Genomic DNA, 45,781 nt, shown 5'->3' on the forward strand with positions numbered 1-45,781 from the left:
GCCAGCGCCGCGCCCAGATTGCCGGTCAGGTTTTCCGTGTACCAGCCGTTGCGCAGGATCGAATAAGCCACGCCCGAGGCCTTCAGCGCGGCTTCCGTCGCGATGTGATCAGCGGCCAGCAGAGTCATCGGCGAGGCGTCACCCTTGAGCAGCGACGTATAGACGATCCGCCCCACGCCCGCGGCCTTCGCGGCGGCAATGGCGCGGGCGTGCTGCCCGGCGCGGTCGTTGAAATCATTGCTGGAAATCAGGATCAGCACCGAAACCCCGGCCAGCGCCGCCGCATCGGGGGCGGTGTAGTCGAAGGCCCGGGCCTCGTATCCCACGATGCGCGAGGGCGTGCGGGCAAGGGCTACGGGATCGGCCCCCCGGGCTTTCAGCGCGGCAAGGACAAGCGTCCCCAGTTGGCCGGTGGCGGCAGAGACGGCGATGGTCATGGCAAACTCCATTCGTTGACTTGCCCGATCTGGCCACAGGTGCTATCAAAACGTAAGTACCCACATTTCTGTAAGTATCCGGAAAAGATGCACAGCCCCCCCGCCGTCCTTGCAGAGCTGCCGCGTGGCGATGTTCTGGCCCCCGACTGCCCGTCGCGGCAGATCCTGCAGCATGTCACCTCGCGCTGGGGCGGGCTTGTGATGATCGCGCTTGGCCGCGAGACGCTGCGATTCGCGCAGCTGCGCCGCAAGATCGGCGGGATTTCCGAACGGATGCTGGCGCAGACGCTGCAGGTGCTGGAGGCCGACGGTCTGGTGGCGCGGCACGATCACGGCGAAGTGCCGCCGCGCGTCGATTACCGCCTGACCCCCGCGGGTTGGGAAATCGCGACGCGGGTCTTTGCGCTGACCGACTGGATCGAGACGCATCTGCCGGAGCTGCTGGCAGAGCGGGCGGCACCGGCTCAGGCCTTGGGCTGACCGAAGCGTTCAAGGATATGATCGCGGATCTGGTCGCGGGTCTGGCGGTAGTAATGCAGCCGCGCCTCGCGCCCCTCGCCCAGCCCGGTCGGGTCCATGATCGCCCAGTGCACGACCTCGATATGGTAGAAGCGCGTCAGATCGAGCGCCTGATGGTAAGACGCGGGGGAGAGCGCGATGACCAGATCAAAGGCCCCCAGATCGTCGCCCATCTCCTTGAGTTCATGGAAACTTCTGGCCTGATGCCGTTCCAGGTCGACGCCGATTTCCGCACAGACAGCAATCGCGAAGCCATCGGTGTCCAGATCGGCCTTGACCCCCACCGACTGCACATAGACCTCGCGGCCGTAGAACTGCTTCATCATCCCTTCGGCCATCGGCGAGCGCGTCGCGTTATGGTCGCAGCAGAACAGGACGGCGTTGGGAAGCTTGCCCATCAGCTCACCGGGGTCAGCACGCAAACAAGGGTGAAGAGCCGCCGGGCGGTGTCGATGTCGATCTCGGCCTTGCCGGTCAGACGTTCCTGCAGCACCCGCGCGCCCTCGTTGTGGATGCCGCGCCGGGCCATGTCCACCGCCTCGATCTGGCTGGGCGGCAGTTTCTTCACCGCCTCGAAATAGCTTTCGCAGATCTGGAAATAATCCTTCACCACCTGCCGGAACGGGCCGAAGGACAGATGGAACTCGGCCACCTTGGCGCCGGTTTCCAGACAGGTGTCGAACACGAGCCGCCCGTCGCGCACCGACAACGTCAGCGCAAAGGGCCCCTCGGGCGCGGCGCCGCCCTCGCGGCCGGGGATCACCCAGCTGTTGTCCTCGAGCAGGTCGAAAACCGCGACGCGGCGTTCCTGCTCGATCTCGGGCGTCGGCGCGGGCAGGCCCGAATCGTCGATCTCAAGGCGGGTGATGCGGCTCATTCTGTCGCCTTTTCGTTCAATGCATCAAGACGCGCGCGGACGGACAACCCATGCGCCTGCAGGCTTTCCGAAATGGCGAGCGTTTCCGCCGCCGGGCCGATCGCACGCAAGGCCTCGGGCGTCATTTTCGCCAGCGTCGTGCGCTTGAGGAAATCCATCACCGAAAGCCCCGAGGAAAACCGCGCCGAGCGCGCCGTGGGCAGAACATGGTTCGGCCCGCCAACGTAATCGCCGATCGCCTCGGGCGTCCATTGGCCGAGGAAAATCGCGCCCGCATGGGTGATCTGACCTGCGAGCGCCTCGGGGTCGGCGACGCACAGCTCAAGGTGTTCGGGGGCAACCCGGTTCGAGAGCATCGCCGCCTCGGCCAGATCGCGGGTGACGATCACCGCGCCGAAATCGCGCCAGCTGGCCCCGGCAATGTCGCGCCGCTCCAGCGTCTCAAGCCGCTTTTCCACCGCCGCCGTCACGGCTTTGGCAAAACCGGCATCGGGGGTCAGGATCAGCGCCTGCGCCGATTGGTCGTGTTCGGCCTGGCTCAGCAGATCCAGCGCCACCCAGTCGGGGTTCGCCGTCTCGTCCGCGATCACCAGAATTTCCGAAGGCCCGGCGATCATGTCGATGCCGACGCGGCCAAAGACCCGCCGCTTCGCCGCCGCCACGAAGGCATTGCCCGGCCCGGTGATCTTGTCGACCGGCGCGATCGTCGCCGTGCCATAGGCCAAAGCCGCCACCGCCTGCGCGCCGCCGATGCGGTAGACCGTGTCCACCCCGGCGATCTCGGCGGCCAGAAGCACCAGCGGATTGACCACGCCCCCGGGCGTCGGGCAGACGACAACAAGCCGCTCCACCCCCGCCACCTTGGCCGGGATCGCATTCATCAAGACGGACGAGGGATAGGAGGCGAGCCCCCCCGGCACATAAAGCCCGGCGGCCGAGACGGGCGACCAGCGCCAGCCCAGCTCCGCCCCGGTGGCCTCGGTCCAGCGTTCTTCCATCACCGGCATCTGCCGGGCGTGATAGGCCCGGATACGCTCGGCCGCGAGTTCGAGCGCCGCGCGCTCGGCCGCGGGCACCTTGGCGATTTCCGCCGCAATCTCGGCCTTCGAAAAGGCGAGCGTCTCGGGTGTCAGATCGAGCCGGTCGAATTTCGACGTGTAGTCGATCACCGCCGCATCGCCGCGCGCACGCACCTCGGCGATGATCGCCGCCACCGTCGCATCGACATCGGGGCTGTCCTCGCGCTTCATCCCCAGAAGGGCGGTGAAACGGGTCTCGAAATCATCGGCATCGGTGGTCAGGAAATGCGGCATCGGAGGCTCCTTCTTGACCAAGGGGATAGAGCGAAGCGGGACGCGGGGCAAGCTTCGCGCGCGGCCGCGCCCTGCGGCATCCGTCGCGAAAGGGCGTATTTCGGCCAAGAAGAAACCCATACCGTTTCTTCTTGGCGCAAATACGCCTCTGCCTTGCGGGCCGGGCGCGGCGTTTCAGATCAGGCGCTTGTGCAGGGGATGGCCAAGCAGCCAGCCGCCACCGCCGCCGCGGTCATCCATCTGCCAGCCCTGACGGCGATAAAAGCCAAGCGCGGTGTTGGTCGCGGTCAGCCGCGCCTCGACGCGGCCATGGGCGCGCAATTCCTCTTCCAGCGCCGCCAGCAGGGCGCGGCCGCAGCCCTTGCCCTGCGCCTCCGGCGCGGCAAAGAGCAGCCGGATCCGGCCCTCCCCGTCGGGCTGATGGCGCCAGTCGATCGCGCCCACGGCGACGATGCCCTCGGGTTCCGCGACGAACAGCCGCTGCTCGGGGTCGTGCAGGATCGAGGCGAGCGCCTTCGGGCTGTTCGAGGCGACCCAGGGCCGGATGCGCTCGGGGTCGTCCCGGTGATCGGCGCGGCACAAAGCGGTGATCGACGCGCCGATCACCGCCGACAGGACGGGCAGTTCCTCGGATCGGGCAGGACGGATCATGATCTTCGACCTTCTATTCCGGGTGGGTCGGCGCCTGGCCCGAAACGGCCCGATAGGGCCGCGTCACATCCCGCAGATCGACGGACAGGCATTCGACCCCGGCGGCAATCGCCCCATCCCCCGCAAGGGTGATCACCACGCGCCCTGCCCCCTCGGCCCCCGGCTCGAAGGTGATGTCGAGCGCCGAGAGCACCAGATCCGGGTCCTTGCGGTCAAACCCCTGCGAGGCGACCTGGGTCACGTCGGAGAGCACCAGAAGCGATTGCACCCGCTCGTAGGGGCGACGCTCGGCCTCGGCCGCCGCCTTGTCCTCCCAGCGGAAGCGGTTGAGCAGCATCGAGAGCCGCCGGGCCTTCGGCTCGTAGCGGATTTCAGTCACCGGCAGGACGGCATCCTGCACCAGCGCCGCCAGCACGCCCAGATCCACCGCGCTTTCGGCGCGCAGGGTCAGCGGCCCTTCGGCCCCGTCGTCAAACCGTGCATCCCGGCTCATTCGCCCTTCACCCGTTCGATATGCGCCCCGACGGCGCGCAGCTTTTCTTCTACCCGTTCGTAGCCGCGATCAAGGTGGTAAACTCGGCTGACCACCGTCTCGCCTTCGGCGGCCAGACCGGCCAGAATCAAGGAAACCGAGGCCCGCAAATCAGTTGCCATGACCCGCGCGCCTTTCAGACGGTCGACGCCATGCACTTTTGCAACACCGCCATGCACCTCGATCCGCGCTCCCATCCGCGCCAGTTCGGGCGCATGCATGAAGCGATTCTCGAAAATCCGCTCTTCCAGCACGGAGGTTCCCTCGGCCGTGCAAAGCAAAGCCATCATCTGCGCCTGCAGGTCGGTCGGAAAGCCGGGGAAAGGCTCGGTCACCACATCGACGGCGCGGATGCGGCCGTTCTTGCGTTTGACCTTGAGGCCGCGCGCGGTTTCCTCGACCGAGATCCCCGCCGCATCCAGTTTCTCGCAGAAGCTTGCGACCAGCTCGATCCGGCCGCCCAGGCATTCCACCTCGCCGCCGCAGATCGCGGGCGCCAGCATGTAGGTGCCCAGCTCGATCCGGTCGGTGACGACGGGATGCGTCGCCCCGTGCAGCCGATCGACGCCCTGAATGGTGATCGTCGCCGTCCCCTCGCCCTCGATTTGCGCCCCCATCGCCCGCAGGCAGCGCGCCAGATCAACGATTTCGGGCTCCCGCGCGGCGTTTTTCAGCACCGAGGTGCCCTTGGCCAGCACCGCCGCCATCAGGAAATTCTCGGTCGCGCCGACCGAGGCAAAGCGCATCTCATGCACTGCGCCCTTCAGCCCGCCGCGCGCATTGGCGTGCAGATAGCCTTCCTTCAGCTCGATCTCGGCCCCCAAGGCGGTCAGCGCATCGATGTGAATGTCCATCGGCCGCGCCCCGATCGCACAGCCGCCCGGCAGCGACACGACCGCATGGCCAAGCCGCGCCAGAAGCGGGCCCAGCACCAGATTCGAGGCCCGCATCTTCCGCACGATGTCATAATCGGCGACCGGGTTGATCTCGCCGTGGCACGAGGTGGCCAGCACCTTGCCGTCTTGCAGCGCGGTGACCTCGGCGCCGAGGCTGGCCAGCAGCTGCGTCATCGTGCGGATGTCGGAAAGCCGCGGCGCATTGGTCAGCGTCAGCGGTTCTTCGGACAGCAGGGTGGCGGGCATCAGCGCCAGACAGGCATTCTTGGCGCCCGCAATCGGGATCTGCCCGGAAAGCGGCCCGTTGCCGCGCACAAGGATACTGTCCACTCGCTCACTCCTCCGGGCCGGTTTCGGCCGTCTCGTTGTTGTTTTCCTCGGCGGACCGCGCCCGCGCCTGCGCCTTGCGCCGCGTCAGATTGGCGCGCAGGGCGGCGGCCAGACGCGCGTCGCGCGTGGCGTCAGAGGCGGTTTTCCGGCTGGGGGTGTCCTTTGTCATGCGCCCTTTTAGCGAGGCCGATGAAATGTGTCGAGAGAGGGTGAATATTTGGCTTGCGCACCCCGCCCGAGTCGTCTAAATCCCCGCCACGGTCAACGAAGACCAGCGCGAAAGCGTCGGATGCTGCAGTAGCTCAGTGGTAGAGCACTCCCTTGGTAAGGGAGAGGTCGAGAGTTCAATCCTCTCTTGCAGCACCATAAATCTTCAGAAAAACAGGTAGTTCGGCAGGTCGGGCGGCAGTCGACCCCGTTACCCCAAGTTACCCCAAGCCCAGTTTTGCCGCATTTTGTGTTGCGCGAATTGGCGCGGATTCAGGCCGCGATTAGCGCAATCGCTAGAAGAACCCCCATCACAGAAGACTCCGCTCACGACAGGTGCTGTGCCTGTCTGAGAGGAGTAGACCATGGAAGACAAGATCAACTGCTTCGACGCAAAGTCGGCGAAGCGCATCAAGAAGAACGTGGTGGGTAGCCCGCATTCGGCCTTTGCCGATGCCTTGGGAAACATCTGCCTGCTGGGGCGCGGTCGCCTGTCGGGCGGCGGCGTGGCCTTCAACAAGGGGGCGCTGGCTTGGCTGGGGGAACAGGACGGTGGGCGGTTCATCCGCGCAATCAACTTGACCACCGGCTTCGACCGTCTTGCCGCGCTTGACGACCTGCCAAACGACCAGAACCACGACCAGCGCGACTACATCGTGCTCGACCCCGAGGATTTTGAGGAGGAGCGGTTCCCGCCTCTCTCCACCTTGGACAACGATGCGCCGTTCTGAGGAAAGGGAAAAAACACATGCCCACATACTTCAAGCACGGCGACGGCAAGACGACCATCGAGACGGTCGCCCGCTGGCTGATTCAGGAAGCTGCGTTTCGGGGTTGGTCGCTGCACGACTATGTCGAAGAAAGGTGCAGTCTGACCGATCTTGGCGTCACCGCCGAAAACGTGATCGCCACCCTCAAGCCGCTGATCCCCGACGCCCACCTGCACTACAACCGCGACGCCCCGAGGGGCAAGCGGTTCGACACATGGGAGGCTTGGTTCCAGCATCGTCTGCGCAACCGCATCTACTATTTCTTCCACCGCCACGCCGAAGGCGGCGGATTGCGCCGTTGCTGGGCTGAATGGCCGGTTCAAATACCGCTCCCATCCAAGAATTGAAGAAACATAGTGCCGCGCCAATCTACAAAGGCGAGGCACAACTCTTATGCTGCGATACGTTTCTCTGAATGCAAGTCAAGTATTGAATAGACCTCTTGCGCGATTGACTTCGCAAGAAGAGGCGGAACGGCATTTCCAATCATCTGAGAAACGGGATTGACCAGAGGGGGAAAAACAAAGGAGTCATCAAAGCTCTGGAGACGCGCCGCTTCGCGCATTGTCAAACCCCTATCTGCAACAGGGTGCGCGAAACGTCCCGAGCCCACATGGTAAACCCATGTTGTGATAGTCAGAGAGGGCTCGTCCCAGTCCAACCGACCGTAAGCACTTCCATAGAATTTGTTTGTCTGTAGCCTAGAATCAATTTCCCTCATTCTACCAGTGCCAACCGCATTAATTCGCTCAACTTGCTTACCGCTAAGAACGCGCGCAACATGATTTGTAACTGACCCGCTCGCGGACCGCATTGAAAAGGCGTAGTCACTTAAATCGGACATGGTTATGTATTGGAGGGGACTCAACCCACGAACCGTTGAAGGTTCAGGTAGGTCTCCAATCGCATCGCGAACTGTTCTATATCGGCGTGAATTTCCGAACAGGTCACCCGCAGCGGGAAAAAACTCTGCCTTAGGGAAACTTGGCCCACGCCCAACTACATCACAAACATCTTTCCGCACGGCCAGAAAGAAAACGCGATGCCGCATTTGAGGCACGCCAAAATCAGCCGCGCACAATTTCTGAAATGCTACATCATAACCCCATTCCTCAAAAGTGGAGATTAGGTCTTGAGAAAACTTTCCGCTATCATAGTTCAAAAACTCCCGAACATTCTCGACCAATACAACTTTCGGCTTGATAAACTCGCAAACATCCAAGAAGTCTTTATACAGATGATTTCTAGGATCGTCATAGAAACGGACGCCCTTCTCCGAGTCAACATACTTTCTGACACCATTTCTGCTAAATCCGTTGCATGGCGGACCACCAGCGATAACGTCTATATCGTCCAAATTGGTTAAACCTGCGGCACGAAGCTCTTGGGACAGGGTGGTCCTGTTATCCGTTAGCTTCCTAATGTCGCCCGTGAACACTCGCGGTGGTTGGCCCTCTGAATTTCGCAGATTAGCCACGAAGGCCCTTGAGGGGTGCGCTAAAAGCTCCACACCAAATTCAGTCGTGAAACGCCCAGTTGCCTCAAAGGCTCGGCTCAAAGACTCGGCTCAAGCCGCCGCACCCGCAGAAGAGGCCAATGATCTTGTATTTTTTAGCCAATTTCAAACCTCGCACAGCGATCCGCTACGGCTCACCATCGCAACCTAACCTGAACATCAACGCTGAGCAAGTCCAAAATGGCATTCATAGTCCGTGGACCCATCGGCACCTTTGAGGCACGCTGTTTGATGATGCGGAGGAACAGTGACTTCGAGCAAGGACCCCATACTGGCTGCATTTGGAAGCCGCGTTCGACAACTTCGAAAGGAGCGCAGTCTTTCACAGGAAGCGCTCGCTGATGAAGCAGGGCTGGACCGTAGCTACATAGGCCAAGTTGAACGGGGCGAAAAAAACGTCTCGCTGTCGAACATTTGCAGAATCTCCAACGCGCTCAACGTTCCACCTCAAAGCCTGCTGGAGACTATTTATGTTCATCAAGAATAGTGACAATTATTTATCGCCCTCCGAAGTTCTTGAATTGGAACGCCTTTTGAAGGCATTCTTCACAATCCCATACTCGACAGATCTTGACGGTAAGGACGCCGAAACGCTAATTCGTATTGTCAAGAATGCAACTTTTGACCACTCGCGTAGAAAGGAAATCTTCGATATAATTGACGGCAACGTAGGATATTCAGTGAAGACATTAAGAAAGCGGCCATCAGCGAAAGTTGTTGATTTGCAGGAGCAGCAGCAGCGGTCACATAGAAGCCATAGGCGACGATGGTGCGGCGGCTGAATTTGGAGGGCGTGGCTCGGTAGACCAATGCCGGATCACGTGTGCTGTCGCAAAAGACAGTGCGCCGCCCCATCCGATAGGTCAGGATGCCACATAGGGCTGCAAGCTCGCCTACAGCCACGCCGTAACAGCGAGCGAAGCGCCAAAGGGTCGGGATAGACGGCCAGCCATCGGGCTCCATCTCTGCCGCATAGGTCAGCACAGCTTCGTGCGCCAAGCGCAGATCGGGGCTGAACAGAATGTCGTATCCGTCAATCAATTCTTGTCCGGTCATTTCACCTCCCCGGCCAGATGCCGCGAACCGAAGAAAAGTCGCCGTCCACGAGCGTATCCGTGTGCAAACCGCCGGGGGTGGTAGCCACATCGGTCACAACCCAGCCCGAGGGCGAGAACACATCGTTATAGCCGCGCGCCGTCGCAAGTGCGTTGGCAGCGACAATGGCGGCGGCGGGGTTGGCGGCGCTTACCAGCGCCCCCCGGATGCCCGAGGACGTGCCAAGGGTTTCAGCAAGGGCGGCATTCGCGGGGCGGGAAATGCGATACAGCGGCATCAATTAGTGTCCTTCTGGTTCAGGGCCATCTTGACCCGGTCGATGGGGTTGACGCGCCGCTGTTCAAACTCGCGGTTGCGGACGATGGCACGCTGCGCTGCATTGCGGGCGATGGCGTCCTGGACTGCTTTAGTTTCAGCGCCGACCAGCTTGTCGGCAAGGTCAGCGGCGCTGAAAGGGCGGTCCTTGCGCGGCATACGGTCGATGATGCTGACCAGCGCCGCGCCCAAGACCCGGTTGCCCGTTGCGGCGGCATGGACGGCCATATTGGTCAACTCGACAGGCCCGGCCCCTTCAAGCTGACGGATGAAATTCGTGCGTTCATCAGAACCAAGTCCAGCCCGGGTAAGGACGACAACAGGGCTGGCCCAAAGCTGCGCCGTGGTAGCGAGACTTTCAGCCGATGCGACCAATTCCTTGATCGACTGCCAGCGGGCATCGGAACTGTTGTTCTGGACCTCGGTGCGCGCGGCCACTTCGGCCTTGGCGACAGCGGCCTCTACATCGCGCCGGGGCATCCCCACACCCGACAGGCTGCGACCCACTTCGGCAGCACGGGCGGCAGGTCCGGCTTCCAAGTTATCGATCATCGCGGCGAACTTTGCTGCACGCTTGGCGGCAACTTCGGCAAGCGAGATCACTTCGGCGGTCGCAAGCGCCGGAGTATTGCCGAAAGGGATCGGGGGAGTAAGGTCAAGGACGGGTTCCGCCATGTCGGGCTCCTGTGCCGAGGGCTGGCACCATTGCCCGCCCGGATGCCCAAGAATAGCCCGGCGGCATGGGGCGGCAGAGCGTTATCCCTTGTTGTTCAGAGCGAGAACAAAAGGTGTATCCCCCTCTTGACGTTTGGTTAGGCAATCACCAGATCGTCTTTGCCGCCCGGAATTGGCCGGGTGGTTGGACTGTTGAGACTGTCAACCTCTTTAAGGTTCGCTGGAAGCACGATGCCGAACAGCATCGCCGCCAACACGGCCAGATCGAATGAGACACTGAGCATTGCTCGGACCTCCACGGTTACATTATACCACCTCGCGTTTCGAGGCCCGTGTTGGCGAGGCGTTCGGGAGAGACACCGAACTTATACGTTGACAGAAGGTGGCGTGCGTTTGGAGGACGCCCGGTGCAAACCGGAACCCAGGGTCAGGGTCAGTCCTCCAAACTTTGCGACAGGAGGATTTATGTCGCTGGACTGGTTTAAGCCCCGTGGATACCGTCACTTTGACCTCCCGGTTGATGATAAGTTTTCTGCTCGCGCTATGGACCCGGCTTTCGTGGCCCGGCATCCGTTCTCACCGCTGCTTCATTACACAAAATCGGAAAAACGTTACAAGAAGGACGCCAAGTCTGGGGTTCGCACCATTACGACCAAAGATCGGCAAATAAAATACGCCTCGCATCGTGATGCCTGCATCTTGGCGTATTATGCCCATCAATTAAATCAGGCGCTGGAAAAGCTGTATCTTGCATCGGGCCTGTCAGAAAACGTCATCGCATACCGTTCACTCGGCAAGGGCAACTATGATTTTTCTGCGGAGGTTCTCGCCTACGCAAAGGCCAACGCCCCGGTGACAATTCTCGCGTTTGATGTGACAGGCTTCTTTGACAACCTTGACCATGGATTGTTGAAAAAGCGCCTCAAGACTGTGCTCGGTGTTACTTCGCTTGCCGACGACTGGCACAGGGTTTTCCGTTCTTTCACCGCCTTCCATTTTGTTGATCTAGAGGAATTGAAGGCACATGCCATCTTCGCACCAAGATTGGCTGCGCGATCACGGGATAGGATTGCAGGTGTAGAGGAACTGAAAGCGGCTGGGGTATTTTTTCACCCCAACCCAGAAATCGCAAAAGGCAAGAAGCGCGGGATACCGCAAGGAACCCCGATCAGCGCAGCAGCTTCAAATCTCTATATGATAGATTTCGATGCAGCAGCGAAGGCTCATTGTGACAGGATAGGTGCCCTTTACCGCCGCTACTCCGACGACATTATGGTAGTTTGCGATCCGGCCCAAGCTGTTGCGGTTGAGGCAGAAGTGATGCGTTTGATCGCAAGCGAACTGCTTGAAATCAACCCCGCCAAGACCGAACGAACTGATTTTGGAGCGGCAGCCCATTTGCCCAGATCATCACGCGCAGCGCAATATCTTGGATTCACGCTGCATGAGGATGGGCCAGCAATCCGAGAAAGCTCGCTGTCACGGCAATGGCGAAAAATGCGACGAGCCATGAAGCGGATCAGAAAGGTTGCCACTGCAAAGATAGCGGCGGGGGTCTCTGACGGGGCTCACACAAAAAGGCTGCGCAGGCGCTTTTCGCACCTCAAAGTCCGGGACGATCAAGGCATTCGAACGATACGGAATTTTTCGTCCTACGGGAGGCGAAGCGCTGCTGTTTTCGGCAGCGATGAGAAAATCACAGGACAAGTAAAGCGGTTCGAAAGAGCGGCCCAAAAGGAACTGGCAGAGTTGAAGGCCCTCGGCAAACCCAAAGTGCCATAGATCGCTGCCAGTCAATCTCCGCGCTCGCCTCGCAGGCCGCGCGACCCCGGAAACGATGCGATGGCGGTTCCAGAAGGCGTGGGGCGAGAACCGGGGATCGGCGCTTCCGGCAGACGTTCGATGAGTTCAGGCATGATGTTCTGGTCCACCGGCGAGGGCGCGTGGTTGCGCTGCAGCGGGGTCACGTCAATCATCCCTTCCGCCTGCTTGCGGGCAAGATATTCCTCTACCGTCATGTCAGCCGGAACAACCAAAACCCCGCCCATGTTGACAGTGGTGTTGATCTCAAGGGGGACGCCTTCACGGTATCCGTGCCGAGCTTTCAGCAGAAACAGGTTGGCGACCACGTTGCCCTCGTTTGCGGCGGTTCGCAGGTTCGAAACGAGTGCGTCATGTTCGGAGGCAAGGCCGCGCTGGTAGGCTTCTTCCACCTCGGGCTGGCGGGCGCGGCAGACCTGCAAGGCGTCCTTCGACATGCGTAGGGCGCGGGCGATGGTGGTCAGGTGACAGCCCCGGGCGGATAGCTCTTCAATGATCTTGATGCCCCGTGCGCCAACGACGAAATGCGAGCGGCCAGAGCCGCCGGGGCCGGGGTTCACCTTGCGCGATGGCAGATCGTCAGACGGCATTTGCGGCCTCCTCTTTCATCTCATTGGCGATGCGCTGGACGGTAGATTTGCCCACGCGCAATTCCCGCGCGATGGAGTTGATGCCCAGACCTTGCAGGCGAAGCGACCGGATCGCATCAACGATGCCGTCAGAAGCCGGGGGACGGCCAAAGCGGACACCCTTTGCGCGGGCATGGGCCAGACCTTCCACGGTGCGTTCGATCAGCAATTCACGCTCAAACGCGGCGACAGCGGCCACCATCGTATACATCATCCGGCCCGCCGCCGTGGTGGTGTCGATTGCTTCGCGGTCCACATACAGATCGCAGTTGGTCTGGCGCAATTCGTCCAACAGATGCAGCAGGCCGATGGTCGTGCGGCCAAGACGGGTCAGATCCACGGCGGCGACAATGTCCACCTTCCGGCGGCGCACATCTGCCATCATCCGGTCAAAGGCAGGGCGGGCCTTGGCCGCGCCGCTAATCGTCTCATGATATTCGTTGGCGACGGTCCAGCCCGCCCGCGCCGCCACCTCGCGCAGCCGGATAAGCTGCGGGGTCAGGTCTTGGGATATGGTGCTTACGCGGGCATACAAGGCGACTTTGCGGGTCATTCGGTGGCCTCTCTTGGATCGCAGGGAAGGGGGTTGCCGGTCGCATCGTGCCAGCCGGGGCGGTGCGCGCTGCCCAAAGGGTGGCCATCAGCCGGGCCATAGATGGTCGATGTGTGTCGGCCCGGCACCAGCCACCAGCGCGTCACTGCGCCATCAGCCGCCACGTGGTAAAACTCGCGCTGGCCGTCAACGATGCCCGGCACGAATTCATTCATCTTGTCTTCAATGCCGCTCATTCAAACTCCGCCATAGGTTGTGCCAAGTACGAGAACATAAACGGAACACTTCCACACCGTCTAGCCCGGAAAACGAGCACTTATGGGGCTATAGGTCCGGGCGGAAAGTGGCCGTTGAAATCGTGGAAAAATATGACGGGGCGGCGGAGACGATTTCCGGGCGGGTCGGATTGTGCACTTAGCGGCAAGAAATGTGGCTCTGGCACTGGCACCCGGGGCCGTCGCCGGACAGATCGGCCCCCCGGCCTTTTAGGCGGCAGCACAGCGCGCAAAGCGATGGCTTTCTTGCCCAAAGACCGAAGCACAGAGGCAGCCGCCGTAGCGCCCGCCGTATCCCCAGCCGTTACCCCCGATGGGTTACGGCTAAGTCCACCCGCCGCTGGCCCTTCTTCCACCGTAACCCCCGTAGCCTCCCAAAAGGACAAAGGGGCAAGAGCGGCGGGGGAATGGCACCGCTATCTTGGGCGTTCAGCATCTCTGCCGCAGGGGTTAGGTCGCTGGCGTTACGGGCCGCTACGGGGGCTACGCTGGGCTTTCCCGACACAAAGCCAAACACTTAAGCGTAGCCCCCACATTGGCGCGCCGTCGCCCCGTAGCCGCCTAAAACGGGTCGCGGCTCACGTCGCCTTCCAGATGCGTCCCTTCGTGGGCTCCATCGGGTCCAAACTCCGGCACGATCCGCAGCGCTCCATCGCCGCGCACATAGCAGTGTTCCGGGTTTCCACCGAACCGCCGCTGTTTTCTGTCGAACCCCAGCCGACGCATTGCGTCCCCCAGCCGTTCCATATCGTCCTGGGTCCGCATCCCGGCCACACGCCCGACGATGCGCCAAGCATCGGTCGCGCGCAACTTGCCAGCCATTTCTTCGCCCAGCGCCGCATGCAGCGTTTCATAGAACGGGTCTTCCTCCCGCCGGGCATCCTGTTCAGCGGCTGCCTCACCCCAAAGCGCCGGGTCCAGCCGGATCGCCGCGCCTTCGGCCTCGCGCACGGCGGCTTCGGCCCAGAGCTGGTCGCGGTCGCGCCGCAGGGCATCAAGGTCAAAGCCCGTCACTGCAATCGGCCAGAACCGGCGATTGCCGGTCGTGTCGCGCAGGTAGCGACTGTCGTTCGTCGTGCCGACGATCACGCATTGGCGGGGGGCCTCTCGTTCAAGGCGGTCGTATGCCATGCGGGCCTTATCGCGGGTGCGAGACAGCAGGCCCTTCAAATGGTTTGCCCCGCCCTGTCGCATCCCCTTCAACTCGCCTGCCTCGACAATCCACTTTCCAGAAAGCGCCTCGATCACGCGCTTCGCCTCGGCATTCAGCGGGAGGTCATCGGTGAACCAGTCATCCCGGACAGCCAGAACCTTCAAGGCCGTCGACTTGTTCGTGCCCTGCGGGCTTTCCAACACTAGCATTTCATCGAACTTCACACCCGGTCGCCGCACCCGCCGCACAGCGGCGACAAGGATCAATTCCCCCACTGCCCTCGAATAGGTCGTGTCATCCGCGCCGCCATAGGTGGCAAGCCATCGCCCGATCCGGGGAACGCCATCCCACCGGAGCCCGGCAAGGTATTCCGCGACAGGGTGGAAGGCGTTCTGCCTTGCTGCATCCGAAAGGACGGTCAGGAACAGGTCGCGCGAAGGCCGAAACCGAAATCGTTCATCGGTCAGCAGCCAAAGGCGGTTTGCCGCCGCATCGTCCAATGGCGGGCCGAAACCTTCCAGACCATCAATCCGGTCGCGGCCAGCGAAGAGGTCATGGCGCACCACCACCCCGAGCTTTCGCATCGCCAAGCGGATATTGCGCTGCGACGACGAAAGCGGCCTGCCTTCTTTATCACATTCAAAGCTGTCATCTGCCTCCGCCCGCGCCCGCCCGATCTGGCGCGCCACATATTGGCGGGGCTTGGGCTGGTCTAGCGCATGGCCGCTGATCGCAAATTCCGGGTTCAGGGTCACGGCGGCAATCACGTCGTCAGGCACATTCGCCCGCGCTAGATCGCAGACCACAGCCCAGAACGCCTCCGAACGGCTTGCATAGCGTCCGGGATCGTCAGGGTCCCGCCCTTGCACAATCAGCATTTTGGTCCGGTCGGACACCGGCAGGTCGGGCCGTCCATCCGCGTCAAACGGCACGGCGGGCAGATCGGTCGCCAGCGCCGCGCGCGCCAGCGGAGCGCCACCGCCTGCCACCTTCTGCGGCGCGCGGGGGAAGGCGTCCAGCGGATAGCGCTGCGCCCAGTCGGAGGCCACTACGGCGGCAAGGCGCGGGACGCGCCCCTTCTTGCGCTTCTTGCTGTCCGGGACATTCACTGTGCCGGGCAACCGCATAATGCGGTCGGCATTGTGGCAGGCATCGGCTTGCAGGTCTGTTTCAATTTTCAAATTTCGGGCTTCGACCACATCCAACAATCTCCCAAGGTGTGCCTCGACAAGTGCTGTTTCCTCCGCCATCAAAGGCACGCCTTTACTTTGGCGCAAGACAAGGTTCGAAAGATCGGGAGAGCCGCCTATAGCGACACTGCTTTCGGTAAGCCAAAAGGCCTGCATACCGCCGCCGCTGTCCACGATCACAGTCGGGATCGGATCATAGGCCAACAGCGTCCGTAGCGCCCGCGCCCGTTCTTCCTCGGGGTTTTCACCGACACGTGGGTCCACATCAACATGTAGCGCGCGGATAGCCGAAATTGCGCCCTTGTTGGGCTTCACCTCCACGCCACCGAAAACCACGTTCACGGTAAAGTAGATGTTCTGCCTGCCCAGCCGCGCTTCGATCCAGTCGCGCATCTGTCCGAGGTTGCTGGCCGAAAAAGTGGCAGTGGCGATCTTGCCGCTGTCAGGGACGATGGCAGTCAGAACCCATGGCCCGCCCGGCTGCCAGCATTCAAGAAACGCTACCGCATCATCGGTCTTACCAGACAAGTCTTTTTGGTCGGTCGCGGTGGCGGGATCGGATAGACTGGAGGTGTTCAGCAAGTCACCTTCCGCCCCGGCCCGCTCTCCACGGGTTGGGGCTTCTTTCATCCCGACACCCGCGCCTCGGCACGGGCCGCCACCCAGCCGTCAATTTCGCGTTCCAGCCAAGCTGAGAACGGCGGTGCAAAAGTCGGCCACGGAAGCGGCGGGATAGTCCTGCTGCGGGCGGTGTAAAAACCGGCCACTCTGCTCTTCTTGCGTCAGGCAGGGAGGGCGTGGAGATTTATACCGTGGATTTGTATCGAAAGGTCCGTCTGGCCTGTGCTGAAGGTATGAGCCGACGCGCGGCCGCGTCATATTTCAACATCTCGCGCGATACTGTGGACAAGGCGATGGCCTTCTCGGTGCCGCCCGGGTATCGGCGCACGGCACCGATCAAGCGCCCGAAGTTGGACGGGTTTATCGAGATCATCGATGCCTGGCTCGAGGCCGACAAGACCGTGCATCGCAAGCAGCGCCATACCGCCAAGCGTATTTTCGACCGGCTGCGCGAGGAACACAGTTTCACCGGGGGCTATACGATCATCAAGGATTATGTTCGGGAGCGCGAACGGCGTGGGCGGGAGATGTTCGTGCCGCTGGCGCACCCGCCCGGACATGCGCAGGCGGATTTCGGCGAAGCTGTCGTTGTCATCGACGACGTCGAGCAGAAAGCGTTCGACGGACTTACGCGGCGCCATCTGGCGCCACGGTTCCGTCTCACTCTTCGTCATGGACCTCCCCCACAGTGACACCTGTTTCGTGCGCGCCTATCCGGTGGCGACGGCGGAGGCTTGGACAGACGGCCACGTCCATGCCTTTGCGTTTTTCGGCGGAGTGCCCTTGTCGGTGCTCTATGACAACGATCGCTGCCTGGTTGCGAAGATCTTGCCCGACGGGACGCGCCAGCGGGCCAGGCTGTTCAGCGCCCTGCAATCACATTACCTGTTTCGTGACCGCTATGGACGCCCCGGCAAGGGGAATGACAAAGGCAATGTCGAGGGGCTGGTGGGGTATTCCCGGCGCAACTTCATGGTACCAATCCCACGCTTTTCCAGTTGGGATGCCTTCAATGCCGATCTCGAAGCCCGATGCCGCAAGCGTCAAAGCGACGTTCTGCGCGGCGAAGATGAGACGATCGGAGACCGGCTCGCCCGCGATCTGTTGGAGTTTCGACCTTTGCCTGCAGCCCCCTTCGAGGCCTGTGACCAAACCAGTGGCCGGGTCAGTTCCCAGTCCCTCGTACGCTACGACACCAACGATTACTCGGTCCCGGTCGCCCATGGCCACCGCGATGTCTGGGTGCGCGGCTACGTCGACCGGGTGGTGATCGGTTGTGGTGGGGAGGTGATTGCCCGGCACCCGCGCAGTTACGACCGCGCAGAGATGGTATTCGATCCGATCCACTATCTCCCGCTGATCGAGAAGAAGATCAATGCCTTGGATCAGGCCGCACCGCTGGCTGGTTGGGACCTGCCGTCCGAATTCGTCACCCTTCGCCGCCTCATGGAGGCACGAATGCTGAAGATGGGGCGCCGTGAGTATGTGCAGGTTCTGCGCCTGCTCAAGACCTTCGAGCTTGCGGATGTGCATGCCGCCGTGAAGAAGGCCCTGAAGCTCGGGGCGATCGGCTTTGACGCCGTCAAGCACCTCGTGCTTTGCCACGTCGAGAAACGGCCGCCGTTCTCGATCTCGATGTCTATCCGTTCGGCATCTCTCTCGGACGGATCGCGGTCGATGCCTCACTTGCCAAGGGCCCATGTCGCGACCACCTCGGCCGCCAGCTATATGTCCCTGCTGACGGGGGATGCGGCATGACCGATGCCCCGAAGATCCTGCTCGCCCATCATCTGAAGACCCTGAAGCTCCCCACCTTCTTGCGCGAGCATGAGAAACTGGCCCGGCCCCGGCGGTGCAGGCCGCCACTGTCTTGCGCGCCTGCGCGCGCAATGTGCCGCCGAGGGCGTGGATCACCTCCAGTTCCTGGCCCGCTTGGTTGAACTTGAACTGATCGACCGCGAGCGTCGGATGATCGAGCGCCGCATCAAGGCCGCGAAGTTCCCGGCCACCAAGAGCCTGGACAGCTTCGACTTCAAGGCAATCCCGAAACTCAACAAGATGCAGGTGCTGGAGCTCGCCCGTTGCGAATGGATCGAACGGCGTGCGAATGTCATCGCACTTGGCCCCAGCGGCACCGGCAAGACCCACGTAGCCCTGGGGCTTGGATTGGCGGCCTGCCAGAAAGGTTTGTCGGTCAGCTTCGTCACCGCGGCGGCCTTGGTTACCGAGCTGATGGAGGCCCGCGACGAACGGCGCCTCCTGCGTTTCCAGAAGCAACTGGCCGCTGTCAAACTGCTGATCATCGAAGAACTGGGATTCGTGCCCCTGTCAAAGACAGGCGCCGAGCTTCTGTTCGAGATGATTTCCCAACGCTATGAGCGCGGCGCCACGCTCATCACCAGCAATCTGCCGTTCGACGAATGGACCGAGACCTTCGGCACCGAGCGCCTCACCGGCGCGCTCCTCGACCGGTTGACCCACCATGTCAACATCCTCGAGATGAATGGCGAGAGTTTCCGCCTTGCGCAGAGCCGCGCGAGAAACGGCGCAGAAACACGCTGACCAACCCCGCGCAAACTTGGCCCTGAGGGGCCAAGGCGGCCAGTCAACCGCCAGCTATGTGATGAGCGCGGCTGACTGGCCGCCACCCATTTCCATCCCAAACGCAAAGACCAAAGTGGCAGGTTTTTGCACCGCCGAATGGCAGGGTTTTACTCCGCCGTTGACAGCCTTTCCCTGCGGCCGCCCCCGGCGCGGCAGCTCGGGCAATTCGGCGCGCGCCCATTTCGCGACCAGGGACTCGTTGGCCCCGATCTCTTTGGCGACGGTGACGATCTTGGTGCCGGCCTCGATCTTCTGCACCGCCATGGCCTTGAGCTCATCGGGCCAGATCCGACGCCCGTTGTCGGCGGTGATCACCGGGATTCCCCAGACCACCACATCGCCGCCCTCACCCTCGTCCAACATCTCGACCTCCTTCGAACAGAGAGAGGGAGATCATCGCAAAACCCTTATTTCATTGGAACATGGGGTATATGCACCGCTTACGAAACAGCCCCCCTTCGGTCTGCGCGCCCGGCTCGGGCGGGATCGTGGCAAAGCACACGGCTTCGGTCACCGAAGCATCGCTGAACCTGAGCCGGTATCCGCTCAGCCGGGCCGGTCCCAGAAAGCGCGGCCCCACCTCCAGACCAAGCGAAGCCGACAGGCTGGCATGATGGAGGCAGGAGCCATAGGCGAAATACAGGATATCCGCATCGGGCGGCAGGACGGCCTGATCTTCCATGCGCTTACCCTTTCGCGGCAAAGGCTTGCCGCAGAACCGGATAATTCAGCGAAGCAAGCGTGTCGGCCCCAAGGCCCAGGAAGACCAGACCCATGACCCGGGGCAGGACGGTATTGGCGGCATCGCCGATGGTGAGCCTGCGCATCCGATGCACGGTCAGGACCAGCGCCGCCTCGATCAGAAACGACAGCGCCACAACCAGAATGCCCAGGGTCAGAAACCAGCCGCCCTGCGATCCGAGATGAACACCGGCAGCAGCGCCAGAAAGAACAGCGCCACTTTCGGGTTCAGGATATCGACCACCACCCCTTCCAGAAAGATGCGCCGCAGCATCTTGCGATCACTGGCCGGGATGATTTCGAAAGTCCCGGGCTTTTCGCGCAGGGCGTTGATGCCCAGCCACGACAGGTAAAGCCCCCCGGCCAGCAGGATGCCGGTTTGCATCGCCTCGGAGATCTGCAGCGAAATGGTGAAAACCAGCGTCGCCAGCCCCACATGGAACAGCGCGCCCGAACAGACCCCTGCGGCCGACATGATCCCGGCCGGTGCCCCCTGCGCCAGGGTCCGGCTCAGGATATAGGCCATGTCAGGGCCGGGTGTCAGATTGAGGACAAGCACGGTCAGCACGAATGTGCCCCAGAGTTCAGGCGTCATGATGTTTGCTCTTGTTCGGCCCGGGCCCTTGGGGCGTGTCGGGGAGAAGCGCGGAACCGCGCGCGGCGGAATAGGACAGGCGGCCCGGCGACGGGGGATCCCAGGCCAGCCGGTCAGCCACATGCAGCGCCGTCCCGGGCACATGGGCCTCCGGGGCGTCAAGGCTGGCCAGCGTGAAGTCGATCTCTTGCGGGCGGCTGGCGTCCGCAAAAGTCAGATGCGTGCCGCAGCGCATGCAGAACCCGCGCCGACAGGCCGGGCTGGAGGCATGGGTGGCCAATCCGCTGCCCGACAAGATGAAAGCCTCCCGATCCACGGTGCCCCAGGCGAGGCGGGTCGCACCGCTGCTGCGTCGGCACAATGGGCAGAAACATTCCGTCAGATCGCGCGGAGACTGCAGGATGTGATCGCGCAGCGCGCCACAGGCACAGCCGCCCTCGGCCCGGGTGCCGCGCAGCCGCCGCGCCAGCACGGCCGGTCTTGCGCGGGCCAATCCAGCATCGCCGGATGAAAGGGCAGGCCCGCGGCCCGGCAATAGCGGCGCAAGCTCGCCTCGGGGTCTGCCGCCAGTTCTTCGGCGCGCAGCAGATGCAACGGGATCCCCCGGCTGTCCAGCGCCGTGACAAGCCGGTGCAGGTGGCCATAGCCCAGATCGGCCAGGCTCGCCTGCGGGCGCAGGGTCAGATGCGATGCGATGGCCCCCGGCGGGTCGCGGGTCAGGCAGGCGATGTCGCGCGCCTCGGCCAGCATCGGATGGCTGGCCAGACCCTCGAGCGCGGTATCCGTGGTTTCCTTCAGAAACACCCGGCGGTGCCGTGCCAATGCCGCAATGTGATCGGCAAGGGCGGTGACGCCGGTCAGCCGCACCCCGGCCCCCGACCCGTCCCCCGTCGCCCCTTCCCCCGCTGCGGGCAGAACCGCCGATCCGGTATCGGCAAGGCTGCAGAAGGGCTCGTGCAGGCACAGGAATTCCTCGCGCGCGGTGAAGGCGCGAAACAGCGCCGTTGACCGGGATCGCGGCAGCGCGAACAGCGCCCAAAGACCGGTGTCCGGCCAATGCCCGGTTCCGTCGGGCTGCCGCTCTGAACGGGCCGCCGTCACTGCGACCAGTCCGTCGGCTGGCGCTCCCGGCGATGCGCCCGCAAGGATGCCAGCACCCCGTCCGAAAGCGGCGGCTGCTGCGAGCGGGACAGATTGGCCCGGACATGCGCCTTGCGCCGCATCCCGGGGATCACCACCGCAATATCGGGATTGGCCAGAATGAAGCGCAGGGCCAGACCCGCCATGGTCTCTTCCGCCGGAACCAGAGGGCGCAAGGCCTCGGCACGATCGACGCTGGGGATCAGGTTCTCGGGCACGAAATAGCTGTTGCGCCAGTCGCCCTCGGGCCAGCTGCTGTCGTGGCGCAATGTGCCTGTCAGGGGGGCCTTCGTCAAACGGCACCCTGGCGATCACGGCCACATCCCTGTCCCGGCAGGCAGGCAGAAGCTCATCCTCGGGGGCCTGATCGAAGATGTTGTAGATCACCTGCACCGCATCGATCAGACCGCTGTCCACCGCCCGCAGGTCGTTCCAGGGTTCCCAGCGAGTGAGGCTGAGCCCGATCCCCTGCACCAGACCGGCGGCACGCCAGCCCCCGATCGCGCGATGAAACGCGGGGGCGTCGATCCAGTCATCTTCCCAGACGTGGAACTGCATCAGGTCGATCCGATCCTGTTGCAGATTGCTCCGGCTTTGCCCCATCGCCGCGCGCAGATAGTCCGCCGGATAGATGTCCTCGAAGCGATCGCCGCGCCGGCTGGGCCAGCAGCGGTTCGCGGGGGCAATCTTCGTCGCGACACGCAGGGTCCGGGCCGGATGCGCGGCCAGATGGGCAGCCAGCCAAGGCGTCCGAAGCGTCGGGGGGTCACGGTCATGACACGGCCTCTCGATGAATGATTGCGTCTTGCGCCCCCGCAGGGACGACAGGTCCGGGGTTTGCGGGCTCGGGGTTGGCGGGCGGCGGCCAGGGCAAGGACACGCGCGCCCCGCCAGGATCGGCGGGCGGGCCCGCAGGTTGAAACAACGGCGCCTCGGTCGCAGACCGCATCAGCACCAGCGCCCGCGCAAGCGACGGATGGGGCGTGCGGGCCTGCGCTTGCGCCAATCGCGAGGCGAAAGCATCGGCCGAAATCCGGGGCAAGGGGCCCGTGATCCCCTCCAGAACCGTTGCAACCGGATGGCGGGCCGGATTCAGCAGCAGATGCGCGCAGGGCCCCGGGGTCGCAGGCAGACCGGCAAGGGCGCGCCTCGCCGGCGGCCGACCCATCCGCAAGGCAGGTCTGCACGGTCTGGGCAGGCCGCATCGCCCGAAACAGCCGGTGGAACCGGCGCTGATCATTGCCAAGCCCGACACAGCCATGGGCCAGCCCGGTCTGCGCCGCATCAAGACCCGTCGCGTCTTGCCAGGCGGCACAGGCCGTCACCAGCGCCACGCGGAGCGCCCCGGTCGTGTTCCAGTAGCCATTCCGCAGCCGGGCCTGGGCGCGGGCAATCTCCAGCCCGATCTTGCCCAGGGCGGGGCGCAGATCCTGCCGCACCAGCGGCAGGCCAAGCACGGCCATCCGATCCAGAAAGGCGTTTTCCAACGGCTCGTCCACCTGGCCCGTATCGGCCGACCAGACGGTCACCGGCACCCCGGCCCGATGCAGACGTTCCACCACATACCAGCAGGAAAGACCGCCTCCCGACATCACCATGGTCCTTGCACAAAATACCACGCGCCACTCGTCCCTGGATGGAATTTGTTTCAATATTCCCGCCTGGCGGGATCAAGGGGGTCGCACTCGCCTGTCAACGGGCATTCGGCACGTGCCGTGGTGTCGATCCGGCAAAGGGTTTCGGCTTGCAGGCGCCAGCCCCGTTGCTTTCAGGCTTTCGGCATGAGTCAGGCTTCGGCAGCAGACCTGATCGGCAGGCGATCTTGACGGGCGACGATCATGTCGATGCCCAACATTCTGATAAAGATGGAATATTTTTGTTGCGAAGGCAGGCCGCCGTGAATGGCCCGCGCTCATCCCTGCGGTCCGGTCACGCGACAAGAAAACCGATTTCGACATCCCCCTTGACGACCACAGGGATCACATCGCCGACGGCGATGCCCTGGCACCGCCCCCTGGACACGAGCCGACCGGATCTGCCGGAACGTTCCGGTTCAGGCGGTCAGCAGCGGCGCGATGATCCGCTTCATCTCCTCCGACCCCGGCTTGACCGGCGCGCCCCAGGTGGTCACGACCTGCCCCGCGCCGTCCAGCAGCACCTTGTTGAAGTTCCAGTTCGGCACGAACCCCCGCGTCTCGCGCAGCCATCGATAAAACGGATGCGCCGCTTCCCCGAGGAGGACGACAGGCTCGCTCATCGGCACGGTCATCCCCCAGACGGTTTCGCAATAGGCCTTCGTCTCGGCGGCGGTGTCGAATTCCTTGCCGAAATCATCCGAGGGCACCGCAAGCACACGCAGCCCGCGCGGCCCCCATGCCTCGTGGAATTGCTGCAGATCGCCCAGTTGCGCCCTGAAACTGCAGTGAGAGGCGGTGTTGACCACCAGAACCGGATGGCCACGCCAGCGCGACAGGTCGATCTGCGCCCCGCCGCCAATCGCGTCGAACCGGAACACCGGGGCCGGATCGGCCCGCGCGACCGCATGTGCCAGAAGCGATATCCCGCCCGCGATGAAGCCGCGGCGCTTGAGAAAAAACGACATCGAAGCCTCGCTTTCAAAAGGCGCCCCCGGCGGCTGCGTCGGGGGCGCGATGATTACCAGGTGACCTGCGTGCCCAGCCAGACGCTGCGGCCTTCGACCCAGGGGTTCTGAACTGTCGACGGACCCGCGCTGTCATCCAGCAGATTGGCGATCTTCAGCTTGAGATAGGCCTCGCGGTCGCCATCGGTGAAGATCCGCGCCTGCGCCGAAAGGTTGATCTGCGCATAGGTCTTGAAGCGGTAATCCTCGAACACGCTGTGCGGCCGGTCGCCATGGGTCGGGTTGGTGTGGGTTTCATCGACATCGGTATCGCGCACGCCATCATAGGCAAAGTTGATGTCGGCGCCGATGCCCAGCCCGTATTGCCCGTCCTTCCAGCTGGTCTGCACCTCGACTTGCGCGCGCACCGGAATATCGTAATTGCCCGTCAGCTCGCTGAATTCCGCGCGGCTGTAAGAGGTGCCGCGATACCAGATCAGGTCAAGCTCGTTCAGCGCGTCGTCGCTGTCGTAATAGCTGCTGGCCGAGGTCTCGTTGTCGGCAAAGACCCCGGAGACGCGCAGCCCGACACTGTCCAGATTGCGCAGCCGGGTCCGGTCCCAGACCCGGTCGTATTCAAGCTTCGCCTCGCGATAGCGGCTGGTGCCCGCGTTGGTCAGAAAGTTGATCTCCTTGCCATCCGCGCCGGTGCGCGCGGCCTGGGCGAACTGGTCGCGGCCGTGCCGATCCAGCAGGGTCAGCCGCCAGACGCCGTCGGACCAGGGATCATCCGCCGTCACCCCCAGCTTGATCTCGTCGGTATAGGGCGTGTCGAGCCCCTGCTGGGTGTAGCGGTACTGGCCGAAATCGTAATAGCTCCAGTCCCCGGTCGGGCTGAACCGCATCTGGTTGATCGCGATCGGGGTGTTGTCGTGGATCGCATAGGCCAGATAGTCATCCGAATAATAGCGGTTCAGGCCCAGATCGACGCGCAGCGTGTCGCTGGGCCGGAAGGCCAGCGAGAGGCGCGGCGCGAGATCGGTGTTGTCCAGCACGTCATTGCGGTCCAGCCGCAGCCCCGCGCGCAGATCGACCCTGTCCCAGCTCTTTTCCCATTCGGCGAAGGCCTCGAGCTTTTGCGCCTCGACCGTCGTCGCATAGGCGGGATAGATCACCTTGATCCAGGCATATTGATCGGCGTTGCAAAAGGCGTCGCCCGGCGCGCAGATGCCGGCGAAATTGCGGTTGAAGGCGGCATAGGCGGTGGTGTCTTTCAGACGGCTGCGGCTGGCGCGGGTCTTTTGCACCGCCGCGCCAAAGCGCAGCTCGCCCCCGGCAAGGGCGCGACTGACCTTGAGGTCGGCGCGCAGCGTGTCGTCGTCAAGACGCTTGTCGCCGGTGAAGCCGCCCTCCATGCACGAGACATAGCCCGTCGTCAGCGCACCGACATTGCACCAGCCCAGCGCGCCATCAAGCGTGGTGTTGTCATAATAACGCCCGATCCAGTTGGCGAAGTAATCGACGTTGCTGTCATTCTCCACATCGTTGGTGGCATAGGTCAGGCCGGAGGTCATGTCCCAAGGGCCAAAGCTGTTTTCATATTGCGCCGTGAGGGTGCGCGCCCGGGTCCGGGTGGCCAGCGTATAGCCCCAGGCGTAATTCGACGCCCAATCCTGATCGTAATCGGTGGCCGCCGCCGACAGCGAAAAGACGCCGCCGTCATCGGCCTGATGGCGCAGGGCAAGGCGCGCGAAATCGCTGGTCGAGTCCGACTCCACATCGTCGCCAAGATATTGATAATCAAGCTGCTTGCGCCCCCAGGCGGCGTTGCGGCTGACCGAGAAAAGCAACGCCGTGCGGTCGCTCAGCGGGGTTTCATATTCAAAGCCGATCTCGCGCCGGGTCCATTCGGGTTTGCTGCGGCCAAGCGGGTTGCTGCCCTCGGGGGTGCCGTTGCTGTAATGCGTCAGCGCGTCCGACGTATAGCCAAAGGTGTAAAGCCCGCGCTTTTCGCCGGAGGGCTCGCGCAGGCGATAATTCACCACCCCGCCCTGAAAGCCGCCGTATTGCGCCGAAATGTCCGAGGTCTGCACCTCGACCTTCTCGATGAAGGCTTCGGGGATATACTGGCTTTGCGGATGCAGGCCGTAGATCGTGTTGATGCCGGTGCTGCCATCGGCCTTGTCAAGCGGCGTCGCCGCGAAGGGCTCCGCGGCGACGGTGCTCGAAATGCTGACCCCGTTCATCATGAAGAGGTTCTCGTTGACCGCACCGCCGGAAATCGACAGCTTGGACGGCTGCAGGTTGAGCTTGCTGTCGGAATTGGTGCCGGTGTCGAAGGCGCCGTCCACGGTGCGGCTGGTCTCGTCCTGCACGCCCGGAAGCGCCGCGATGGCCGCGTTCACATCGCCCGAAACGCCGCCGAAAAGCGCGATCTCGCCCTTTTCGACCTCCTGCGCGCCGTCCGAGGTCTCGGTCTCGCCCGCCTTGTGGTGGCGCACGACGATCGGCGCCAGGGTCGCCGCGTCGCTGCTTTCCGCCTCCGGCACCGCCTGACCGAGGGCGGGCCCGCCCAGCAGCAGCCCCGGAACCAGGGGGCACGTCAACAAAAGGAATAGTCCGGGTGTCTTGCGCATCATGCCCCCAGGGCGGCAAAAGGGTTGCGACCTTTCGCTGGCTGAGGCTGGCGTCAAAGCTGTCGTTACCGGCTTGGCGCGCGCAGTTCAAGATGCGGCACAGAGGATCTTGACCTTCCCCCGCGATCAAAGGCAGGGTTGCCAGACCCGTTCCCCAGCCGGCGCCAGGCGAGACAGGGCCCCTCCCTCATAAACGAAAGTTTGCCATGCGCCTCGCCCGCCTGTGCCTGTTCTCTGCCCTGAGCCTGTCTTTCCCCGTGCTGCCTTGCGCCGCCCACACGCCGCCCCCCGCCGCCGATCCGCTGCGCCCGGGCTTCACCGCCCCCCTGCCCGCCGATGTCGCCGCGCTGGACCCCAGCATCCTGCTGGGCGACCGGCTGGTGGCGGTGGCGCGTCATCTCGGGGTCGAGAGCCGCGCCTTTTCCCTGCGCCAGAACGATGCCGCCACCGAAATGGCGCAGCTGCCGTCGGGGGCGCTGGCGCTGAGCTCGCCGCGGGTGATGGCGGATGTGAACAGCTGCGAAATTCTGGTGGCGGTTCTGGAAACCCAGCCCGAGCGGATCCTCGTCGAACAGACGGGCGCCACCACGGCGGCGGAACGTTTGCAGGATCCGATGCGGCTGATGCCGCTGATGACGGCAGAAGGCGGCCTGATCGCGGTCAACCATGTGAAGATCGAGATCGCCGATTACACGCTGGGCGACGAGCTTTTCATTTATCAGATCGGGCAGATGCTGAACCGCGGGGCCAGGGCGGAGGCGCTTTTGCAGGCGCGCGCGGCGACGCTGGCGCGCGTCGAGACGCTGTTGCCGCTGCCCTCACGGCCCAGAACGCTGGTGCTCTCTGCCGGGCCGGACGGGGTCTTGCGGCAGGAACTGCGCGCAAGCCCGATATCGCGCGACCTGCTCGACCGGCTCGGTCTTGAAAATGCCGCGCGGCCTTCGGCAAACGGGGTGGCAGAAGACGGGACCGCAGAAGACGGGGCGGCGCGCGCGGCGATCGACGGGGCAGAACTTGCCGCCCTTGCGCCGGAAATGATCGTGCTGACCGGCGAACCGGCCGCCGCCCGGCGGGCGCTTGACGCGGCCCTCTCGGCCGTGCCCGCGGCGGCTGCCGTTCCCGCGGTCGCGACGGGGCGGATCGCGGAATTGCCCGGGTGGAACGGCTATGACATCATCGCCTATCCCGCGCTTCTGGAACGCTGGGCAAGCGCCTTGCGCCGGACGGTCCCCGAGCCGCATCACCTGCCGTAAAGGCGCAGCAGCGCTTCGGTCAGCTCGCCGCGCCAGACGAAACCATCATGCCCGCCCGTATGGGGCAGGAAGGTGACATCGGCGCCCCGCCCCCGAAGCGCGGCATGGAGCTGACGGCCGGTTTCGCGCAGATCGTCGGGGGCCGGGCCCGCGTCGCCGCCGCGCGCGGTTTCATAGGCGCCCGCGGTCAGCACCAGACGCGGCAGCCGGGGCGCCGCCAGAACCCGCTCGGCCATCCAGACCAGCGGCTGCTGGCCCCGCCCCTCGGGCGCCCACCAGAACGACCCCGAAAGCGCGATCGCCGCGCCGAAAAGGTCGGGGCGATCCAGCGCGATCCGCGCCGCGCCGATCCCGCCAAAGCTCGCCCCGGCCAGAACCGTGCGCGCGGGATCGGGCTCCATCCCCAGATGGCGGGCGGCAAAGGGAAGCAGCTCTTGCGCCATCGCGCGGCTGAAATCGGGGCTGCCGGGCAGCTCGGCGCTGCGGGTTTCGGCGTCGATCGGGTCGATGAACACCGCGGCCAGCGGCGGCAGTCGGCCCGCGGCCACCAGCGCCTCGAGCGCGCCGGGAAGGCGCCAATCCCGCACCGCCGTCGGCCCGTCAAAGACGAAAAGCAGCAGCGCCTCTGGATCGGCGGGGGTGAAACCGGTGCTGCGAAAGATCTGCACGCGGCGCGTGTTGCCCAGACGGGCCGAGGCAAAACGCATCTCCTCGACCGGCAGGGCCCGGGCCGGAAAGCCCGGCTGCACGGGCGCGGCGGGGCCCTCATAGACCGAGGCGCTGCCGCTGTCCTCGGGCCAGCGGCGCGGGTTCAGCGGGTCGGGACCGACGGTCGCGAGAAGCGCCATGCGCTGCATCCGCGGCGGACCCGGCAGCGCGGGCACATCGGGCGCCAGACGGTAGGACAGCCGGATATCCGGGCTGACGCGATAGCTGCGATACCAGACATCCGATTGCCCCAGACGGCCGAGCCAGTCGTGATCGTTCGACGGACCGCCCACAAGCCGCACGTTCCGCACCGGCCCGCGATAGAGAAAGGTCACGATCAGCCCCGCGCCGTCGCGCTCCACCAGCGGCGTGCCCTTGCGCGCCACCTCGGCCCAGAAATCCCGGCTGTCGCCCCCCTGCGCCAGAGCCTCGGCCAGGGCGCCGATCCGGGGGCTGAGATACGTCGGGGGCGGCGGTGTCTGCGCCGCGGGCGGCACGACCCTGGCCAGACGCAGCGAAAAGGCGCTGCCCGCCGGACCGCTCACGCGCAGCGCCCCCGCGGGCGGCATCAGAAGATGAAAGTCCTGCCCGCCATCGCTGCCCCGCGCCAGTTCCCGCAACCGGCCGTCCGGCGCGATCAGATCAAGCACCTGCTCGACCCCGCCGGGCTGAAACCGCCCGGTGACATAGCTTTGCTCCGGCACGGCGAGCGGGATCACCCGCGCCGCACCGGCAAGCGTCGCCGACAGGGTTTCCCCCTGGGCAAGGGCTTCGCAAAAGGCCGCTGACGGCAGGGCAAGCCCCGCCGCCAGCAAGATCCCGCCGAGGGAAACCGCGGGACGCATCAGAATTTGGTGCTCACGCTCGCGGTCACCCTGCGCTCGGAGCCGACGAAACAGGCATAGGCGCTGGCGCAGGAGGCGACATACTGCCTGTCGGTCAGGTTCTGCACGTTCAGTTGCGCCCGCACCCCCTCGGCCGCGGGGGTCAGACGGCCCAGATCATAGCCCAGCGCCAGATCGACCAGCGTCACCGAGGGCACCTCGAAGGTGTTCGTCGCATTCCCCTGCGAGGCGCCGATATGGCGCAGGCCAAGCGCGACGTCATAGCCCGCCTCGGCGGTGTATTTGGCCCAGATCGAGGCGGTCATGTCCGGCACCCGCGCAGGCGTCTTGCCCAATTCGGCCGCGGTCGTGGTTTCCTTCACTTCGGCATCGATCCAGCCCGCCGCGGCGATCACGCTCCAGCCGCTTCCCAGTTCCGCCCGGCCTTCCAGCTCCAGCCCGCGGCTGTCGATCCGGCCGATCTGCTCGTAGGCAGAAGAGCTGTCGTTATAGACCAGCACGCCGGTCTGGCTGAGGTCGTAGACCGCGGCCTGCGCAAAGAGCCGCCCATCGGCCGAGGCCCATTTCGCCCCGATTTCAAGCTGTTCCGCCTCGGTCGGATCAAAGGGCACCGCCGTGCCCGAGGATTGCGTCACCGGCTCGAAGCTGCTCGACCAGCTGATGTAGGGGGCGATGCCGTTGTCGAAGCTGTAAAGCGCGGCGATGCGCCCGGTGGTGGCGCGGTCGTCAAAGACCGAGGTCGTGCCGGTCTGGTTGTCGGTGATCTCGCTTCTGAAATCGTCAAGCCGCAGCCCCGCCGACAGCGTCCAGTTGCCCACCGTCGCCTGATCCTGCAGATAAAGCCCGGTCTGACGCGCGTCGGTATCGGTGTCGCTGACCCGGTCGGACAGGTCGAAATCGCTCTGGCCATAGACCGGATTGGTCCAGTCGATCGAGGCGGTGCTGAAGTCATAGCCCCAGTGATAGTCGCGGTGGCTGTCCTGATGATCGATCCCGGCCAGCAGCCTGTGCTCGACCGCGCCGGTGTGGAAGCGATGCTCGAGCGAAAGATCGAGCAGCCCCTGGCGCAGATCATCCGTGCCGCCCGAGGCGCTGCGCGAGATCGTCACCCCGTCAGAGGCCAGCGCCCCCCAGATCAGCGTGCGATACGCGCTGTCGATCTGGCTCAGCCGGGCCTTGGCCCGCAGCGTGGTATTGGCCGTCAGATCATGCTCGAACTCGGCCCCCAGCGCCCGGGTGTTGCGGGTGGAGCGGTCCCAGGCCGGATCGGAAACGAGGAAATCCCACGGCACCAGATCGCCCGTCGCCGTCGGGATCAGCGTGCCCGCCGCCTCGCGGAAGTTGCGGAACCCGGCGTCGGGTTCGTTCTGCACCAGCGCCAGAACCGTCAGCCGGGTGGCATCGGTCGGCGCCCAGGTCAGCGAAGGCGCGAAGGAAAACCGTTGCTGCTCCAGCCCGTTTTCCTGCGTGTCGACGCGCCAGCCCGTGCCCGCCAGCCGCCACGACAGCGTGTCGGAGAGCCTGTCGCCCAGATCGAAGGACAGGCCCGCCCGATCGCCGGTGCCGAAGCTTGCCACCATCTCGCCGTGATGCGCGCCATCGGCCTTTTTCGTCGTCATCGCGATCAGCCCGCCCGGGTTCGCCTGACCGTAAAGCACCGAGGACGGCCCCTTGACCAGCTCCACCCGCTCCAGCAGCGCGGGGTCGATCTGCCCGAAGCTGTTGGTGCCGAAAGCGAGCCCGTCCAGGAAGCGCGGCACGTAATAGAAGCCGCGCACGAAGGTCTCGTCATGCAGGTTCGAGCTGCCGCGATATTCGGTGACGATGCCGGGGGTGTAGCGCAGGGCCTGCGCGACCGAGGTCGCCCCCTGATCGGCGATCTGGCTGGCCGGAACGACCGAAATCGCCTGCGCCGTCTTCGTCAGCGGCGCCGCGGTCTTGGTGCCCGCATGCGAGCCCTGCGCGACATAGCCGATCGAGGTTTCATCGACCGCGCCGCCGCTGACGTCGATCTGCTGCAGATCCGTCGTGTCTTCGGCCCGCAGCGCCGTGGCGGACAGGACGGTGGAACAGATCAACGCCGCCAGAAGCGGCGAAAACCGGGACAGGGAAAGAGATCTGGGCATGGGCGGCTCCTGCGGGCGCTATCTTGTGTAATTTTGTCAGGTATTATAGTCCTGCGCACCGGGGGTCGATGCCCCCGACCTGTGCCACCGCGTCAAAACCCTTTGAATTTCCGACAAACCCGCCATGAGCATCCAGCGCTTCCCCGGCGACTTCCGACTGGGCGTCCTGAACGAACCCCGCGACGGCGTTCTTGACCCCCGTCCCGGCCGGGTCGAGCCGAAGCTGATGGTGTTCCTGCTGCTCTCGGGTCGGCAGCGCTTCGTTCTGGGCGGCCGACGGATCGAGATGGATGCGGACCCCCTGCCCGACGGCGCGCTGTTTCGGATCGGCACGCCGACCGAGGTGACGTTCGAGGTGAACGAGGGGCGGCCGCTGACGAAACTGTCGCTGGCGATGCCGCCCGACTGGCTTGACACGGTGGCGGGGGCCGGGGCGCTGTCGGCCCTGCCCGGGACATTTTCCGTGCTGCGTTTCGTGCCGGGGCCCGCGGTGCTTGCGACGGCCCGGCACATCCTGCGCGAGGACACGCCGCTGCGGCGGATGGCCCTGGGGATGAGCCTGCTCGATCAGGTCATCGCCGATCTGGGGGGCGACGGGCCTGGCGAAACCGGGCCGGGGGCCTTGATCCTGAACCCGGAGAGCCCCGCTTTGCTGACGCGGTTGCGCCGCGAGATTGCCGCGACGGCCAGAGACAAGCTGACGACGGCGCAACTGGCGCGGCGGATGGGCGTCGGGCTGCGCAGTCTGGAGCGGCAGGTGCAGGCGCAGGAAGGCAAAAGTCTCGGGGCGTTCCTGCGCGCCGAACGCTTCGATCTGGCCTTGCGCGCGCTGCGGGCGGGCGCGCCGGTCTTTGCCGCCGCAAGCCTCGCCGGGTTCAGCTCGGCCGAGAATTTCGCCACCGCCTTTCGGCGCCGCTACGGGCTGACACCCTCGCAAGCGCGCCGCGACAGCCCGAGGGGCTAGCCCCGTTTCAGATCGCGTCTCAGATCGCGGCGGCGACGATGCGGCGGTCAATTTGCACAAGGCATCTGATCAGCTTGCGTGCAGCGCATAGGTTTGGGCGTGGTTGAAGGCCGCCCTCGCAGACCGGGGAAGCCCCCCCCCCGCGCAGAGCAGATTTCAGGTCGCGGCACCGGTGCGGACGACCGCGCCAGACATGGTCGGGCGCGACCCTGTGGTCTCGATCCTTATTTCGTATTCATCGCACCGCAGAGGGGGCCTCTGCCTCCGGCTTGCGGGCAAGCAGGATGAAACGCCTGTAGACCCTCGTCCTCAGGCGGTTGCGCAGGCCATTGGAGCGGCGTTGGGCCTCCGCGATCGGCTCATGCGGGATCTGCGTCAGATCGACGAACCCCGCCGAACGCAGCATCGGCTCCAGCGTCTCGAACGTCAGCCCGGCGCCAAAGGGCAGACGGCGCATGATCCCGGCGTGCCGATCGCCAAGTGCGCCGTGGTAGGTCGGATCGGGCGACAGCCGCTCCCACAGCGCCAGGAGCCCGGCCGCCCAATACCCGCGCGGATCGGGCCGCGCCCAGTTGCCGTCGTAGATCAGCAACCGCCCGCCCGGGCGCAAAACGCGAAACCAGTGCGCAAAAGCCTCGGCCGGGCGGGTCAGCGTCCAAACGAGGTGACGGCACAGGATCGCGTCATGGCTTTGCGCAGGTTCCATCGTGGCGTGAGCATCGGCCAGACGGAACCGTAACCGCGGTTTGCCCGCGTGTTTGGCCCGTGCGACGGCGAGCATCGGCTCGCAGAAGTCGAGCGCGGTGACCTCGTGGCCAAGATCGTGCAAAAGCCGCGTCACCTCGCCCGTGCCGCAGGCAAGCTCCAACACCCGTTGCGGCGCGGGACCAAGCCGGTGCATCGGTGCAGCCCAGGCCCTGGCCTCGGCGCCGGGGGCGATCCGGTGGCCGAAAGCCAGGTCGAAGGTCGCGGCGCGCTGCCCCCAATAGGCGCGGATCTCCTCGGACAGATCAAAGTTGCTCATTGCGGATGCGCCGCAAGGATCGCCTCGAACCGGCTGCGCGCCCGCGCGGGCAGATCGGCGGGCAGCCCCGGCGCGGGGGCGTCGCCCACCTCGATCAGCATGACCATGCCCATGGCGAAATGCGGGCTGCATTTGATGCCATAGCTTCCGGGAACGGTCAGGGTGACGCTGAAGGTTTCGTTGATCTTCGATTTGAACGGGATGGCGCCTTCGGGGATCATGCCCTCGATCGTGGCGGCGTTGTGACCGGGTTGGGCCGGAAGAAATCGCACCGTATCGCCCGGGGCGATGTGCAGGAAGGCGGGCTCATAGGTCATCGGCCCGCTCTCGGCGCGGTTGAACATCTTCACGTCGTATGTTTCGGCCTGCAGCGGCGCGGCGAACAGGAACAGCGCAGCGGCCGGGATGGCGGCAAATTTCATCGGTCAGTCCTCAAGGCAATGGAAACGGAACAGCTGTGTGTCATCGGCGGGATCGGTCAGCACGGTGGCGCCGACGCGGAAGATCCGCGCCAGCCGCTCGGGCGTCAGCACCTGCCGCGGCGGGCCGCAGGCGATCATCCGGCCCCCGGCCATCACCCCCAGACGGTCGCAGCCGATCGCCTGATTGAGGTCGTGAAGCGCCACGATCACCGTGACCGGCAGGCGGGTCATCAGCCGCAGCAGCGACAATTGGTGGTGGATGTCGAGATGGTTCGTCGGCTCATCGAGCAAGAGCAGCCGCGGCTCCTGGGCCAGCGCGCGGGCGATATGCACCCGCTGACGCTCGCCCCCCGACAGGGTGGACCAGAGCGCCGCGCCCATCTGCGCCATGCCGACCGCGGTCAGGGCCTGATCGACGATCGCACCATCGCGGCGGCTGAACGGATGCAGCGCGGACAGCCAGGGGGTGCGGCCCAGCTCGACCGCCTCGCGCACGGTCAGCGCCGCGTCGGTTTCGGCCTGCTGCTCGACAAAGGCGAGCTTGCGGGCCACCTCGCGCCGTGACAGCCGGGCCAGCGGCACGTCATCCAGCCGCACCTCGCCCGTCGGATGCGGCAGCAGCCCGGCGATCAGCCGCAGCAGGGTGGACTTGCCGGAGCCGTTCGGACCGACCAGCCCGAAGGTCTCGCCCGGGCGGATGTCAAGGGTGACGCCCTCGACAATCGGCCGCCCGGCGCTTGCCCAGCCCAGATCCGTCGTGGAAACCTTCATCTGCGCCCCCCGTTGCGGATCAGGATAAGGGCGAAGCCCGGGGCGCCGACGAGCGCGGTCACGACCCCGATGGCGACGACCTGCCCCGGGATCAGCATGCGCGAGGTGATGTCGGCCGCGATCAGGAACACCGCGCCCGCCAGCGCCGCGCCCGGCACCAGCGCCCCATGCCGCGCCCCCACGGCGAAGCGCACCGCATGCGGGATCACCAGACCGACAAAGCCGATCGAGCCGACAAGGCTGACCATCGTCGCGGTCATCAGCGTCGTCGCGCCGATCAGCACCAGCTGCACCCGACGCACCGCAATGCCAAGCGCCGCCGCCGATTGCGCGCCAAAGACAAAGGCATCCATCGCCCGGACATGCCAGAGACAGACCAGAAACCCCAGGGCCGCCGCAGGCACGGCCAGCGCCACATCCGGCCAGCGCACTCCGGAGAGATTGCCAAGAAGCCAGAACATGATCCCCCGCGCCTGTTCGGCATTGGCCGATTTCGCGATGAAGAAACTCGTCAGGGCGTTGAAGAGCTGCGATCCCGCGATCCCGGCCAGCACCAGTTGCGCAGGCCCCCCTCCGGCGGCCCGGGCCAGCGCCGCGACCAGCCCGAAGGCCAGAACCGCGCCGACGAAGGCGCCCCCGGACAGGCCAAGCGCGCCTCCGCCCACGCCAAGGATGCTCACCGCCACCGCCCCGGTCGACGCGCCGGCCGACACGCCCAGCAGGTAGGGATCGGCCAGCGCATTGCGGATCAGCGCCTGCAGCACGACGCCCGAAAGCGCCAGCCCGGCGCCGCAGCCCGCCGCCACCAGCGTGCGGGGCATCCGGTAATTCCAGATGATCGCCGCATCGATCGGATCGACGGGATGACCTGCGTTCCAAAGCGCATTGGCCAGAACCGCCGCCACCGTCGAAACCGGCAGCGGCGTCTCGCCGATGACGACCCCCGCAAGGATCGCCATCGTCAGCACGGCAGCCCCAAGCATCCCTCGCCACAAGAGAGACCGGGCACGCCAGCCGGAGGCTGCCGCCGCCATCATTTCAGACCGAAAGCCGGCAGCGCCTCGGCCAGCGTCTCGAGCGCGGTGACGTTGCGGATCGAGGGATCCATCGCATGGGCATCCAGAATGACGATCCGGTTGTTCTTCACCGCGTCCATCTGGCGCGTCACCGGATCCGATTTCAGGAAGGCAAGTTTCTTTTCGTGATCATCCGCCTCGAAGCGGCGCCGGTCCATGCGGGCGATGACGATGACCGAGGGGTTCGCCCGCGCGATGGTTTCCCAGCTCACGGTCGGCCATTCCTCGTCGCTCTCCACGACGTTCTTCAGCCCCAGTTTCTCCATCATGTAGCCGGGCGGCCCCTTGCTGCCCGCGACATAGGGGTCGACGTCCATCTCGGCCGAGGAAAACCAGAACACCGCCGAAGCGTCATGCAGATCGAGCGCCCGGGCCTTTTCGATCGCCACGGCCTCGCGCGCCTTCAGATCGGCGACAAGCGCATCGGCCCGGTCCGAAACGTCGAAGATCTTCCCCAGCTGGGTGACGCCCGCATGGATCGAGTCCATCTCGAACATCGCGCTGCGGGTGCCGTCGGAGCCGGTGCTGTTGTCCTTTTTCCAGCAATCGGCGGGCAAGACATAGGTGGGGATGCCGACATCGGCGAATTGGTCCCGCGTGGCGACGATGCCCTGCGGTCCCACATGCCATTCGTATTGCACGGCGACGAGTCCCGGCTTTTTCGCAACGACCGATTCAAAGCTCGGATCATTGTCGGCCAGGCGTTCGACGCGGGCATTCGTCTCGCGGAACTCCGGAAGGACTTCGGTAAACCAGACCGAGGTGCCGGTCACCTTGTCGCCAAGGCCAAGCGCATAGAGGATCTCGGTCGCGGCCTGCCCCAGGGTCACGACGCTGTCGGGCGCCTTCTGAAAAGTCAGATCGACACCGCAGTTCTTCAGCTGCAGGGGATAGGTGGTTTCGGCCATGACGGGCGACGCGAAGCCGGCCGCGCAGGCAAGCGCGACAGTCAGGGAACGGACAAACATGAAAAGTCTCCGGATGTCAGGGCAGCCGGGGACAGATCAGGAAAGGTCGGCCATGGCGTGTTCCTGCGGCACCCCTGCGGGCCGCGCACGAACTGGCTGGAGGGTGCGCAAACGCACCCAAGGGCAAAAGTCATTCGACACCTCTCCGGACACCCCGCCCGGGCCGCATTGCGTTTCGACGTGTCGGCAGGTCTCCTGACTGGCGGGTCATCGAGGTTTCGCGGCCTTCCCATGGCATGCGCCACAGTGGCTTTCGGTGCGAAACCCCTCGCCGCCTACAGTTGCGGGGGCAGTTCCGTTTCGTCAGACGCGTCTGACAACGGATTCCCTTTCAATTCCTTTCGGAAACCGACGATGCTGGTTACCCCGAACCTGGCGGAACGGCAAGCGCGACACGCGAAAAACACCGTTGTTTCTGCTGCAAATTGCATGTCGGACAGATCGAGGTTTGCGCTTCGGCGCGGCCCATGACGCGAGACTGCGGGCGGACAGAGGGGGCACAATGATCGAACGGCTTTGAGATCACCGGCCTTGCGCACGATCTTTGGCGAAGACCGTCGGCTTGCGCCGCGCGGGCGTCGCGATCATGGCGCCGCCGAGGATCAGCGGGCCAGCGATCAGGAAGGCCGCGCCAGGGATTTCGGCGAAGAAAAGCATGCCTGCGACGGCCGCCCAGAGGATCGCGAGATATTCGTATGGGGCAAGCGCCGCGGCTTCGGCATGGCGGAACGACAGCGTCATGAGGATATGCGCGATGCCCCCGGCAAGGCCTGCCCCGAGCAGCAGGGCAAGCTCGGCCGGGTGCGGCCAGACCCAGCCTGCGGGCACTGTCGCAAGCCCGGCCGCGGCAGAGACCACGGCGAACCAGAAGGCGATCGCCCCCGCCTTTTCCCCCGCCAATGTCAGCCGCCGCACCTGGATCAGCGCTCCGGCCGTCAGCATCGCGGTTGCAAGGCCCAGCGCCCCCCCCAAAGCCGCGCCCGGCGGCAGCCCGCCCGAGAAGGCGGGCAGGCAGAAGGCCGCGGCCCCCGCCAGCCCCAGCCCGACGCCGCCCAGCCGCCGTGGACCAAGCCTTTCGCCCAGCATCGCCCAACCGAGCAGCGCCAGCAGGACCGGCGCGAGGTAGGACAGCATGGTCGCCTCGGCCAGCGGCAGATAGCGCAGCGTGGCGAAGGAGGTGAACATCGCCACGGCCCCCATCAGGCAGCGGACGATGTGGCCGAAGGGGCGGCGCGTGGCGAGACCGCGGGGGAAGTCGCCCGTCCACCACAGAAAGAACACCAGAGGCAGCAGCGCCACCGCAGAGCGGAAGAACACCACCTGGCCCAGCGGAACGGCGTCTCCGAGCGCCTTGACGCAGGCGGTCATCGCGGCGAAGGCGAGGGTGGAGCCGATGCGCAGCGCGATGCCAAGCGGCTCGCCGCTCAGCCGCTGCCGAGGGGTCGTCAGAGTGCCCATGAGGATCGGTCCCTTTCGCTTTCAGGCGCGGAAACGGATATGCGGCGGGCCGGTCGTTGTCGAGGCGGCGATCTCGGCCTCCACCCGGAACACGGCGCGCAGCAGATCGGCGGTCAGCACGGCCTCGGGCGTGCCGCAGGCCACGACACGACCCGCTTCCAGCACGATGATCCGGTCGCAGAACATCGCGGCGAGGTTCATGTCATGCAGCGCGATGATGCTTGTCAGATCAAGCTCGCGCACCATGCGCAGGATCGCGATCTGGTGATGGATGTCGAGATGGTTGGTCGGCTCGTCGAGAAACAGGATGCGCGGCGCCTGGGCCAGCGCCCGGGCGATATGGACGCGCTGCTTCTCGCCGCCCGAGAGGGTCTGCCAGGGCTGCGCGCGGCGCCCCTCCATGTCGACGCGGGCCAGCGCCGAGGCGACCGCCGCCTCGTCCTCCGCCGACCAGCCCGAGAGGGCGGAGCGGTGCGGCGTCCGCCCCAGCCGCACCACGTCGCGGACCGAGACATTGGTGTCCGTCGCGGCACTTTGCCGGACGAAGGCCAGCTGTCGCGCCAGCGCCCGGCGCGGGAGGCGCGCGATGTCCTGCCCCTCGATCTCGACAAGACCGGCTTGCGGGCGCTTCAACCCGGCAAGCAGCCGCAGCAGCGAGGACTTGCCCGAGCCGTTCGGCCCGATCAGGCCCAGCGTCTCGCCCTGCGCCACATCGAGCGAGACATCCGAGACGATGGTCCGCCGGCGGATGCCCCAGATCAGATTGCGTGCGGCGATGGTCATGACTGCGGCCGGGAACGATACAGGATGATGGCGAAGAAGGGCACGCCGACCAGGGCTGTGACGACGCCGATGGGAATGGTCTGCTGCGCGACGATCACGCGCGCGGCGATGTCGGCCAGCACCATGAAGATTGCGCCCGCCGCCGCGCAGGCCGGGATCAGCCGCAGGTGCATCGGCCCGACAAGATGGCGCGCCGCATGGGGCACGACGAGCCCGACGAAGCCGATGGCGCCAACCATGCTGACGATGGTCGCGGTCATCATCGCCGTCACGCCGAAGAGGATCAGGCGGATGCGCGCCACCGGCACGCCAAGCGCCGCGGCATCCTCGTCGCCGAAGGTGAAGGCGTCGAGCGAACGTGCCATCAACAGGCAGATCGCGAGGCCCGTCAGCACGACGAGGATCAGAAGCTGGAAATCCGGCCAGCGCACGCCGCCGAAGCTGCCCAGCAACCAGAACATCACGTCGCGCGCCTGCTGCGCATTGCCCGATGTGGTGACGATATAGGAGGTCAGCGCGTTGAAAAGCTGCGAGGCGGCGACGCCCGCGAGGATCGTGTGGTTCGGCCCGCTGGTCGCGCCGTTCGACAAAAGCGCCACCAGCGCGAAGGCGGCGAAGGCGCCCGCGAAAGCCCCGACGGACAGCGACAGCCCGCCCGCGCCGATGCCCAGCACGATGACCGCCACCGCGCCGGTCGAGGCCCCCGCCGAGACGCCCAGCACGAAGGGTTCGGCCAGCGGGTTGCGCAAAAGCGCCTGCAGGATCGCGCCGCAGATGGCCAAGCCCGCGCCCGCCAGCGCCGCGACCAGCGCGCGGCTCAGGCGCAGGTCCCAGACCACGCTCTGCTCGATACGCGGGATCTCGGCGGCCGTAAGGCCCAGCCCGTTGCCCACCGCCAGCACGACCGTGCCGAGCGATATGGCATAGTCGCCGATGGCCATCGCCACCGCGACGGCAAGACACAGAACCAGAAGGGAAAACGTCAGAAGCAAGACGAGTTTCCCTGCCCCGCTTCCGGTCTCGTCAGGAACGCTCACGGCAGGTCGAAGGCACGGAGCTGTTCTGCCAGTTGCTCGGCGCCGTAGAGCGTGCGGATCGAGGGGTTCATCGCCGCCCCGCTCATCACCGCGATGCGGCCCGCCTTGACCGCCTCCATCTGGCTGACCGCCGGATCGGAGGTCAGATAGGCGATCTTGGTATCGGCCCGGTCAAGGTCCCAGCGGTTGCGGTCCACCTGCGCGGCGACGAAGACGGTGGGAGCGGCGGCCATGATGCCTTCCCAGCCCAGGGTCGGCCATTCCGCCTCGGTCCTGATCGCGTTGGCGCCGCCGAGCAGGTCGGCTATGTAGCCCGAAGGCCCATGGCCGCCGCCCAGATAGGCATCATCGGCGGGCGACGGGCTGGAGAACCAGAACAGGAAGGTCAGATCCTCGCGCGGCGCGAATTCGGCGCGCAGGGCCGCCTCGCGGGCCTTGAAATCGGCGATCACCGCCGCGCCGCGCTCGGCCACGTCGAAGATGCGCGCCATGTCCTCGATCTCCTTGTAGAGAAGGTCCATGGACCACAGATCCTTGCGGACACCATAGGCGGAGGTCGCGGCGCTGCCGTTCGCGTTCTGCGTGTCGGTCTCGGTCGTGCAGGCACTGGGGGACAGGTAGGTCGGGATGCCGAGCGCTTCCAGATCTTCGCGCCTGGCGACCTTGCTGTCGGGGCCCATCAGCGTCACCAGCATGGCGGGCACGAAGTCGGGCTGCTGCGCCAGCACCGCTTCGAGCGTCGGGAATTCGACCGTCAGCACCTCCACCTTGTCATGCGCCGCAGCCAGGTCCGGCAAGACGCTGTTCGGCCAGAAGGCGGTGGCGGCCATGCGGTCCTCGAGCCCCAGCAGGAGCAGGATCTCGGCGCTGTTCTGCCCAAGCGCCACGGTGCGCTCGGGCGCCTTCACGAAGGTCACCTTCTGCCCGCAATTCTCGATGGTGAGGGGATAGGTCGTCCGCTCGGCAAGCGCGGCGGAGCACAGACAGGAGAGGGCAACGCCGCCAAGAATGGCGGTCTTGAGGGGCAACATGAGGGGGGTCCGGTTTCCGAGTGAAAGAGTCGCTTTTTACTATCCCCGCAACCGGAGGAACTCAAGAGCGTTTTACTCAGGAACTGCCGGGCGCAACATGGCGCCCCCCGCCCCGATGGACTTCGCGGCCGTGGCACGAACGGAACATGCGCGGAGAACGGCAGGAACGTCCCACACTGCTGACCTGAGGTCATGTTGACAATTGGCGGAGCCAGAGCCTGATGCAGGCGATGTCCATGACGCCGAGGAAACGGTCTGCGGTTTTGTCGTACGGGTTGCCAGGCGACGGCTGTTTTTTAACGTGTTGAAGCCGCGCTCGACCATGGTGCGCAGCGTGTAGACCGTCCTGTCGACCGCCTTGCGGTTCTTTCGCAGAAGAATCCTGGGCAGCGCGGTGCGGCGCGCCGGTTCGCGCGATCCAGAAAATGCCATCCAGAACAAGCCGATGGTCCGCAGGCTTGCGCCCTTTCGGAGGCCGGACTGCCCGGATGAAGCCCTCAAGGAATGCCCATTCGTCGTCGGACATCAGGTTGGTGCCAAGGTCACCTCCCACGCAGAGAGGAGCTTGAACGCAGCCCACCGCGGAGGGGAAGCCGTTTCGTCAACACGGCCCAGTTAGCGGCAGATGGCACGTCTTGCGACCGGCGCGCTCCGCGGCCGCGCTTGCCGATCCGCTTCAGTCGGTCGGTCCAGGCGAAGGACGCGAACTGGCTGCCTTGATCGGTGTTCATGATCTCGAGTGGGCCGAACTTGTGGATTGCCTCATTCAGCGCTTCGACGCAGCAGTCATTCGACCTTGGTCTTGAACCAGTGGCGAACAAGGTCTCGTTCCAGCGTGTTCGATATGACGATCCGTCGGTCGTCGCAAAGGTGAAAGATGCCGCGCTGGTCGTCGGTGACAGAAACCTGCTCGACGCTGTTGAGTCCATCGAAGGGCGAGAGGAACTGCTCGACACCATCCAGCATGGGTATGGCCTTGGAGGCGTGTTTCGCATGGTCTTGCAGATGGACGGTTCGATGATGACGCGCATCCCGCAGAGGGCGCTCTCGTCGGTGGCAGCATGACCGAGCGTTCATCTGGTCGCCTTGGATTGCTTGCAATCCTCGACCGCAAAGTGGCAACCGCACCGCTTCGGAGCTGGTGTCGAGCCTAGCAACCGATGGTGGCCGTCCAGTTGGGCGGTCTCCGTCACCTCGCGCCGCCCACTCCTGTTGCAGAACCTCTATTGTTGCAGAGTTGTTGCAGAGGGCATCAAAACGATGAAGGCCACCGCGGCGGGTGGCCTTCATCACGTTGGTATTATTGATATTTTTGGCTCCGGCGGTAGGGCTTGGAGCCAAATTCGCGGATTCCGCAAGGCATTGGAAATAAAAGGAAAAAATCTCCGAGAAAATCGCCTGTGATACAGTTATGTGCTACAGTGTAGCACAGGGCAGACCCTACACCCTTCGTCGCGTTCCGCAAGACGCAAATGCCGCGCGGTCTCAGATGCCCTGATGGTCGACTACTGCAGCTCCTTTGACGCGAACCTCGCCGAAAAGGCTTTGAGGCTTGGCATTCCGGCTCTGATATTCGAGAGGGGTGTCAAGCGCCTCTAATCTTCGAAGGCCTTGCGGTTCAGGCCTTGGGTTATCCAATCCTGACCGCCAAACGCGACCAGCGCGATATAGAGACGGCGCGTTTCAAGATCGGCTTTGAAAACGATCGTGATCCTGTGGCCGCGACCGCCGTGGCGCACAAGCCAACCAGCAAGCGGTCCATCCAGGCGCATTCCCGACAGCGGATTGGCGACGATGTCGGCAACGAGCGCATCGACCTCATCGAGCCGGCGCGTTGCCGCGCGCAGATCGCCTTGCGTGGTTGCGTAGATATGCTCCGCCAGAGCGCGCAGATCGCGCCCGACCAAGGGGTGGCGTATCAGCTGCATCAGCGATTGTTGCCGCTGCCGGCTGGCAAGATGGAGAGCAGGTGGTTTCGCGCGTCGCGGGTGAAGTCAGCGGAATCTGCCAAAGGCTCCCACGCCTCGAGCGGCAAGCTCAGACGGCGCTGCACCTCCACTTCGAAGAGTTTGCGCTCTTTCTCTCGCGCCGCGCGTGCGCGAGCCAGTTCGCCGGAAACCGCCGCGCTGATGTTCGGATATTCGCCGGCCTCCACCAGTTCCCGCGCAAAGGCGAAGGCTTGGTCGGTAAAGCTGACGCTTTGCTTGTGAACACCCATTGCAGCCTCCGCGGTAGTCTGTTGGAGCACCCTATCGCATTGCGATGTTCTCGGCAATCTTGCCAAGGCTTGATCGAGATCGTCCCGGATCAGCCGATGATCGTTGAAGTCGCTTCCGCCGCCGGGCTCGCTGTCAAAGCTCCGGGTCGCGGCAAACGGCGTTCTGCAATGCCTGGGGGCGACTTCAGATGCCTTGATCCGCAGGAATCTGCTCGCCCACACGCCGAAGCGCCTCCGCCGGAGAAACGCCAAGCGCGCGGAAAATCTTGATGAACTCCAGCACATCAATCCGCCGTTCGCCGGATTCGATGCGCGCGATCAGCGATTGCTGGCAATGAAGCTCGCGGGCGAGATCGGCCTGGGTGAGCCCTTTCTCGCGGCGGGCGGCGGCGATCGCCTCGCAAAGCGCCCGCTGACCATCGGTGTGGATCGTTCTTGGCATCTCGCTCCGCCCTGCATTTTGGGGCTGGCGGTAATGCGGAAAGTAGATTATCTAAAATTTAGATAATGGAGGGCGGAAATGCAGGACACAGACGACCTCGACCTTGAACCGGTCACCTTTCTCGTCGACGCCGAGATCGCTGCGCGGCAGGCGTTTGACGCGCGCATCGCGCGCGAACCGGGCTTCAGCGCGCTCGCGCGCAAACGCCTTGCGCGGTATCTCGACAATCCGATCTGGCGCGGCCTCGTCGAGCTGCACCTCAACGGCGCGACCAGTCTGGAAACTGGATTGATGCTGCGCGGCGCCGGTCTGGTGCGGCCGGCCCGCTTCTTCGTGCTTGCCGGAGATCTGGCGGGGCGCGAGCTCGATTGCGTCGAGTTCACCGACCTCGGCCTCGAGCAGCTTCACGGCACGCTCTCGTTCAAAGGCGCCGACGACCCGTGCCGGGAGGCAATCTACCGCGCGGTGTCGAGTTACCTTGTGATTGACCGCGGCAATGGCATCGTGGCGACCCGGTCGACTCTCGAAGTCGCGCTCGAAATCGACGATCGGGATCTCCTCTCGCGGGCTTGCTCGCTTGTCAGCGGCTGTCCGATGGCGCTGCCGCGCCCGGCCCGGTCGAAAGGCGCGACCGAGGAGGACTGGATGGAAATGGCGGACTTCCTCTCGAATGGAGACGACGACCGGCGCGGCGCAGCGATCATCGATCTGGCCGCTCTGGACGACATGAGCGAGCGCGCATGATGTCCGTGGCCGCCTACAGCTGGCAAGCCGCGGACACGCCCGAAGCGCGCCGCGCGGGGGAGTTGATGTCGCTTGTTTTGCCGATCGTTCGGGAGGGCGGCCCGCCGAAGGTCCGCCTCTCTGATGTGCCCGAAGCTCTCCGCGCCGAATTCGAGAACTGGATGAACGGCAAAACGACCCCTGCGGAGGGCGTCTACGCCCATGACTGGTATCAATTTCGGCAATCGGTCGCGAACCGCGCGCTGCACGACGCGCAGCGTGTCGCGCGTGCTCTGGCGGAAGCGGGGCCGAGCGCGACCGATCTGAACGCAGCGCCTGTCCTGCACGAATGGATCGGCCTACGGGATACCCGTTTCGGGGGCGCAATCTTGATGGGGCGGCCGGAGGGGCACCCCGTGTGCCGAGGTCCGGTGAGCCACACTTCCCGGCTCTGCGGTCTCGATCCCGGTCTGATCTGGGCGCGCACGATGACGCGCTGGTATCGCCTGGGTGCCCCTGCGGATCCGCACGAGGTGCTCGATTACATTCACCGCCACGGAATCCCGCGCGATCTGATTCTCAGCGTGGACACGTTATGGACCGATCAGTCTTGGCTTTGATCTGCCAAGCGCCGCGTAGATCTTGCTTCTGCGGCTAAACAGATCGCTTCGAGCGTTTGATGTCCGAAAATTGTGGACAGTGAGTCGAAATCAGTCGGCTCGAACTTGCGCCAAGGGATTCTTGGGCGAAAATGGTGTGGCAGGTAATCACTCCCGATCTGCGAGACACCCGAAATGGCCAGGAAATCCCTCAAGAACCCCGTGCGCGCGGCGCATCGTGCGCGCGAACGCGCCTCTCGTGAAGCGCGCGGACTGCACGAAGCCCGCGTGGTCGTGCCACGCGAGCATGACCCGATCCTGCGTGGGTTTGCGCGCAAATTGCGCACCGATCCGGCGTTTGCGGCCGCCTTGGCGGCTCTCCTCGAACTTGACGCAGCCGCTCCCGATACCGCGGCGACGGCACTACCCGTGGCGTCCGCCGAAAATCCGAGCGATTACGTTGTTCCGAAGCGCAAGCAGGTGTGCAAGGCAAAGGGAAAGGGGGGCTTGGCCGAGGCGGCGCTCGGTGATCTGTTCGGTTTTGGAATCGGCGACACGGAAGGGGCTTGACGACCCGAGCGGTCATGCGGTCGAATTTCATTCGAAGCATTCAGATCCACGGCGGGCATCCACGGCGGGCATCCACGGCGGGCATCCACGGCGGGCATCCACGGCGGGCATCCACGGCGGGCATCCACGG

Annotated in this window: 53 protein-coding genes, 1 tRNA gene, 4 pseudogenes and 1 riboswitch (1 of these 59 only partly in view); of the genes and pseudogenes, 16 read left to right on the forward strand and 42 right to left on the reverse strand. The window is 64.7% G+C overall.

The features are described 5' to 3' along the window. A protein-coding gene (locus FBT96_RS03745) for an NAD(P)H-binding protein (RefSeq protein ID WP_136905012.1) crosses the window boundary here: on the reverse strand, positions 1 to 437 show its 5' portion. 397 nt of this gene lie to the left of the window's left edge; only the first 437 of its 834 coding nucleotides appear in the window; it begins with the start codon at positions 435 to 437; its stop codon lies off the left edge, out of view. A gap of 87 nt (positions 438 to 524) precedes the next feature. Here FBT96_RS03745 and FBT96_RS03750 point away from each other — a divergent pair, with 87 nt between their 5' ends. Continuing rightward, positions 525 to 917 (forward strand): winged helix-turn-helix transcriptional regulator, encoded by a 393-nt coding sequence (locus FBT96_RS03750; protein ID WP_136905013.1) that lies wholly within the window; start codon positions 525 to 527, stop codon positions 915 to 917. On the opposite strand, the gene FBT96_RS03755 is transcribed toward FBT96_RS03750, so the two are convergent. From FBT96_RS03755 to FBT96_RS20560, 7 genes are all read right to left on the reverse strand, one after another. Further along, positions 902 to 1,354: an arsenate-mycothiol transferase ArsC gene (locus tag FBT96_RS03755; RefSeq protein WP_136905014.1), complete on the reverse strand. Its 453-nt coding sequence runs from the start codon at positions 1,352 to 1,354 to the stop codon at positions 902 to 904. The two genes, FBT96_RS03750 and FBT96_RS03755, sit on opposite strands and share 16 nt — an antisense overlap. Further along, positions 1,354 to 1,833: a UPF0262 family protein gene (locus tag FBT96_RS03760; RefSeq protein WP_136905015.1), complete on the reverse strand. Its 480-nt coding sequence runs from the start codon at positions 1,831 to 1,833 to the stop codon at positions 1,354 to 1,356. The genes FBT96_RS03755 and FBT96_RS03760 overlap by 1 nt, the downstream gene beginning before the upstream one ends. Beyond that, positions 1,830 to 3,146 carry a histidinol dehydrogenase gene (gene hisD, locus FBT96_RS03765; RefSeq protein ID WP_136905016.1) on the reverse strand — a complete coding sequence of 439 codons (1,317 nt, stop codon included), beginning with the start codon at positions 3,144 to 3,146 and terminating at the stop codon, positions 1,830 to 1,832. The genes FBT96_RS03760 and hisD overlap by 4 nt, the downstream gene beginning before the upstream one ends. 174 nt (positions 3,147 to 3,320) lie before the next feature. After that, entirely contained in the window at positions 3,321 to 3,797 is a 477-nt protein-coding gene (locus FBT96_RS03770; protein ID WP_136905017.1) for a GNAT family N-acetyltransferase, read from the reverse strand. A 13-nt stretch (positions 3,798 to 3,810) separates the two neighbouring features. Then, positions 3,811 to 4,290, reverse strand: coding sequence for a DUF2948 family protein (locus FBT96_RS03775; protein ID WP_136905018.1), 480 nt, complete (start codon positions 4,288 to 4,290; stop codon positions 3,811 to 3,813). Beyond that, positions 4,287 to 5,555, reverse strand: a complete 1,269-nt coding sequence (gene murA / locus FBT96_RS03780; protein WP_136905019.1) for a UDP-N-acetylglucosamine 1-carboxyvinyltransferase — start codon at positions 5,553 to 5,555, stop codon at positions 4,287 to 4,289. The genes FBT96_RS03775 and murA overlap by 4 nt, the downstream gene beginning before the upstream one ends. Positions 5,556 to 5,559: 4 nt before the next feature. Next, positions 5,560 to 5,724 carry a hypothetical protein gene (locus tag FBT96_RS20560; RefSeq protein ID WP_162838689.1) on the reverse strand — a complete coding sequence of 55 codons (165 nt, stop codon included), beginning with the start codon at positions 5,722 to 5,724 and terminating at the stop codon, positions 5,560 to 5,562. 122 nt (positions 5,725 to 5,846) lie between these two features. Between FBT96_RS20560 and FBT96_RS03785 the strand changes: the two genes are divergently transcribed. From FBT96_RS03785 to FBT96_RS03795, 3 genes are all read left to right on the forward strand, one after another. After that, positions 5,847 to 5,921, forward strand: a tRNA-Thr gene (locus tag FBT96_RS03785). Positions 5,922 to 6,127: 206 nt separating this feature from the next. After that, positions 6,128 to 6,493 (forward strand): hypothetical protein, encoded by a 366-nt coding sequence (locus tag FBT96_RS03790; protein WP_136905020.1) that lies wholly within the window; start codon positions 6,128 to 6,130, stop codon positions 6,491 to 6,493. 17 nt (positions 6,494 to 6,510) lie between these two features. Further along, complete coding sequence (locus FBT96_RS03795; protein WP_136905021.1) at positions 6,511 to 6,879, forward strand: hypothetical protein; 369 nt, start codon at positions 6,511 to 6,513, stop codon at positions 6,877 to 6,879. 44 nt (positions 6,880 to 6,923) lie between these two features. On the opposite strand, the gene FBT96_RS03800 is transcribed toward FBT96_RS03795, so the two are convergent. Then, on the reverse strand, positions 6,924 to 8,090 hold the full coding sequence (locus FBT96_RS03800) for a DNA cytosine methyltransferase (RefSeq protein WP_136905022.1): 1,167 nt from the start codon (positions 8,088 to 8,090) through the stop codon (positions 6,924 to 6,926). A 205-nt stretch (positions 8,091 to 8,295) separates the two neighbouring features. On the opposite strand from FBT96_RS03800, the gene FBT96_RS03805 reads away from it, so the two are divergent. Next, the gene (locus FBT96_RS03805; RefSeq protein ID WP_136905023.1) at positions 8,296 to 8,535 is read left to right on the forward strand and encodes a helix-turn-helix domain-containing protein; all 240 of its coding nucleotides are present in this window, start codon (positions 8,296 to 8,298) and stop codon (positions 8,533 to 8,535) included. 119 nt (positions 8,536 to 8,654) lie between these two features. Here the strand turns inward: FBT96_RS03805 and FBT96_RS03810 are convergent, their stop codons facing one another. From FBT96_RS03810 to FBT96_RS20565, 4 genes are all read right to left on the reverse strand, one after another. Then, positions 8,655 to 9,104, reverse strand: a complete 450-nt coding sequence (locus FBT96_RS03810) for a hypothetical protein (protein ID WP_136905024.1) — start codon at positions 9,102 to 9,104, stop codon at positions 8,655 to 8,657. A 1-nt stretch (position 9,105) separates the two neighbouring features. Further along, positions 9,106 to 9,381, reverse strand: coding sequence for a hypothetical protein (locus FBT96_RS03815; RefSeq protein WP_136905025.1), 276 nt, complete (start codon positions 9,379 to 9,381; stop codon positions 9,106 to 9,108). Further along, complete coding sequence (locus tag FBT96_RS03820; protein ID WP_136905026.1) at positions 9,381 to 10,094, reverse strand: hypothetical protein; 714 nt, start codon at positions 10,092 to 10,094, stop codon at positions 9,381 to 9,383. The genes FBT96_RS03815 and FBT96_RS03820 overlap by 1 nt, the downstream gene beginning before the upstream one ends. 137 nt (positions 10,095 to 10,231) lie before the next feature. Next, positions 10,232 to 10,378, reverse strand: a complete 147-nt coding sequence (locus FBT96_RS20565) for a hypothetical protein (RefSeq protein WP_169583165.1) — start codon at positions 10,376 to 10,378, stop codon at positions 10,232 to 10,234. Between the two features lie 181 nt (positions 10,379 to 10,559). Between FBT96_RS20565 and FBT96_RS03825 the strand changes: the two genes are divergently transcribed. Next, positions 10,560 to 11,876, forward strand: coding sequence for a reverse transcriptase/maturase family protein (locus FBT96_RS03825; protein ID WP_169583167.1), 1,317 nt, complete (start codon positions 10,560 to 10,562; stop codon positions 11,874 to 11,876). Positions 11,877 to 11,887: 11 nt separating this feature from the next. Here FBT96_RS03825 and FBT96_RS03830 read toward each other — a convergent pair whose 3' ends face one another. The 4 genes from FBT96_RS03830 to FBT96_RS03845 all read right to left on the reverse strand — a co-directional run bounded on the left by FBT96_RS03830 (position 11,888) and on the right by FBT96_RS03845 (position 16,297). After that, positions 11,888 to 12,505 (reverse strand): hypothetical protein, encoded by a 618-nt coding sequence (locus FBT96_RS03830; RefSeq protein ID WP_136905028.1) that lies wholly within the window; start codon positions 12,503 to 12,505, stop codon positions 11,888 to 11,890. Further along, a complete protein-coding gene (locus FBT96_RS03835) occupies positions 12,495 to 13,097 on the reverse strand; it encodes a recombinase family protein (protein ID WP_136905029.1) in 603 nt (200 codons plus the stop codon). The genes FBT96_RS03830 and FBT96_RS03835 overlap by 11 nt, the downstream gene beginning before the upstream one ends. After that, on the reverse strand, positions 13,094 to 13,333 hold the full coding sequence (locus FBT96_RS03840; protein ID WP_136905030.1) for a hypothetical protein: 240 nt from the start codon (positions 13,331 to 13,333) through the stop codon (positions 13,094 to 13,096). Before FBT96_RS03840 ends, FBT96_RS03835 begins: the two co-directional genes overlap by 4 nt. Positions 13,334 to 13,933: 600 nt before the next feature. Then, the gene (locus tag FBT96_RS03845; protein WP_169583168.1) at positions 13,934 to 16,297 is read right to left on the reverse strand and encodes a virulence-associated E family protein; all 2,364 of its coding nucleotides are present in this window, start codon (positions 16,295 to 16,297) and stop codon (positions 13,934 to 13,936) included. 230 nt (positions 16,298 to 16,527) lie between these two features. Here FBT96_RS03845 and istA point away from each other — a divergent pair. Both istA and istB read left to right on the forward strand, forming a co-directional pair. After that, positions 16,528 to 18,030: pseudogene (gene istA, locus FBT96_RS03850) on the forward strand (IS21 family transposase); the annotation flags it as partial. A 60-nt stretch (positions 18,031 to 18,090) separates the two neighbouring features. After that, positions 18,091 to 18,898: pseudogene (gene istB, locus FBT96_RS03855) on the forward strand (IS21-like element helper ATPase IstB). 54 nt (positions 18,899 to 18,952) lie between these two features. Here the strand turns inward: istB and FBT96_RS03860 are convergent. The 8 genes and pseudogenes from FBT96_RS03860 to FBT96_RS21585 form a co-directional block, all read right to left on the reverse strand. Beyond that, positions 18,953 to 19,303, reverse strand: coding sequence for a transposase (locus tag FBT96_RS03860; protein WP_136905032.1), 351 nt, complete (start codon positions 19,301 to 19,303; stop codon positions 18,953 to 18,955). 49 nt (positions 19,304 to 19,352) lie between these two features. Then, positions 19,353 to 19,622: a gamma-glutamylcyclotransferase family protein gene (locus tag FBT96_RS03865; protein WP_136905033.1), complete on the reverse strand. Its 270-nt coding sequence runs from the start codon at positions 19,620 to 19,622 to the stop codon at positions 19,353 to 19,355. Between the two features lie 4 nt (positions 19,623 to 19,626). Next, complete coding sequence (locus tag FBT96_RS03870; protein WP_136905034.1) at positions 19,627 to 19,818, reverse strand: hypothetical protein; 192 nt, start codon at positions 19,816 to 19,818, stop codon at positions 19,627 to 19,629. 17 nt (positions 19,819 to 19,835) lie between these two features. After that, a complete protein-coding gene (locus tag FBT96_RS03875; protein ID WP_169583171.1) occupies positions 19,836 to 20,276 on the reverse strand; it encodes a LysE family translocator in 441 nt (146 codons plus the stop codon). Continuing rightward, entirely contained in the window at positions 20,266 to 20,748 is a 483-nt protein-coding gene (locus FBT96_RS20570) for a GFA family protein (RefSeq protein ID WP_283234916.1), read from the reverse strand. The genes FBT96_RS03875 and FBT96_RS20570 overlap by 11 nt, the downstream gene beginning before the upstream one ends. After that, positions 20,655 to 21,377, reverse strand: coding sequence for a sulfotransferase-like domain-containing protein (locus tag FBT96_RS20575; RefSeq protein WP_169583175.1), 723 nt, complete (start codon positions 21,375 to 21,377; stop codon positions 20,655 to 20,657). Before FBT96_RS20575 ends, FBT96_RS20570 begins: the two co-directional genes overlap by 94 nt. Then, positions 21,374 to 21,712, reverse strand: coding sequence for an aldo-keto reductase family protein (locus FBT96_RS20985; RefSeq protein ID WP_212635353.1), 339 nt, complete (start codon positions 21,710 to 21,712; stop codon positions 21,374 to 21,376). The genes FBT96_RS20575 and FBT96_RS20985 overlap by 4 nt, the downstream gene beginning before the upstream one ends. Before the next feature lie 49 nt (positions 21,713 to 21,761). Continuing rightward, positions 21,762 to 22,358: pseudogene (locus FBT96_RS21585) on the reverse strand (aldo/keto reductase); the annotation flags it as partial. Positions 22,359 to 22,636: 278 nt separating this feature from the next. Between FBT96_RS21585 and FBT96_RS20580 the strand changes: the two are divergent. Then, on the forward strand, positions 22,637 to 23,242 hold the full coding sequence (locus FBT96_RS20580) for a hypothetical protein (protein ID WP_169583177.1): 606 nt from the start codon (positions 22,637 to 22,639) through the stop codon (positions 23,240 to 23,242). A gap of 227 nt (positions 23,243 to 23,469) precedes the next feature. On the opposite strand, the gene FBT96_RS03890 is transcribed toward FBT96_RS20580, so the two are convergent. Then, positions 23,470 to 24,018: a glutathione peroxidase gene (locus FBT96_RS03890; RefSeq protein WP_136905036.1), complete on the reverse strand. Its 549-nt coding sequence runs from the start codon at positions 24,016 to 24,018 to the stop codon at positions 23,470 to 23,472. Positions 24,019 to 24,071: 53 nt separating this feature from the next. After that, positions 24,072 to 26,603, reverse strand: a complete 2,532-nt coding sequence (locus FBT96_RS03895; RefSeq protein WP_169583179.1) for a TonB-dependent receptor — start codon at positions 26,601 to 26,603, stop codon at positions 24,072 to 24,074. A gap of 236 nt (positions 26,604 to 26,839) precedes the next feature. Here FBT96_RS03895 and FBT96_RS03900 point away from each other — a divergent pair, with 236 nt between their 5' ends. Then, positions 26,840 to 27,886 (forward strand): ABC transporter substrate-binding protein, encoded by a 1,047-nt coding sequence (locus tag FBT96_RS03900; protein WP_136905038.1) that lies wholly within the window; start codon positions 26,840 to 26,842, stop codon positions 27,884 to 27,886. On the opposite strand, the gene FBT96_RS03905 is transcribed toward FBT96_RS03900, so the two are convergent. Both FBT96_RS03905 and FBT96_RS03910 read right to left on the reverse strand, forming a co-directional pair. After that, complete coding sequence (locus tag FBT96_RS03905) at positions 27,874 to 29,439, reverse strand: enterochelin esterase domain-containing protein (protein WP_136905039.1); 1,566 nt, start codon at positions 29,437 to 29,439, stop codon at positions 27,874 to 27,876. The genes FBT96_RS03900 and FBT96_RS03905 overlap by 13 nt on opposite strands. Continuing rightward, positions 29,439 to 31,565: a TonB-dependent siderophore receptor gene (locus FBT96_RS03910; RefSeq protein ID WP_136905040.1), complete on the reverse strand. Its 2,127-nt coding sequence runs from the start codon at positions 31,563 to 31,565 to the stop codon at positions 29,439 to 29,441. The genes FBT96_RS03905 and FBT96_RS03910 overlap by 1 nt, the downstream gene beginning before the upstream one ends. Positions 31,566 to 31,689: 124 nt before the next feature. Between FBT96_RS03910 and FBT96_RS03915 the strand changes: the two genes are divergently transcribed. Further along, a complete protein-coding gene (locus tag FBT96_RS03915) occupies positions 31,690 to 32,529 on the forward strand; it encodes a helix-turn-helix transcriptional regulator (RefSeq protein ID WP_136905041.1) in 840 nt (279 codons plus the stop codon). A gap of 235 nt (positions 32,530 to 32,764) precedes the next feature. Here FBT96_RS03915 and FBT96_RS03920 read toward each other — a convergent pair whose 3' ends face one another. The 10 genes and pseudogenes from FBT96_RS03920 to FBT96_RS03965 all read right to left on the reverse strand — a co-directional run bounded on the left by FBT96_RS03920 (position 32,765) and on the right by FBT96_RS03965 (position 41,625). After that, positions 32,765 to 33,553: a class I SAM-dependent methyltransferase gene (locus FBT96_RS03920; protein WP_136905042.1), complete on the reverse strand. Its 789-nt coding sequence runs from the start codon at positions 33,551 to 33,553 to the stop codon at positions 32,765 to 32,767. Next, on the reverse strand, positions 33,550 to 33,975 hold the full coding sequence (locus FBT96_RS03925) for a pseudoazurin (protein WP_136905043.1): 426 nt from the start codon (positions 33,973 to 33,975) through the stop codon (positions 33,550 to 33,552). The genes FBT96_RS03920 and FBT96_RS03925 overlap by 4 nt, the downstream gene beginning before the upstream one ends. 3 nt (positions 33,976 to 33,978) lie before the next feature. Then, entirely contained in the window at positions 33,979 to 34,746 is a 768-nt protein-coding gene (locus FBT96_RS03930) for an ABC transporter ATP-binding protein (RefSeq protein ID WP_136905044.1), read from the reverse strand. Beyond that, positions 34,743 to 35,729 carry a FecCD family ABC transporter permease gene (locus FBT96_RS03935; RefSeq protein ID WP_394347656.1) on the reverse strand — a complete coding sequence of 329 codons (987 nt, stop codon included), beginning with the start codon at positions 35,727 to 35,729 and terminating at the stop codon, positions 34,743 to 34,745. The genes FBT96_RS03930 and FBT96_RS03935 overlap by 4 nt, the downstream gene beginning before the upstream one ends. 50 nt (positions 35,730 to 35,779) lie before the next feature. Further along, entirely contained in the window at positions 35,780 to 36,790 is a 1,011-nt protein-coding gene (locus FBT96_RS03940; protein ID WP_394347657.1) for an ABC transporter substrate-binding protein, read from the reverse strand. A gap of 168 nt (positions 36,791 to 36,958) precedes the next feature. Next, positions 36,959 to 37,158, reverse strand: a riboswitch (cobalamin riboswitch). Positions 37,159 to 37,312: 154 nt separating this feature from the next. Then, on the reverse strand, positions 37,313 to 38,248 hold the full coding sequence (locus FBT96_RS03945) for a DMT family transporter (RefSeq protein ID WP_136905046.1): 936 nt from the start codon (positions 38,246 to 38,248) through the stop codon (positions 37,313 to 37,315). 21 nt (positions 38,249 to 38,269) lie between these two features. Beyond that, positions 38,270 to 39,031, reverse strand: a complete 762-nt coding sequence (locus tag FBT96_RS03950) for an ABC transporter ATP-binding protein (protein ID WP_136905047.1) — start codon at positions 39,029 to 39,031, stop codon at positions 38,270 to 38,272. Next, positions 39,028 to 40,068, reverse strand: coding sequence for a FecCD family ABC transporter permease (locus FBT96_RS03955; protein ID WP_136905048.1), 1,041 nt, complete (start codon positions 40,066 to 40,068; stop codon positions 39,028 to 39,030). The genes FBT96_RS03950 and FBT96_RS03955 overlap by 4 nt, the downstream gene beginning before the upstream one ends. Further along, positions 40,065 to 41,099 carry an ABC transporter substrate-binding protein gene (locus tag FBT96_RS03960; protein WP_136905049.1) on the reverse strand — a complete coding sequence of 345 codons (1,035 nt, stop codon included), beginning with the start codon at positions 41,097 to 41,099 and terminating at the stop codon, positions 40,065 to 40,067. Before FBT96_RS03960 ends, FBT96_RS03955 begins: the two co-directional genes overlap by 4 nt. A 190-nt stretch (positions 41,100 to 41,289) precedes the next feature. After that, positions 41,290 to 41,625: pseudogene (locus tag FBT96_RS03965) on the reverse strand (transposase). 197 nt (positions 41,626 to 41,822) lie between these two features. Here FBT96_RS03965 and FBT96_RS03970 point away from each other — a divergent pair. Both FBT96_RS03970 and FBT96_RS20585 read left to right on the forward strand, forming a co-directional pair. After that, the gene (locus tag FBT96_RS03970; protein WP_169583181.1) at positions 41,823 to 42,164 is read left to right on the forward strand and encodes a hypothetical protein; all 342 of its coding nucleotides are present in this window, start codon (positions 41,823 to 41,825) and stop codon (positions 42,162 to 42,164) included. A 195-nt stretch (positions 42,165 to 42,359) separates the two neighbouring features. Further along, complete coding sequence (locus FBT96_RS20585; RefSeq protein ID WP_169583183.1) at positions 42,360 to 42,503, forward strand: hypothetical protein; 144 nt, start codon at positions 42,360 to 42,362, stop codon at positions 42,501 to 42,503. Between the two features lie 191 nt (positions 42,504 to 42,694). Here the strand turns inward: FBT96_RS20585 and FBT96_RS03975 are convergent, their stop codons facing one another. The 3 genes from FBT96_RS03975 to FBT96_RS03985 form a co-directional block, all read right to left on the reverse strand. Further along, positions 42,695 to 43,027: a type II toxin-antitoxin system RelE/ParE family toxin gene (locus FBT96_RS03975; RefSeq protein ID WP_136905051.1), complete on the reverse strand. Its 333-nt coding sequence runs from the start codon at positions 43,025 to 43,027 to the stop codon at positions 42,695 to 42,697. Next, the gene (locus FBT96_RS03980; RefSeq protein ID WP_110806332.1) at positions 43,027 to 43,317 is read right to left on the reverse strand and encodes a hypothetical protein; all 291 of its coding nucleotides are present in this window, start codon (positions 43,315 to 43,317) and stop codon (positions 43,027 to 43,029) included. Before FBT96_RS03980 ends, FBT96_RS03975 begins: the two co-directional genes overlap by 1 nt. 184 nt (positions 43,318 to 43,501) lie before the next feature. Further along, the gene (locus tag FBT96_RS03985) at positions 43,502 to 43,759 is read right to left on the reverse strand and encodes a helix-turn-helix domain-containing protein (RefSeq protein ID WP_136905052.1); all 258 of its coding nucleotides are present in this window, start codon (positions 43,757 to 43,759) and stop codon (positions 43,502 to 43,504) included. A gap of 78 nt (positions 43,760 to 43,837) precedes the next feature. Between FBT96_RS03985 and FBT96_RS03990 the strand changes: the two genes are divergently transcribed. The 3 genes from FBT96_RS03990 to FBT96_RS04000 all read left to right on the forward strand — a co-directional run bounded on the left by FBT96_RS03990 (position 43,838) and on the right by FBT96_RS04000 (position 45,651). Beyond that, complete coding sequence (locus tag FBT96_RS03990; RefSeq protein ID WP_136905053.1) at positions 43,838 to 44,503, forward strand: hypothetical protein; 666 nt, start codon at positions 43,838 to 43,840, stop codon at positions 44,501 to 44,503. Then, positions 44,503 to 45,102, forward strand: coding sequence for a DUF6634 family protein (locus tag FBT96_RS03995; RefSeq protein ID WP_169583185.1), 600 nt, complete (start codon positions 44,503 to 44,505; stop codon positions 45,100 to 45,102). The genes FBT96_RS03990 and FBT96_RS03995 overlap by 1 nt, the downstream gene beginning before the upstream one ends. 174 nt (positions 45,103 to 45,276) lie before the next feature. Continuing rightward, positions 45,277 to 45,651 carry a hypothetical protein gene (locus tag FBT96_RS04000; RefSeq protein ID WP_136905055.1) on the forward strand — a complete coding sequence of 125 codons (375 nt, stop codon included), beginning with the start codon at positions 45,277 to 45,279 and terminating at the stop codon, positions 45,649 to 45,651. The last annotated feature ends 130 nt before the right edge of the window (positions 45,652 to 45,781 follow it).

It is taken from the genome of Rhodobacter capsulatus (assembly GCF_005144475.1).
Classification (GTDB): domain Bacteria; phylum Pseudomonadota; class Alphaproteobacteria; order Rhodobacterales; family Rhodobacteraceae; genus Rhodobacter; species Rhodobacter capsulatus_C.

Coding starts and splice junctions, on each gene's coding strand:
- FBT96_RS03980 (WP_110806332.1), bottom strand. CDS start 43,317: ATGGGTGTTCACAAGCAAAGCGTCAGCTTTACCGACCAAGCCTTCGCC.
- FBT96_RS03985 (WP_136905052.1), bottom strand. CDS start 43,759: ATGCCAAGAACGATCCACACCGATGGTCAGCGGGCGCTTTGCGAGGCG.
- FBT96_RS03875 (WP_169583171.1), bottom strand. CDS start 20,276: ATGACGCCTGAACTCTGGGGCACATTCGTGCTGACCGTGCTTGTCCTC.
- FBT96_RS03995 (WP_169583185.1), top strand. CDS start 44,503: ATGTCCGTGGCCGCCTACAGCTGGCAAGCCGCGGACACGCCCGAAGCG.
- FBT96_RS03930 (WP_136905044.1), bottom strand. CDS start 34,746: ATGAAGGTTTCCACGACGGATCTGGGCTGGGCAAGCGCCGGGCGGCCG.
- FBT96_RS03920 (WP_136905042.1), bottom strand. CDS start 33,553: ATGAGCAACTTTGATCTGTCCGAGGAGATCCGCGCCTATTGGGGGCAG.
- hisD (WP_136905016.1), bottom strand. CDS start 3,146: ATGCCGCATTTCCTGACCACCGATGCCGATGATTTCGAGACCCGTTTC.
- FBT96_RS03950 (WP_136905047.1), bottom strand. CDS start 39,031: ATGACCATCGCCGCACGCAATCTGATCTGGGGCATCCGCCGGCGGACC.
- FBT96_RS20565 (WP_169583165.1), bottom strand. CDS start 10,378: ATGCTCAGTGTCTCATTCGATCTGGCCGTGTTGGCGGCGATGCTGTTC.
- FBT96_RS03905 (WP_136905039.1), bottom strand. CDS start 29,439: ATGCGTCCCGCGGTTTCCCTCGGCGGGATCTTGCTGGCGGCGGGGCTT.
- FBT96_RS03830 (WP_136905028.1), bottom strand. CDS start 12,505: ATGCCGTCTGACGATCTGCCATCGCGCAAGGTGAACCCCGGCCCCGGC.
- FBT96_RS03775 (WP_136905018.1), bottom strand. CDS start 4,290: ATGAGCCGGGATGCACGGTTTGACGACGGGGCCGAAGGGCCGCTGACC.
- FBT96_RS03915 (WP_136905041.1), top strand. CDS start 31,690: ATGAGCATCCAGCGCTTCCCCGGCGACTTCCGACTGGGCGTCCTGAAC.
- FBT96_RS03860 (WP_136905032.1), bottom strand. CDS start 19,303: ATGTTGGACGAGGGTGAGGGCGGCGATGTGGTGGTCTGGGGAATCCCG.
- FBT96_RS03760 (WP_136905015.1), bottom strand. CDS start 1,833: ATGAGCCGCATCACCCGCCTTGAGATCGACGATTCGGGCCTGCCCGCG.
- FBT96_RS03960 (WP_136905049.1), bottom strand. CDS start 41,099: ATGTTGCCCCTCAAGACCGCCATTCTTGGCGGCGTTGCCCTCTCCTGT.
- FBT96_RS03795 (WP_136905021.1), top strand. CDS start 6,511: ATGCCCACATACTTCAAGCACGGCGACGGCAAGACGACCATCGAGACG.
- FBT96_RS03935 (WP_394347656.1), bottom strand. CDS start 35,729: ATGCTTGGGGCTGCCGTGCTGACGATGGCGATCCTTGCGGGGGTCGTC.
- FBT96_RS03790 (WP_136905020.1), top strand. CDS start 6,128: ATGGAAGACAAGATCAACTGCTTCGACGCAAAGTCGGCGAAGCGCATC.
- FBT96_RS03940 (WP_394347657.1), bottom strand. CDS start 36,790: ATGTTTGTCCGTTCCCTGACTGTCGCGCTTGCCTGCGCGGCCGGCTTC.
- FBT96_RS03770 (WP_136905017.1), bottom strand. CDS start 3,797: ATGATCCGTCCTGCCCGATCCGAGGAACTGCCCGTCCTGTCGGCGGTG.
- FBT96_RS03910 (WP_136905040.1), bottom strand. CDS start 31,565: ATGCCCAGATCTCTTTCCCTGTCCCGGTTTTCGCCGCTTCTGGCGGCG.
- FBT96_RS03925 (WP_136905043.1), bottom strand. CDS start 33,975: ATGAAATTTGCCGCCATCCCGGCCGCTGCGCTGTTCCTGTTCGCCGCG.
- FBT96_RS03840 (WP_136905030.1), bottom strand. CDS start 13,333: ATGAGCGGCATTGAAGACAAGATGAATGAATTCGTGCCGGGCATCGTT.
- FBT96_RS03990 (WP_136905053.1), top strand. CDS start 43,838: ATGCAGGACACAGACGACCTCGACCTTGAACCGGTCACCTTTCTCGTC.
- FBT96_RS03975 (WP_136905051.1), bottom strand. CDS start 43,027: ATGCAGCTGATACGCCACCCCTTGGTCGGGCGCGATCTGCGCGCTCTG.
- FBT96_RS03835 (WP_136905029.1), bottom strand. CDS start 13,097: ATGACCCGCAAAGTCGCCTTGTATGCCCGCGTAAGCACCATATCCCAA.
- FBT96_RS03815 (WP_136905025.1), bottom strand. CDS start 9,381: ATGCCGCTGTATCGCATTTCCCGCCCCGCGAATGCCGCCCTTGCTGAA.
- FBT96_RS03810 (WP_136905024.1), bottom strand. CDS start 9,104: ATGACCGGACAAGAATTGATTGACGGATACGACATTCTGTTCAGCCCC.
- FBT96_RS03750 (WP_136905013.1), top strand. CDS start 525: ATGCACAGCCCCCCCGCCGTCCTTGCAGAGCTGCCGCGTGGCGATGTT.
- FBT96_RS04000 (WP_136905055.1), top strand. CDS start 45,277: ATGGCCAGGAAATCCCTCAAGAACCCCGTGCGCGCGGCGCATCGTGCG.
- FBT96_RS03890 (WP_136905036.1), bottom strand. CDS start 24,018: ATGTCGTTTTTTCTCAAGCGCCGCGGCTTCATCGCGGGCGGGATATCG.
- FBT96_RS03755 (WP_136905014.1), bottom strand. CDS start 1,354: ATGGGCAAGCTTCCCAACGCCGTCCTGTTCTGCTGCGACCATAACGCG.
- FBT96_RS03820 (WP_136905026.1), bottom strand. CDS start 10,094: ATGGCGGAACCCGTCCTTGACCTTACTCCCCCGATCCCTTTCGGCAAT.
- FBT96_RS03825 (WP_169583167.1), top strand. CDS start 10,560: ATGTCGCTGGACTGGTTTAAGCCCCGTGGATACCGTCACTTTGACCTC.
- FBT96_RS03900 (WP_136905038.1), top strand. CDS start 26,840: ATGCGCCTCGCCCGCCTGTGCCTGTTCTCTGCCCTGAGCCTGTCTTTC.
- FBT96_RS20585 (WP_169583183.1), top strand. CDS start 42,360: ATGAAGGCCACCGCGGCGGGTGGCCTTCATCACGTTGGTATTATTGAT.
- FBT96_RS20560 (WP_162838689.1), bottom strand. CDS start 5,724: ATGACAAAGGACACCCCCAGCCGGAAAACCGCCTCTGACGCCACGCGC.
- FBT96_RS03945 (WP_136905046.1), bottom strand. CDS start 38,248: ATGGGCACTCTGACGACCCCTCGGCAGCGGCTGAGCGGCGAGCCGCTT.
- FBT96_RS03865 (WP_136905033.1), bottom strand. CDS start 19,622: ATGGAAGATCAGGCCGTCCTGCCGCCCGATGCGGATATCCTGTATTTC.